The organism is Thermodesulforhabdaceae bacterium (assembly GCA_037482015.1).
Classification (GTDB): Bacteria; Desulfobacterota; Syntrophobacteria; order Syntrophobacterales; family Thermodesulforhabdaceae; genus JAOACS01.
Map to the genome: position 1 here is coordinate 57,672 of JBBFKT010000007.1, position 50,735 is coordinate 108,406.

41 protein-coding genes and 1 riboswitch (1 of these 42 only partly in view) are annotated in these 50,735 nt (G+C 48.8%); of the genes, 10 read left to right on the plus strand and 31 right to left on the minus strand.

Annotation, left to right across the window (positions count from 1 at the left end; translation table 11 throughout):
- On the minus strand, positions 1 to 95 hold the 5' end (the start) of the coding sequence (gene tpx, locus WHS38_09015; GenBank protein ID MEJ5301112.1) for a thiol peroxidase. The gene continues 424 nt to the left of window position 1, outside the view; only the first 95 of its 519 coding nucleotides appear in the window; it begins with the start codon at positions 93 to 95; the stop codon falls past the left edge of the window.
- 345 nt (positions 96 to 440) lie between these two features.
- Between tpx and WHS38_09020 the strand changes: the two genes are divergently transcribed.
- The 4 genes from WHS38_09020 to WHS38_09035 all read left to right on the plus strand — a co-directional run bounded on the left by WHS38_09020 (position 441) and on the right by WHS38_09035 (position 5,510).
- Complete coding sequence (locus tag WHS38_09020) at positions 441 to 2,591, plus strand: TRAP transporter fused permease subunit (GenBank protein MEJ5301113.1); 2,151 nt, start codon at positions 441 to 443, stop codon at positions 2,589 to 2,591.
- A gap of 45 nt (positions 2,592 to 2,636) precedes the next feature.
- Positions 2,637 to 3,647, plus strand: a complete 1,011-nt coding sequence (locus tag WHS38_09025) for a TAXI family TRAP transporter solute-binding subunit (protein ID MEJ5301114.1) — start codon at positions 2,637 to 2,639, stop codon at positions 3,645 to 3,647.
- A 130-nt stretch (positions 3,648 to 3,777) separates the two neighbouring features.
- Positions 3,778 to 4,143, plus strand: coding sequence for a hypothetical protein (locus WHS38_09030; GenBank protein ID MEJ5301115.1), 366 nt, complete (start codon positions 3,778 to 3,780; stop codon positions 4,141 to 4,143).
- Positions 4,144 to 4,234: 91 nt separating this feature from the next.
- Positions 4,235 to 4,443: riboswitch (cobalamin riboswitch) on the plus strand.
- Between the two features lie 179 nt (positions 4,444 to 4,622).
- Positions 4,623 to 5,510: a sirohydrochlorin cobaltochelatase gene (locus WHS38_09035; protein MEJ5301116.1), complete on the plus strand. Its 888-nt coding sequence runs from the start codon at positions 4,623 to 4,625 to the stop codon at positions 5,508 to 5,510.
- On the opposite strand, the gene WHS38_09040 is transcribed toward WHS38_09035, so the two are convergent.
- Both WHS38_09040 and eno read right to left on the minus strand, forming a co-directional pair.
- Positions 5,479 to 6,264 carry an epoxyqueuosine reductase gene (locus WHS38_09040; GenBank protein MEJ5301117.1) on the minus strand — a complete coding sequence of 262 codons (786 nt, stop codon included), beginning with the start codon at positions 6,262 to 6,264 and terminating at the stop codon, positions 5,479 to 5,481. The genes WHS38_09035 and WHS38_09040 overlap by 32 nt on opposite strands.
- Before the next feature lie 32 nt (positions 6,265 to 6,296).
- On the minus strand, positions 6,297 to 7,568 hold the full coding sequence (gene eno / locus WHS38_09045; GenBank protein MEJ5301118.1) for a phosphopyruvate hydratase: 1,272 nt from the start codon (positions 7,566 to 7,568) through the stop codon (positions 6,297 to 6,299).
- Between the two features lie 120 nt (positions 7,569 to 7,688).
- Between eno and efp the strand changes: the two genes are divergently transcribed.
- The 3 genes from efp (at position 7,689) to WHS38_09060 (ending at position 9,751) form a co-directional block, all read left to right on the plus strand.
- Positions 7,689 to 8,255, plus strand: coding sequence for an elongation factor P (gene efp / locus WHS38_09050; GenBank protein ID MEJ5301119.1), 567 nt, complete (start codon positions 7,689 to 7,691; stop codon positions 8,253 to 8,255).
- 73 nt (positions 8,256 to 8,328) lie between these two features.
- Positions 8,329 to 9,243, plus strand: coding sequence for an amino acid--tRNA ligase-related protein (locus tag WHS38_09055; protein MEJ5301120.1), 915 nt, complete (start codon positions 8,329 to 8,331; stop codon positions 9,241 to 9,243).
- Between the two features lie 13 nt (positions 9,244 to 9,256).
- Positions 9,257 to 9,751 (plus strand): hypothetical protein, encoded by a 495-nt coding sequence (locus WHS38_09060; GenBank protein MEJ5301121.1) that lies wholly within the window; start codon positions 9,257 to 9,259, stop codon positions 9,749 to 9,751.
- Between the two features lie 60 nt (positions 9,752 to 9,811).
- Here WHS38_09060 and WHS38_09065 read toward each other — a convergent pair whose 3' ends face one another.
- The 13 genes from WHS38_09065 to gspG all read right to left on the minus strand — a co-directional run bounded on the left by WHS38_09065 (position 9,812) and on the right by gspG (position 26,224).
- The gene (locus WHS38_09065; protein ID MEJ5301122.1) at positions 9,812 to 10,156 is read right to left on the minus strand and encodes a DUF4405 domain-containing protein; all 345 of its coding nucleotides are present in this window, start codon (positions 10,154 to 10,156) and stop codon (positions 9,812 to 9,814) included.
- 30 nt (positions 10,157 to 10,186) lie between these two features.
- On the minus strand, positions 10,187 to 11,089 hold the full coding sequence (locus tag WHS38_09070) for a TIGR01777 family oxidoreductase (protein MEJ5301123.1): 903 nt from the start codon (positions 11,087 to 11,089) through the stop codon (positions 10,187 to 10,189).
- Positions 11,090 to 11,211: 122 nt separating this feature from the next.
- On the minus strand, positions 11,212 to 12,645 hold the full coding sequence (locus WHS38_09075; protein MEJ5301124.1) for a response regulator: 1,434 nt from the start codon (positions 12,643 to 12,645) through the stop codon (positions 11,212 to 11,214).
- A 97-nt stretch (positions 12,646 to 12,742) separates the two neighbouring features.
- Complete coding sequence (locus WHS38_09080) at positions 12,743 to 15,049, minus strand: chemotaxis protein CheA (GenBank protein ID MEJ5301125.1); 2,307 nt, start codon at positions 15,047 to 15,049, stop codon at positions 12,743 to 12,745.
- A gap of 74 nt (positions 15,050 to 15,123) precedes the next feature.
- Positions 15,124 to 17,571 carry a methyl-accepting chemotaxis protein gene (locus WHS38_09085; GenBank protein MEJ5301126.1) on the minus strand — a complete coding sequence of 816 codons (2,448 nt, stop codon included), beginning with the start codon at positions 17,569 to 17,571 and terminating at the stop codon, positions 15,124 to 15,126.
- Positions 17,572 to 17,611: 40 nt separating this feature from the next.
- Positions 17,612 to 18,172 (minus strand): chemotaxis protein CheW, encoded by a 561-nt coding sequence (locus WHS38_09090; GenBank protein MEJ5301127.1) that lies wholly within the window; start codon positions 18,170 to 18,172, stop codon positions 17,612 to 17,614.
- Positions 18,173 to 18,197: 25 nt separating this feature from the next.
- On the minus strand, positions 18,198 to 20,240 hold the full coding sequence (locus tag WHS38_09095; GenBank protein MEJ5301128.1) for a response regulator: 2,043 nt from the start codon (positions 20,238 to 20,240) through the stop codon (positions 18,198 to 18,200).
- A gap of 26 nt (positions 20,241 to 20,266) precedes the next feature.
- A complete protein-coding gene (locus WHS38_09100; protein MEJ5301129.1) occupies positions 20,267 to 21,184 on the minus strand; it encodes a phosphate/phosphite/phosphonate ABC transporter substrate-binding protein in 918 nt (305 codons plus the stop codon).
- Entirely contained in the window at positions 21,162 to 23,003 is a 1,842-nt protein-coding gene (locus WHS38_09105; GenBank protein MEJ5301130.1) for a protein kinase, read from the minus strand. Before WHS38_09105 ends, WHS38_09100 begins: the two co-directional genes overlap by 23 nt.
- A 48-nt stretch (positions 23,004 to 23,051) precedes the next feature.
- On the minus strand, positions 23,052 to 24,749 hold the full coding sequence (locus WHS38_09110; protein MEJ5301131.1) for a hypothetical protein: 1,698 nt from the start codon (positions 24,747 to 24,749) through the stop codon (positions 23,052 to 23,054).
- A gap of 41 nt (positions 24,750 to 24,790) precedes the next feature.
- Positions 24,791 to 25,399, minus strand: coding sequence for a GTPase domain-containing protein (locus tag WHS38_09115; GenBank protein MEJ5301132.1), 609 nt, complete (start codon positions 25,397 to 25,399; stop codon positions 24,791 to 24,793).
- Between the two features lie 4 nt (positions 25,400 to 25,403).
- On the minus strand, positions 25,404 to 25,796 hold the full coding sequence (locus WHS38_09120; protein ID MEJ5301133.1) for a roadblock/LC7 domain-containing protein: 393 nt from the start codon (positions 25,794 to 25,796) through the stop codon (positions 25,404 to 25,406).
- Entirely contained in the window at positions 25,793 to 26,224 is a 432-nt protein-coding gene (gspG, locus tag WHS38_09125; GenBank protein MEJ5301134.1) for a type II secretion system major pseudopilin GspG, read from the minus strand. Before gspG ends, WHS38_09120 begins: the two co-directional genes overlap by 4 nt.
- A gap of 700 nt (positions 26,225 to 26,924) precedes the next feature.
- Here gspG and WHS38_09130 point away from each other — a divergent pair.
- Genes WHS38_09130 through WHS38_09140 form a run of 3 tightly spaced genes read left to right on the plus strand, consistent with a single transcriptional unit; the run spans position 26,925 to position 29,297 of the window.
- Positions 26,925 to 28,217 carry an ammonium transporter gene (locus WHS38_09130; protein ID MEJ5301135.1) on the plus strand — a complete coding sequence of 431 codons (1,293 nt, stop codon included), beginning with the start codon at positions 26,925 to 26,927 and terminating at the stop codon, positions 28,215 to 28,217.
- Between the two features lie 10 nt (positions 28,218 to 28,227).
- Positions 28,228 to 28,566: a P-II family nitrogen regulator gene (locus WHS38_09135; protein MEJ5301136.1), complete on the plus strand. Its 339-nt coding sequence runs from the start codon at positions 28,228 to 28,230 to the stop codon at positions 28,564 to 28,566.
- A gap of 14 nt (positions 28,567 to 28,580) precedes the next feature.
- Positions 28,581 to 29,297, plus strand: a complete 717-nt coding sequence (locus WHS38_09140) for a type 1 glutamine amidotransferase (GenBank protein ID MEJ5301137.1) — start codon at positions 28,581 to 28,583, stop codon at positions 29,295 to 29,297.
- 173 nt (positions 29,298 to 29,470) lie between these two features.
- On the opposite strand, the gene WHS38_09145 is transcribed toward WHS38_09140, so the two are convergent.
- The 15 genes from WHS38_09145 to WHS38_09215 all read right to left on the minus strand — a co-directional run.
- Entirely contained in the window at positions 29,471 to 29,803 is a 333-nt protein-coding gene (locus tag WHS38_09145; GenBank protein MEJ5301138.1) for a hypothetical protein, read from the minus strand.
- Positions 29,804 to 29,832: 29 nt separating this feature from the next.
- Entirely contained in the window at positions 29,833 to 30,684 is an 852-nt protein-coding gene (locus WHS38_09150) for a DUF4236 domain-containing protein (GenBank protein ID MEJ5301139.1), read from the minus strand.
- Complete coding sequence (locus WHS38_09155) at positions 30,678 to 33,383, minus strand: phospholipase D-like domain-containing anti-phage protein (GenBank protein ID MEJ5301140.1); 2,706 nt, start codon at positions 33,381 to 33,383, stop codon at positions 30,678 to 30,680. Before WHS38_09155 ends, WHS38_09150 begins: the two co-directional genes overlap by 7 nt.
- A gap of 1 nt (position 33,384) precedes the next feature.
- Positions 33,385 to 36,390 (minus strand): anti-phage-associated DUF1156 domain-containing protein, encoded by a 3,006-nt coding sequence (locus WHS38_09160; GenBank protein MEJ5301141.1) that lies wholly within the window; start codon positions 36,388 to 36,390, stop codon positions 33,385 to 33,387.
- Between the two features lie 16 nt (positions 36,391 to 36,406).
- Entirely contained in the window at positions 36,407 to 36,991 is a 585-nt protein-coding gene (locus WHS38_09165; protein MEJ5301142.1) for an anti-phage-associated DUF3780 domain-containing protein, read from the minus strand.
- Entirely contained in the window at positions 36,988 to 40,071 is a 3,084-nt protein-coding gene (locus WHS38_09170; protein ID MEJ5301143.1) for an anti-phage-associated DUF499 domain-containing protein, read from the minus strand. The genes WHS38_09165 and WHS38_09170 overlap by 4 nt, the downstream gene beginning before the upstream one ends.
- Positions 40,072 to 40,277: 206 nt before the next feature.
- Positions 40,278 to 41,192: a restriction endonuclease gene (locus tag WHS38_09175; protein MEJ5301144.1), complete on the minus strand. Its 915-nt coding sequence runs from the start codon at positions 41,190 to 41,192 to the stop codon at positions 40,278 to 40,280.
- 22 nt (positions 41,193 to 41,214) lie between these two features.
- Positions 41,215 to 41,376: a hypothetical protein gene (locus tag WHS38_09180; protein MEJ5301145.1), complete on the minus strand. Its 162-nt coding sequence runs from the start codon at positions 41,374 to 41,376 to the stop codon at positions 41,215 to 41,217.
- Positions 41,377 to 41,391: 15 nt separating this feature from the next.
- Positions 41,392 to 41,655: a helix-turn-helix domain-containing protein gene (locus WHS38_09185; protein MEJ5301146.1), complete on the minus strand. Its 264-nt coding sequence runs from the start codon at positions 41,653 to 41,655 to the stop codon at positions 41,392 to 41,394.
- Positions 41,656 to 42,513: 858 nt separating this feature from the next.
- Complete coding sequence (locus WHS38_09190) at positions 42,514 to 43,554, minus strand: DUF4236 domain-containing protein (GenBank protein ID MEJ5301147.1); 1,041 nt, start codon at positions 43,552 to 43,554, stop codon at positions 42,514 to 42,516.
- A gap of 14 nt (positions 43,555 to 43,568) precedes the next feature.
- Positions 43,569 to 43,802 (minus strand): DUF2188 domain-containing protein, encoded by a 234-nt coding sequence (locus tag WHS38_09195; GenBank protein MEJ5301148.1) that lies wholly within the window; start codon positions 43,800 to 43,802, stop codon positions 43,569 to 43,571.
- 27 nt (positions 43,803 to 43,829) lie between these two features.
- Positions 43,830 to 45,437, minus strand: a complete 1,608-nt coding sequence (locus WHS38_09200) for an ATP-binding protein (GenBank protein ID MEJ5301149.1) — start codon at positions 45,435 to 45,437, stop codon at positions 43,830 to 43,832.
- Positions 45,438 to 45,439: 2 nt separating this feature from the next.
- Positions 45,440 to 48,097, minus strand: coding sequence for a hypothetical protein (locus WHS38_09205; GenBank protein MEJ5301150.1), 2,658 nt, complete (start codon positions 48,095 to 48,097; stop codon positions 45,440 to 45,442).
- Position 48,098: 1 nt separating this feature from the next.
- Positions 48,099 to 50,285 carry a hypothetical protein gene (locus WHS38_09210; GenBank protein ID MEJ5301151.1) on the minus strand — a complete coding sequence of 729 codons (2,187 nt, stop codon included), beginning with the start codon at positions 50,283 to 50,285 and terminating at the stop codon, positions 48,099 to 48,101.
- Positions 50,282 to 50,735, minus strand: a 454-nt coding sequence (locus tag WHS38_09215) for a hypothetical protein (protein MEJ5301152.1), incomplete at its 5' end; no start/stop codon positions are given. The genes WHS38_09215 and WHS38_09210, both read right to left, overlap by 4 nt.

Consider the following 50,735-nt stretch of genomic DNA (forward strand, 5'->3'; position numbering starts at 1 on the left):
TTAACCACTTCGAAATTTGGTGCTTTTTGTCCCACATCCACCGGTGTTCCCTCTAACTCAAAAGGTGCTCCTCTAACCGTAACAACAAATCCCATTGTTTCCTCCCTTTTCTGATTTAACCAAACCGATTTTTCCCTCAGCAATTTTTAACTAAAAATAATTTTCATGTAGGAATTTTCAAGTCATTGTGAAGAGATTAGCAAAATGACCACGACTTTAACAGCACAACAAAAACCTTGACAAAATCCGGGATGAAATGTTAAGTATTGTTTTGTAAAATAATGTTTCATTTAGTAAAACACCAAATCAGATTAATTGTCGTTCGATCTTCGCTCTTTGGCTTTATCTTTCTCAAGTTTTCATTTCTCTGCAAGGTCAATTTTCAAAAGCTCTCCACTAGCTGGTTCTCAATGGCTGACATGCAGAAGGAGGGAAAACACATGGACTTTGATTCAGGGCTTGAAATCCAAACTAAGGGCTTCGGACGAGTTATCTGGAAGATTTTAACCACTGTGCTGGTTTTAGCAAGTATCTACAGCATTTATGTTGTAATTCATCCGCATACGCCCTTATCAAAACTACGAATTTCTGTTCTGGACATTACTCAACTTCAGAGAGCTACTCACGTTTTTCTTTTGCTTATCTCTGGTTTCCTGCTTTCATCACTCCACCCTTATCCTTCGCCCCCTTCTGCAGGAACGTTTATTTTTTTATTATTCGCTCTAGTTCCCATAGCGGCTCTATATAAACTAAAGATCTCTTTTACAATCAAGATTATGTGCCTCTTAATATGGCTATTAATCATGATGCCTTTGTTTTTTCCAAAATCTAGAAGGGGTATCGATTTCCTGGTAGCGACCCTTATGATCATTCCATATATCTATGAAATTAAGATGTTCGAAGATCTAATAATGAGAGCCATGTTTCCAGAACCCCTGGATATTTTTATGTCCTTTACAATGTTTATAGGGCTCTTAGGATTGGTATATAGATTAACCGGTCCGGTGCTTCCCTGTTTGGTGCTTTTCTTTCTCTTTTACAATCTTTATGGAGAAATCTTCCCCAAAATACTTTCCCATCCCCCTTTTGATTTCGATCTCCTGCTAGGAAAAATCTACTGTGAGACAGAAGCTGGTCTTTTTGGACTTATTACAGGTGTATCTTCCAAATACCTCGTTTACTTCACTATACTTGGTGGCATAGTTGGAGCTCTTAGAATTGGTCGTCTAATTGCTAATCTTGCGTCTGTAGTGGTAGGTAAAGGGCGGGATGCTCCAGGTAAAGTAACAATTGTAGCCAGTATATTTATGGGAATGTTCAGTGGATCCGGTGCTGCAGATACTCAATTCGTAAGCACTATAGCAAAGCCTCTGTATGAGCAAGCTGGTTATAACAAACATATTGCTGCAGGAATTTCCGCTACAGCGGGCACCATAGCTATGGTAACGCCCCCAGTGCTAGGATCAATGGCATTCATCATGGTAGAAATTCTTTCCATTCCTTATTCCTGGGTATGCATCATGGCTTTAGGTCCTATGATTTTATACCTCGTGGCCATCTGGAGCTATAACCGCTATTATGCAATCTGCCAAAACCTAAAAATGATAGAAACAGGAGAAACTCTAACTTACAAATATTTTCTGGGATACATTCATATTTTCTTGCCCATAATTTTGATAATTGTGATGATCTTTTTAGGATACCCGGTAAACATCGGCGTAGTTATAGCCACCGCAACTTTTATAATTATAGCTTACATCGACAGACGAATTGAACGCCCAAATTTGCAAATAATCATAAACGGTTTAGCCACCGGTTTTCGTGCATTATTACCAATAGGCACTGCCGTCGTTGCCGCAAATGTTATTATGACGCTTATGGTAATTACGGGTCTTCCTAGCAAGTTCTCACTTTTGCTTGGTCATATAGCCGGACAAAACCTTTTTATTGCCACATTATTCGCGGCAACTTTCAGTCTCATTCTGGGCATGGGTGTTCCTCCTACAGCAACATATGTTATAGCTTCATCCCTTACCGCTCCCGCCATCTGCCAAATAGCCATAGCAAATGGGATCCCTGGAGAAGCCGCTCTTCTTGCAACTCATATGTTTATCATGTATTATGCAATTCTGGCTGATGTAACTCCTCCAGTGGCACTTTCCGCTTATGCATCTGCTAGCGTCTTTGGAACCCATCCTCTTACTACTGGCGTTTACGCCGCTAGAGTAGCTATTCCCAAATACATAGTAGGCTTTTCATTCATTCTCTCATTCTATGGAACAGCTCTACTTATTGTGCCCGTATGGAAGGTGAGTTCAGGGCAAGAGGCTTTGATGTTAAGCCTGGGAAGGTTCATATTTGCAATAGGTGGAAGCTGGATTTTGTCTATGGCAACGGCTGGTTACGCTTTCAGACACTTAAACAACAAAGAACGATGGATACTTGGTATACTTTCTCTCGGACTATTCTGGCCTAGCTGGAGTTTTAATTTAATAGCAGCTATGGGTATAGCTTTATTATTCTTCGCCTTTAAGAAAACCAAAGGGGGTGAAAGATTGGAACAAACGAGCGAATATGGAAGCAAGGGTTAGCCAGGACTCAGGGTAAAAAATGTTGGATAAGCAAAGGAGGCAGCCATGAAGAAGTTAATGATGTTAATAATGTCAGTTGTCCTGATGGTTGGAGTTACTGTAAACAACCTATCAGCGGAAGAAAAAACGGCTAACATCATTATTGCCACTGGTGGACTTGGAGGTGTCTATTATTATTACGGCACAGCTGTATCGGAAATCCTTTCTCAAAAAGGTGGACTCAAAGCAACCGCTATCCAGACAGCAGCATCTATTGACAACATTCTGCTAATTCAAAAGAAAACTGATCCAAATGCTGGCACATTCTATTGTGGAACCGTTTTACCTGATTCTGCTTACCTTGCCTACACGGGAAAGCATGAAAAATTCAAAGATAGTCCGGCAAAGGATCTAAGAGTATTGTGGGCAATGTATCCCAATTTTCTCCACATAGTAACCACATCTAATTCTGGCATTAAGTCTCTCGCTGACTTAAAAGGCAAAAGGGTCTCAACGGGAGCACCCAATTCTGGAACTGAAGTTGAAGCCTTTTTGGTAATAGAAGCAGCGGGGTTGAGTCCAAAGGATTTTTCAAAGCACGAACGACTTGGAGCAGCTGAATCTGCCGAGGCTCTCGCTGCCGGAACAATTGATGCCTATTTCTGGTCAGGAGGACTGCCCACAGCATCGATTACGGAACTTGGCACCACTCTAAGCAGAAAAGGTGCAAAGATGGAATTTATTCCACTAGCTCCAAATGATCCTGTCGTTCAAAAGTTGCTACAAGATTATCCGGGGATTATGGAGGCAAACACCATACCAAAGGACGTTTACAACACAGAAAAGGACGTGCCTACCCTTGCCTTCTGGAACCTCTTCCTCTGCTCAGCATCTCTTCCTCAGGATGTAGCTTACAAAATGACAAAGACTCTGTTCGAAAACATCAAACAGCTACACGAAGGCGTTAAAGCATCTAAGGACACAACGCCGGAAAATACCGTAAAGTTTATCAAAGGAACAATTCCCTTCCACGATGGAGCCGTAAAATACTTTAAGGAGATAGGAGCAATCAAGTAATTCTCAAATACAGGCAGAGACAATAAAAGTCTCTGCCTGCACACTCCCGATTTAAATGCCCAAATCTCTTTTTAGAAAACCCTCAGACATATTGCACCATTTTGCGAGAGAGAAATTTCTTTTCGCTATCATGCTCTTGATTTTAACCGCTTTAATTGTAAGACCTGTGCTTTTTACGAGAGATGGGAAGGTTGAGCGAGTTGTATGGTTATGGATCTGGAGCAAAATTCAAGTGAGCTTTGTAAACTCCGTAACGGAAAAGATGGTTGAAATCAGTTTCTACCCCTTGTGGAAATTTTCTTTCTTTGTTGCCAGAACAGATCCTGAAACGGAAGCCTATTACACTGGTGGTAAATACCGATGGAATGACCTCTTAAGAAAGGAACACGTTTCATCTTTGAGTTATTGTTCCATAAAAGGCGTTACAATTTGCACTTCAGTGGGCTGCTTTTCAACTGAAGACGGCTGTATTTCTATCAATCTTTTATGGCCATGAAATAATACCGGTGTTTAAGGTCGTAAAATTTTTCCTTTTTATTTCTTGACACAATCCTCTGACAAAGAGTAGAAGAGTAATTGTAAAGACAACATGAAGATACGGCTCAGGTGCTCGTGAGAGCTTAAAAGGGAATCCCGTGAGAATCGGGAGCGGTCCCGCCGCTGTAACCTCTAGTTACTCACCCAAGTAAAGGGGGGTAAAGCTCTTAGCAAATTAAGCCACTGTCCAGCAAAGGATGGGAAGGCTGCTGAGAGTATGGAGGAAGCCAGAAGACCTGCCTGAGGCTGAAAGGGCTTTCGCACGGACGATGCGATATGGTGCCCTCTGGTGGATGAAGAAAACAGGGTGCAATCCCCAGAGTCTTGAAAGGCTCTGGGGTTTTTTATTATGCACCGTCCCTCCTCATCATTTCACAAACCTTAACCCCCGGAATGTCCCCCAGCATTCCGGGGCATCACAAAAAAGGAGGTTAAAAGATGTTCAAAAAAATTGCAATACTTTGTGTGATTTTGCTTTTCACAGCCATTTTTTCAACGGAGGCTCACAGTATGAAAGCATCTAAAGAAGAAAACAAAAAAGCTATACTTCTGGTCACTTTTGGAACCAGTATCCCTGAAGCTCAAAAAGCCTTCGATAACATAGACGCCATGGCTAAAAAAGCTTTTCCAGATATCCCTATTCGCTGGGCTTACACATCCAAAACCATTCGAGCTAAATTAGCCAAACAGGGGAAACAACTCGATTCCCCAGAACTTGCTTTAGCAAAGCTCATGGAAGAAGGTTACACTCATGTAGCCGTCCTTTCTCTTCACGTCATCCCTGGTGAAGAATTCCACACCCTTAACCATAACGCCTCACTTTTTGCTCTAATGGATGGCGGATTCAAAAATATAGTAGTGGGTCAGCCACTTTTATCATCTTACGATGACCTTGAACGAACCGCTGACATAATGCTAAAGACTCTTCCCCAAACAAGAAAACCTCAGGATGCCGTGTTATTCATGGGACACGGAAGCGGAAAACATCCAGCCGACAGCATATACGTTGCCATGAACGCCATTCTCAACAAAAAAGACTCTTACGCATATCTTGCAACTGTAGATGGTCATCCCACTCTTGACGACATCATACCTGAACTAACGGCAAAAAAAGTGAAAAAAGTTTTCCTTGTGCCCTTTATGACGGTGGCGGGTGATCACGCCAGAAATGACATGGCGGGAGATTCTCCTGAAAGCTGGAAATCTATTTTAAATTCAAAGGGTTTCTCCTGTGAACCCATATTGAAAGGCATGGCGGAATATCCTGAAATTGTTAACATATGGCTCGACCACCTTAAAGAGGCTCTTGAGCGCCTTGAGAAATAGGAATTCTATAGCTACAGGGCACTTCACATGAACATTGTCCACAAACATCGGTAAGAGGTATATCGCTGTAAAGACGATCATTTTCAAGAAGCACACGGTAGCAAGTGTGTCGATCAAAATTCCCCCTGGAGTCAATAGCTCCAGCGGGGCATCGATCGACGCATTTACTACAAAGCAAGTTTCTCTTCCACAAACAAAATTCTTCTTTGGGGCGCTGAGTGGGCACCATCTCAGCATCGGTAACAAGACTCCCCAGACGACCACAGCAGCCAGCATGAGTAATAAGCAGCCTGTTGAGCCCAAAAGTCCCAAGTCCTGCAATAAATCCGACATGCTTATGAGACCATCGGCTTAAGAGTCTATCAGCGTCGAAGTTATGAGTTGCCGGGGTAACAACCGCACGATAACCATGAAGAGCCAAAAAATCAGAAAGCTTCTCATTAATCCTGGCTACAAGTGCATTGGTTTCAACATAAACCTTAGCCCAGAGTTTCGAAGCATGAGGGTGAGCTCTGGAATTGTCCACTCCGATTTCTTTAACAAACGGAAGGAAATAAACCAAAACAGTTTTAGCTCCCGGAAGTAGATCATAAGGCATAAGATGATCTGGCGAAACGGCTTGCTTGAGATGTCCAAACAAAGGATCATCGGCACTAGCACATGCTATAATAGGATCATGCCAGATGGTCATGCCGTGAGATTGAGCCAAACCTACAGTTTCAACCACAATAGCGCGTAGCACCTGAAGATCCACTTCTATAAACTCCCCATCTTATTCAAATTGCCCTAATCACTCAGTCCAGCATATCTTCCGCTTCTATCAAGTTCCTCCTCGATCCTGAGAAGCCTGTTATACTTTGCAACCCTGTCTGTTCTTGACAGAGATCCAGTTTTGATCTGCCCGGTTCTTGCTGCGACGGCAAGATCGGCTATGATAGTATCCTCTGTTTCTCCTGATCGGTGAGAAATGATCGTTTTGTAACCGGCTTTGTGAGCCATATCTATAGCTTCAAAAGTTTCGGTAACGGTTCCTATCTGGTTCAACTTTATAAGTACTGAATTTGCCACACCTTTCTGGATTCCCTTAGCAATAATCTTTGTATTTGTTACGAAGACGTCATCACCGACAAGCTGAATTGACCGTCCAAGACGTTCAGTTAGTAGTTTCCAGCCTTCCCAATCACTTTCCGCCATACCATCTTCTATCGACACAATCGGATATCGTTTCACCAGATCTTCATAATATCCTACAAGATCGGCAGAACTTTTTTTCGGCTCTTTTTCTGCCTCCAAAACATAAATACCATCTTTATAAAATTCGCTAGCTGCTGCATCCATAGCCAAAAAAACGTCTTTGCCCGGTTCATACCCGGCTTTCTCGATAGCTTCAACAAGGACCTTTAAGGCTTCCTCATTGGAAGCCAGATTGGGAGCAAAACCGCCCTCATCACCTACGGCCGTATTGAGCCCTTTGTTTTTCAGAATTTTCTTAAGACTGTGAAAAACTTCTGCTCCCATTCGCAAAGCCTCTTTAAACGTAGGAGCTCTGAGTGGGACAATCATAAACTCTTGAATATCAAGATTATTATCAGCATGCTTTCCACCGTTTATAACATTCATGAAAGGCACAGGAAGGAGATTCGCTACCACCCCACCAAGGTAACGGTAAAGCGGAAGCCCTGATTCCTCAGCGGCAGCCTTTGCTACAGCCATACTAACACCGAGAATAGCGTTGGCACCCAAACGGCTTTTATTTTCTGTTCCATCAAGGTCTATAAGAAGTCTATCAATACTTGTTTGATCCTGAGCATCGAGTCCCACAATGCGAGGAGCTATTTCTTCATTGACGTTCCGGACCGCTCGAAGCACTCCTTTACCTGAATAACGTTTTGAATCCCCGTCCCTCAGTTCCAGAGCTTCTCGAGAACCTGTTGAAGCTCCCGAAGGCACTGCAGCTCTTCCCATGTAACCCGTATCAAGCCATACATCCACTTCTACTGTGGGGTTTCCTCGAGAATCCAGAATTTCCCTGGCTTTGATAGCAACTATTTCTCCCATATCGTCCCCCTATCTTTTTAGACGGTTAAAAATACAAATAGGCTTGACCCTCCTTCGTGTGCTTATCTATCATAGTTTGGGTTTATTTGGAATTTTTATCAACAAGCGAGGGAGTGAAAAATGGGAAACGTAATCAATGCAGGTGAACTGAGAAAAGGCCTTAAACTCGAAATCGATGGGGAACCCTATCTTATCGTCGATTTTGAATTCACCAAACCGGGGAAAGGGCAGGCTCTTTACCGTTGCAGATTAAAAAACCTTATCACTGGTATTCAGTATGACCGCACATACCGTTCAGGAGACCGTTTTGTGGAAGCCGATATAGAGGAACAGGAGGCAGAATATCTTTATAAGGAAGGAAATCAATACCATTTTATGGTTACATCAACCTATGAACAGGTTGAAATGTCCGCAGATCAACTTGGAGATGCCGTAAACTACCTGACGGAAAACCTCAAGGTAAATATGCTATTTTTTAAGGGAAGACCCATTGGGATAACACTTCCGAATTTTGTCAATCTTAGAGTTATCAAAGCAGAACCGGGAGTAAAAGGAGATACTGCCTCTGGAGCGACAAAACCTGTTGTTTTAGAGACAGGCTATGAACTTCAGGTGCCTCTCTTCGTTGAAGAAGGCGATCTATTGAAAATCGACACAAGAACGGGAAGCTATGTTGAGCGAGTCTGAAAAACCCGGGTGTTAGGATCGCTTCCACGTCAAGGATTGAAAATTGGACCCTGTTCTTTAGCTTATGGATATTATGACGCAAACGCCCAAGGCAAATAAAGCCTATTATCTTGAAAGGCGCAGAGACGTTCTCAGAGCAATAAGAGAATTCTTCGATCGAGAAGGATTCCTTGAGGTAGAGACTCCAATTAGAGTTCCCGCTGTTGCGCCAGAACATCATATAGATCCTTTTAGATCGGAAGAATGGTTTCTAATAACAAGCCCAGAGATCCAGATGAAGATGCTCCTGGCAGAAGGATATGAAAGGATCTATCAAATTACAAAAGTTTTCAGAAAGGGAGAGCGTGGAAAACGACATCTTCCAGAATTTACAATGCTCGAGTGGTATCGAAGCGGTTGCTCTTATGAAGCTATAATGGATGATTGTCGAAAACTCATAAGATTTCTGGGAGAATGGCTCTCCCTTCCCGACCCCTTCCCTTATGGAGACCGCTGGCTAAGTTATTCCCGAGAGTGGCAGGTTTTTACATTAGAAGAGCTCTTTAACCATAAAGTGGGCTGGAATCCTTTCACACATCCAAATTCGGAAAATTTTTCTTTAGCAATTGTAGAACAAATCGAACCATATCTTTCAACTTTCTCAACGCCGTGCATACTTAAAGATTATCCACCTTCGGAGGCCGCTCTTGCCGATTGCAGCGGGAGTATTTGCGAGCGTTTTGAAGTATATTGGGGTGGTATTGAACTCGCCAACGGCAACACGGAACTAACAGAAAGAGATATTCTAGAAACACGTTTTCAGAACGCCCTGGCTTTCAGAAAAAAAGCTGGATTTTATCCACTACCGATGCCCTATTCTTTTCTTGAACTTATGGATGCCATGCCACCATCAGCCGGTATAGCCCTGGGGATAGATAGGCTTGTGATGATTCTTTCCAATGCTCCATCGATTGACTGGGTTGTAGCCTTTACACCAGAAGAATTATGAAAAAGGGGAAACTATGGAAAAGACAGGAAGAGACCCCTTAATCCCTCCCGGTCAAAAGCATATTTATCATTACGTAATTGACGATAAAGGGGATTGGTTTTGCGAAGGCAATCCTGTGTTAGACCGTGATCTCTTGAAAATTCTCAGCATTTCACTTTTTGAAAAAGAAGGCCGCTACTACATCCGATGTGAAGGCGAAGTCCATCCTGTAGAGGTAAAAGATGCGCCCCTCTGGATAAAATACATCCACATTTCAAAAAATGACAAAGGGGAAGTAGAAGCAATAGAAATTGAATTAACCGATGGAAGAAGAGAACATCTTCGACCGGAAACACTATGGCTTGAAGCCGATTCCTCCCTGTATTGCCTGGCAACTCGCAAAAACCTTAAAGCTCGCTTTGGCAAAATTGCTTACTATGAAATTGCTAACCATATAAGTTACGACGAAGAAACCGGAAATTATCGCATCACAGTGAAAGAACAAGACTTCTTCGTCCCCATCAGATAACCAGTCAGACAGTCAAATCTCAAATCCCCAATAAGCAATAGCAAAAAAAAAATAGAGGGCTTACTTAGCAACAATTCCTGCGATAATCAACACAACAAACCATGCTCCACAAAGAGCCCATAAAAATTGTTTCCATCTTTCACCAAAATACTTTTGCGTATTTCCAACAATCCAGGACCAGTTGAGATATATATGGACAGCTAAAACGCCAAGGAAAATGAGAGCAAAAGTTAAATGTATATCTCCCCAGGTATGGCGATGAAGTCCTAAAAAGAATTTTTCCTGGTGAGGAATATTACCGCCACCTGGAATCACGAAAGCAAGTAAAAGCCCTACGACGGCAGTTGATGTAAGACTAACAAAAAGAATTGCATCGAGAATAAACTTTAAGGTGTTTCTCTGCATAAAAACTCCTTTTTTAGAGCAATCACACTATTAATTCTTTTCGGAAATCACCTCTGAAAGGGCACTGTGAATATCAGGATACAAAAATCTAAAACCGACTTGAAGCAAACGTTCTGGCACCACTCGCTGACTCATCAAAAGGGTTTTCCCAAATTCTCCCAGCACCAGCCTCAAAACAAACCCGGGAGTCTTGAAAAAAGCTGGCTTTCCAAGCAGTTTCCCTAGGACAGAAGCCAATTCTTTATTTCTCACCGGGTTAGGAGCGCAAAAGTTGAAAACACCGCTAAATGAGGGTTCCTGAGCTGTAAATTCCATAGCTCGCAAAAGATCCGTCATATGAATCCAGGAAAACCACTGATTGCCATTCCCTAATGGACCTCCCAAGCCTCGGCGAAAGGCTTTAAGCATCTCACCAAGAGCTCCACCTGTCTTGCCCAAAATAATTCCAAACCGCATTATTACCACACGAACTCCTTTTTCGGAGGCATGCCGTGCCGCTTGTTCCCAATCTACGCAAACTCCAGCCAAGAAATCATTGCCGGGAGGATCATATTCCCTAAGTATTCTCTCGCCCCCATCTCCATAATATCCAACAGCTGAAGTGCTTAAAAGAACGGAGTTATCCCGAAGGGCTTCAACAACATTTTCGGTCGTTTTTATTCTGGAATCGTAAATTTTTCTTTTAACAGCATCACTCCATCGCTGAAAAATGGAAGCTCCTGCAAGATTGATGACTACATCGTGTTCAGAAACTACATTTTGCCAGGATCCTTTTAGGGTTGTATCTCCGAACACGTAAGTTGCTTCCTTTGGGGTGTAAGGTTTTGGAGATGGCGAATGATCAACCAGAGTAACATTATGTCCTTTTGAAATAAAATATTTGGCCGCCTCTGTCCCTACAAAACCAAGCCCACCAGTAATTAATATTTTCATAGGAATCCTCCCTTCCCCACTTTCTCACAAAACTCAAAGAAGCTACCTACATGAAATTATTTTTATGAAGACTCAGGCTACATGATTTGGAGGAGACCAGATGCAATTTTATAAATGCTAGGCTAATTTTCCTTCCAAATCGAACCTAAATGTTCATACTCGCCACGAATAACTTCAATATTATGTTCGAGAAGTCCAACCTGTCTAATTTTTTTAACTACTGATTCAGCCATTTGTGGGAGAAGAAGCATATCTTCGGGTGGAATAAGCCATTTAATTTGACGTTCACACATAGCATCAATCCATGTATCAGAAAAAGCACTACTACCGGAAAGACATAACAATCCTATCTGTCCACGATCTCGGACCAAATCTACAAGATTTAAAATAGTTGCTTCTACAGCATCCTGCCCACTTGTTTGCAAAACCATACCAGGGAAAGCTATATATTTCTCATTTTCAACTCTATCAAAATGCCATCTAGACATAGCATAAAAAAGGTTAAGAGACTTTCTGTTTATAGCTATACTCTCCTGTCGTTTTCCTGAAAATACTTCAACACCGTAACCCTTATGCTTGGTTATAAGTTCTGCAAGGGCTGGCAAAAATTCTCTATCCATACTGGAAAAACCGATTACATATCCTGCTGACAAAAAATCCCATAAAGGCAATCGAAACCAATCCATGTGAGAACCTTCCGCTCCAACAATGATAAGAAACTTTTCCGCAGAATCCGATAATTCATTATCAATGGAAAGTATTTTATTGCTATTTTCCGCCTTGGGCTTCCACCGCCTAAAATGATCTATCCTTGCTCTGGATGCTTTTCTAAGAATTGAACGCAAGGTGCGCCCGTATATTTCAAGATCTTCACCTCGATTTTGAGGTTTAGGACAGACATCCACTGCTCCAAGGCGCATAAAATCGAAAAGTATATCGCTCGATCCTTCCAAAAAAGCGCTTACCACTACGACTGGAACACTGTAGCGAATCATAAGATGTTTTAATGTCGTATCACCAGGCATAACCGGCATAAAGGCATCGAGAGTAACCACATCAACCACTTCATCTTCCATATATCCTATAGCTTCTTCACCATTGTTAGCCACGCCAACAACCACGAATTCTGGGTCTTCTTCGATAAGTCTCTTAAGCTGTCGGGCAAAAAAGGGCGAATCATCGACTATCAACACGTGGATAAGTTTTTCCTTTTGGTGTTCATCTTTTATTCTAGCAGCTTCTAGCGCCAAATATTCCCATGGCTTTAGAATAGTCTGAGGAACGTTATCAATGGAAGATGGTATTATTTCAAACACCACTTCATCCCATAGAGCTATCTCCCAGAAAGCATCTTCTCCTGTTTTCTGGTCAGTGGTAGCATGAACCACGCATCCATCCTTAATGTAAAGAGTTCCCTCTTTGCCTTCAGAAACAGCTTTGATTATTGTGGGAAACTGACCTACGCAGACCATCTGAAGAAGTTGAGAAACATCAACATTCGATATGGTTCCTCGAAAGCCTTTTTGAGTAGAATCTGACCGTTTTCCTTCAGCCATGTTTTTAACCTTGTAATGAATCACTCATATCCGATCAAAACTTTGTTTTGTTCGCTCTATAAAGCTGAAAATTAATTTTAAGAATTGCTGGCATACTCTATTTATAAAACTTTTCTACATACTCGATAATCGCAGGAACATCGATAATAAGAGACACCGTCCCATCTCCAAGAATTGTTGCTCCAGCATAACCTTGAAAAACATCCATCACATCTTCAATAGGCTTAATAACAACCTCCTGTTGCCCTAAAAACTGATCAACCACAAGACCCGCTTCTTTAGCTGGCGTTCTCAGCAAGACAATGTAATGTCCCTCTGCAACTTTATCAGTCTTAACTTTTCTTGGGAAAATATATTCTGGGAAAATAAGAGGTATAGTTCTACCCTCAAGGGTCAAGAAATAGGCATTATGAACCTTTTTGATTTTTCTTTCATCAAAGGCATAAACTTCTCCAACAGAAGCAAGGGGAAGAGTGTAAATGTCACCCATAATTTTTACAAGAAGGCCGGGAATAATTGCCAGAGTCAAAGGAATCTGGATAATGAATTGAGTCCCCTGCCCTAACCAGGATCTGACAGAAACGTGACCATTTATTTTCCTACACTCATCTCGCACTACATCAAGGCCAATGCCTCTACCGGCCGTCTCGTCAACTTCAAGGGCTGTAGATACTCCCGGAAGGAAAATGGTATCAAGCAATTCTTCAATGCTCATCCGACCTACTTCTTCTGGACTAAAGATACCCTTTTCCACAAGAACCTTTCCAAGCTGATCCACAGGAACTCCAGCCCCGTCATCTGTAACTTCTATGATTACATGTTGACCTCGATAATATGCACTAATAGTTATAGTACCGTCTTCAGGTTTACCCAGACTTTTTCGGACTTCGGACCTTTCAATTCCGTGAGCAACAGCATTTCTTAAAATATGAATCATGGGCTCGTAAAGCTGTTCCAGAATGAAGCGATCCACTTCTGTTTCGCCACCTTTGATAACCATACGCACCGATTTACCATACTGAGAAGCATGATCGCGAACCACTCTCGGAAAACGCTGAAACAACTGCATTAAGGGTAGCATGCGAATTTTCATGACCGCATCTTGAAGATCGGCGGTAATCCGCCCCAAACTAGAGACAGCATCACGATACTGCTGCCACAGGTCGGTAAGAACCTTTTTTCTATCAGCATCCAAAATGCCTGCTCTGGTCCATTCTTCAGTAATACGCTTTAGCTCTGCTGTAAGAGTTACAAAATGAGATCTCCTTATAACCAATTCACCCACTTCATTCAGCAGATGATCCACTTTAGCAGGATCAACCCGAAGCATCTCTGTAGGTTGAGCAGGAACATCTTCGGGAACGGTCAAATCTTCCTGATAAATTGGCAGTGGTGTAACTTCTTCCTCTATAATTTCTTCCCAGAGTTCGGTCGGAGCGCTTTCTTCTAGAGATTCTTCCACGAACTGGCTTGGGGATTCCCTAAAAAATTCTTCGGATTCCGCTGTTGGAGGTTCCACCTGTTGAGTATCCTCCATCCAACTAGCAAAAGCCTGTTCAAGTTCTTCGTCTATGACCTTTAATTCCTGATCTGTAAAAGGGCGCGCCGCTTCAAGCGGCTTACCTCCTTCTCCTCTAAGAATATCAATAAGAGACTGAGCATTCAAAGGCGGCAGAACTTTAGCAAGATAATCTACACATTTATTCGAGACTTCGATCAAATCATTTGTGGGAGCTGATTTTTGCATTAAGTCCATCAGAGTTCTCTGCCAGCCTTCAAAAAACTTCACAAGCAATTCATAATCCATATAGCGGGTAGAACTAAGGACTCGACGGAAGGATCTTTCAAAAGCCTGGTGCATTTCGCTTTTATCCAGAACAGCCGAGGAAGCTATAGTTTCACAGATAAACTTGAGCTGCTCGTGGAGTGTATCAATAAAGATTGCAAACAATTCCGGATCCGAGTCTTCTCCTTCTATCGGTTTAGCATCAGCAGGAATAAAATCCAGAGGAGGCAATGGCTCATCGCCTGCAAAAGCTTTTTCAAGTTTCATGTCCAAGTCTTGTGGAACAGCCAAATCTTCACCTTGAGTCTGAATGTTCTGGATGCTTTGTTTAATAAAATCAAGCACAGAAAACAGAGTATCGATGGTGTGTTTCTTAAGAGAGTCTTTCCCCTTAGCTACTGGCTCAAGCAAATTTTCAACTTTATGAATAAACCTTCCCAGATTTTGAAATCCCGTATAGTAAGATGACCCTTTAAGGCTGTGGACTGCCCGAAAAAGAGTAGAGATAGCGATTTTGTCATCGGTATCCTGATCTAACTTAAGGAGTGAGTCCTCAAAACGGCTGAGTTGATCTCGGGCATCCTCCAAAAAATCCATCACAACTTCTGATATGTTCATAAAATACTCCTCATTATCGGACCAATAACACTCTGGCTCTTTTTTCTTCGGGTTTAGCCAGCCTTCATTAATTGTTAGCTCGAACTTTTATCTTCGCCAAGCGTTCTAATTAGTTCTTCTCCATTAACCTTGAACTGAGCTAACAATTCAGAAAATTCTCTCATAACACTCACGAGGCGTTCGTTCAGTTCGAAAGAATTCTGAGCTCCGGTAGCGCTAGTGGTTGCCAGTTCTGCCACCTGTCTAATAACGGCTTCTAATTTCTGAGCATATTCTTGCTGTTGAGTCGTAAGTTCTGCAATGCGAGCCGCACGTTCATTGGCTTTTGCGATATCGCGACTTACTTGATCTGTCCCTTTGGCTTGTTCTTTGGTTGCAGCATCAACTTCCTGGGAAAGTTGCTGAATTTCCTGAATCATTTCGGCAACTCTATCACGTCGAATAATCTGGTCACTTGTAAGATTGGTAATTTCCTCGGCAAGAGCACTCAAACGATCCATCGCGGCAACGATTCTTTCAACTTCCCTGATCTGATCCTGAGTTGCCAGGTTAATTTCATGAGTGAGAGCATTTGCTTTGTCGGACGCCGAAACAACATTTTGGAGCACTGCTTGGCTGTTCGAAGCAAGATCTCTTCCTTCCTGAACTTTCCCATAACTCTCTCGAGAGAGAATTGCAATTTCTCGTGCTGCTTCACTGGTTCGTTCTGCAAGTTTTCTAACCTCTTCAGCGACAACGGCGAACCCTCGACCATGTTCACCAGCTCGAGCAGCCTCAATAGCAGCATTCAAAGCTAAAAGGTTTGTCTGATCAGCAATATCAGAAATAACCTCTACGATTTCTGTAACACGCTCAGCACTTTCAGCAATAACCTTCATTCTATCAACCATTTGCTCAATAGTCTGTTGTCCGGAATAGGCCGTTTCAAGAGCTTCCTGTGATCGTTGAGCGGTCTCCTGGGTTCGTTCAGCAATTTTTTGAATGGCAGCTCGCATCTGGGCAATAGCCTGAGATGTGTCCTCAACAGCTTCAAGCTGACTTGCTGTTCGAATCGAAACTTTTTCATCTGTTTCGCTCATTTGCTGGATATAGTCCAAAGCTTCAAGCACCTTTTCTACCTGCCTGGAAGCGGAAGTTGCGATTTCTCTAACGCTCGTTGACATCTCCATAAGGGCTGTAGCGATGCCCTCGTAGTAGGATTGGCTTTCTAGAGCGTTATTTTGGCTTTCTTCTGCCATCTTTCGAAGTCCTTCAACCTGAACAAGCACATCTTGAATCTGGGTTGCCTGCTGTTCAGCATTGTCCACAATTTGCGAAGCAATGGTCTTAACTTGTTCTACCGCATCCGACACATGATTTTGACCTCGCAAAACTCCAAGGAAGGTTTGCTGAAGTCTCCCCAGCAAACCATTGAAGGCTATAGCCATCTGACCAAGCTCATCTCTGGACTTGACAGCCACTCGCTTAGTCAGGTCGAGATTATGGGTAATATCAACCATGGTTCGAACCATTTCTGAAATGGGACGGCTAACGAGAACGTTAAGTATGACAGCTACAACTATAATAAAAGCTATGTAAAGAATGGTTACAAGGTAAAATTGGTTACGCACTTTGGGAAGAGCGGCATAGATTTCAGAAATATCGGATCCAACCGCAACTCCCCAGTTAAATCCCTTGAACAACCCGTAACCAGTGCTGGTAGCAAAGCCAGCAATCTTTTCTATTTCCTGACCAGTTTTGGGATCCTTCCAGAGATATCTAGATATAGTTTTTCCTTTTTTAGCGTCTTCAACCAGTCCTGGAACTCCCAAATCGTAGCCAGTTTTTCCCAGAAGGGCTTCTACGGGGTGGGCTATAACCTGGTATTCTGGTTGTCTCACTACGTAAGCATAACCTGTAGTTCCAACTTTGTAAGCTTTTATAAGGTTTTCCACAATACCCCAGTTTACCAACCCTACGACACCACCGAGGGGCTTTCCTCCTGACATTACCGGCTCTGCAAAAAGCACCGAATAGCCCTTAGATCCAGGAACTAGTTTTTCCAAAAAATCATACTTTTGCCAGTTAATAGCAATACTTTTACCTTCTATTAATCCTCCAAACCATGGCATTTCTTTTACACTAAGTCCAATAGCTTCTGACATGCTCGCTGATATGACTCGCCCCCCTGAATCCACAACCATCAACACATAGAAAGTTCCATAGTTTTCAACAAGAGTTTTCAAAAGATCATCACTTCCAGCCTGACCGCCTCCAATCTCGAGAGCCGTTTTTATAGCGTCTAGCTGTGCCCAAGACTTAATGTCTGCAGCACGTTCATGCATAATAAGGTCTATCGTATTTGAAATTCTTGTAGCTTCCGACACAAGACGATTTTCAATGTCTATATCTATTTGTGCCTTGAATGTTCTATAGTTGAGCACCTGAAGCAAAATCAGAGGAATAATCGTTAAAAGGAAAAGGCCGATAAGTTTTGTTCTTACGCTGACTCCCCCTTCTGATGCCATTTTCAAGTTTGCCATGTGATACCCCCTTCTAGTATTTATCTTGTTTTGCTTTTACTTATATGCTTTTTAATTCTTCATCGGCCAATGCTTTTTTTACACTTTCCATATCAAGTTCTTGCAACTTATCCCGCTCTTCGGCGGAAAGAATCTTATGAAGATTTAGAACAATTATAAGATTTTCACCAATCTGCATAACACTATCGAAATATTCGCCCCCTACCTGTTGCTTTAAAACTTCAGGAACCGATCTCAAAGAATCCTGTGGAACTCTAACAATTCCGCTAACAGCATCTACTATAAAGCCGGTCCACTTACCTTCAAGGGTAATAATGATAACCCTGGTAAACTTATCTATAGGTTTATACTCCCGACCTGCAATTCTAAGTCTTTTCCTAAGATCTATCACTGGAACTATACGACCGCGAAGATGAATTATTCCTTCTACAAACTCTGGTGCGTTAGGAACTGGAAACATAGCCGGAAGACGGATAACCTCTCGCACTCTCATAATATCGACGGCAAACTCCTCTCCAGCAACATTAAAACTAACAAAACTTTTAAGACTTACCACAACTGGTTTAGTGGATCTCGATTGACTTACTATATTTGTTTGCATCTTAAAGACTCCTTCTAGTTATGGGCTATATGGGACTGAGATATTTTTTCCACATTTCTATAAGCGAATCAAGCCCTTTAACTTCCGTTCCTATTCCACTTTCTCGGAGTTTAACGGATAGACCAGCATATAGACATTTTTGAGGATCTAGATAAAAAACCGGTATTCCTTTTCGTGCACATTGTTCAAAAACATCAGCATCTTCTTCATTTCCAGATATTCCAGATAACACGATATTAGAACCGAAAATTCTTAACGTGGAATCAATAAGACTCTGCAATACACCCTTACTCTCTATAAGTGGATCTTCACTGATCCTAACTGAAACGCCATCAGGGGTTGAGAAGAAAGCAACAGGGCGATCCTGAGAACAAACATAGTAATGACCCTTAATAAGGGTTATAGGATTATAACCAATGAGTTCCACCGTTTTATCGCAGTCTGCCTGAATATATGCTATAAGTTCTTTTAGCGCATCAAAGCGTACAGGCACAGCAAATATTAATCCATCGTTAAGATTAACTGTATCCAACATAAAAAGAGCTTTAATAAAATGTGAAAAACTACCGGCTCCAAAGACATTTACAAAAATTCTATCGTGACTTTGTACACACTCTGATTTCGAAATCGGGACCTTTTCATCTTTACTTGCTATGCTTTCCTTGGATTTTCTAATATATCGCACTTCTTCAAGTTGAATTTTAGCTGCTCTGGATAAATGTTCTAGAATATTCTTTGTGTTCTGTTCAAGATCCTGAACGCTAAAATTCTTTGGTTTTTCTATAACATCTACAGCTCCGAATTTAAAGGCGTCATAGGTCATCCTAGAGCTTTCTCCTGTGAAAGCACTTAACACCACAACAGGTTTTGGATTTTGGATCATAATTCTCTTAAGCGTGCTTAATCCATCCAAACGCGGCATTTCCAGGTCTAGAGTTATAATATCAAAGTCTTGTTCATCCAGACGTTCCAAACATTCTATTCCATCTTTTGCCGTGGCGACAACTTCAAATCTACTATCTCCTTCAACCATGCGTTTAAAAACTTTCAGGAAAAAGGGAGCGTCATCAACTATAAGTGTTCGGTAAGGTCTTTGTGGTGTAACATCTGAAATACTATCAATACTTGCAATATAAGTATGAGATTCCTCTTCTGAGGTCGAAATTGGAACAGCATCACCTAACGAAATAATACGATTTACGAAAAAAAGTGTTTGAATGGGGCTAACCGTAGAAAGTTGGAACAAAGCGTCAATGGACATATTCTGTTTAGATAAAATATTGCAAATTCTGTGGTAGTGATTAAACAACGGGTCAGCTGGATCATCTAATGCGCAATGAGATGGTTTCAATTCAATGATTGTACTAAAAGATTCGATTAACTTAAATATATGGACATTTTCTTTTAACAATTCCTTATAATCATAAAGGATTTGCAAAATAGGAACAGGCGAAACAAAATCGAGGCTCTTAGATGGTTCACTAGAAAAACTCACTTCCCATACATAAACACCATTACGCCACGAGATAAAATCGTATAAAGCGTCCACACCCTCAATTTCTCTGGACCAGGCATGGCGCAAACAACCCTTTTCTATTCTAAACTGAGCATTAGCTCCATCAGATCTAACAACACTAAGAGTGCCAGAAACATTATTAATTCCTATCGTCATAAGTATTTCAAAAGCGCTTATATTATTCAACCGACCTTCATGTGACCGACTAAAAAGCGGAGAATGAAATGCTCCCTTGGATATGTTGTCAATCCATCTCTTACACAATTTAGGATCCCACTTAATAGAAATTTCATCCCTAGGACTTTTGGGCCATAAAATCGAAGTAAAAGGAGCAACGCCATCTCCCCATATCCAACAGGGAACTTGATAATTTTCCGAATCAAAGCGGAAATTCAAAAGTTCTTCGAAAACATCTATATTCTTCTTCACAACCTTAGCAAATATCGCCTTAATTTCACCACCGTAGCCTAGATTCTCACATTGCGTCCTAAAAAAATCCATCTCATGTTCATTGAAAAATTGTTGTCCTACCAAAATACAACTTTCAATCATCTTAGAAGACCTCCACTGGTCATCTTTTACTTCGATATTTTATGATAAACTTTAAGCACAAAATCGAAAAACTGAGCATTTGCATTAATCGCCTCAGTGGGATCTTTAAATCCAGAAAGATTGGACTTTAAAAGCACTTCGTTGTTCCCAGAAAGTCCAATCAAGCCCTTTTTAATATGATCTCTTTCTTGTTGACTGACATCAGAAGATCTCACAGCAAAAATCCATTCTGGCCACAAAGGAGTGGAATGAGCAAAAGGAAATGAATCATCGACTTTATGTAATATTTTCAAATCACCTATATTTATTTTTTTTTCAGATGCGAGCTTTTCCAAAATCCCAGTTCTAATAATCCCTACATCAACAGTCCCGTTAAGAACAGCAAAAACCACATTGTCTTGAGTCTTCAGTTCCTTAAGGTTTACCTGTTCAACCTTTACCCCCTCCTGTTCGAGCAGAGCAAGTCCTCCCAAACCACCACCAAGCGAGAATCTACTCGCGATACCAATATTTTTTCCAGAAAGTTCCTGTAAAGTTTTTATAGAACTATCAGATTTGACAATAATTACCGAACCATATTTGTCTCCCATTTCCCCCTTTTGTTTTTGAACAACCATAGCGATAGCTACAAGTTGAGCCTTATCTTTAGCGATCATAAAAGCAAGGGGATTTGTAAGAACCATTTGTATTTTTCCAGTCTCCATCCATTGAACAGTTGCTGCAAAATCTAAAGGAACTACTTTTACATCAGCGTTGATAAGTTTTGAAAGATATACACCTAGAGGTTCCCATCTCTTAAATGTGGATATTGGTTCATCGACATAAGTTACTCCCAGCGAAAGTTCTCTTGTCTCAGCGTGCAAGAGATTCTCAGACGACATTGATATACATATAAAACTGATAACAATCCCAATCCATAACTTACATTTCGCTGATCCGGTCATTTATTTCCCCCTTTTTGTGTTTCATTATTTCTCGAATGCGAGAACTTCCTCCCAACATTTTTTCAATTTCTAGAAGTATCTGAGTCGTGCTTCTCCAGCGCTTTGATGGAAAAGTATTTAAACATCCCATAACTAATCTACTAACATCCTCGGGCAAATCTGGTCTAAAAACCTGAGGAGGTATTGGTTTTTGATCGCAATGAAGCATTTCAATTTCTTCTACAGACTCGCCCATAAATGGATTAACACCTGTAAGTATTTCATAGAAAACAACCCCGAATTGGTAAATATCAGTGCATACAAGTGGTTTCTTAGAACTCCACAGATATGACCTAAATTGCTCGGGAGCCTTATAAGCAAGATAAGACATTGGTAATACTCGATAATTTGTTAGACTTGGACATAAATTCGACAACATCTGCCACAATCCCCCATAGGCAACCTTTACCTTATAGGAGTCAGCAAAAAATATTCGAGACGGTCTCAAATCGAGATGATAAATTTTTCTTTTTTGCTTGTCTTTACCCAAGTGCAGATGAAGATACCCGAGCCCTTCGAGGATCTGGTAGCTTATAACCAAAGCTTCGTCAAGATTAAGCCTTTCGCTTCCAGAACTTAAAAAATCAGAAAGAGTTGATTTACAATAAGGATAGATTATAAAAAGCCTATCATCCGGAGCTTTGGCAAGATCAACTGGCACCAGAAGATAATCCGATTCCATCATCATACTTACGTAAGCCCATTCGACAAAAGACTTATTATTAACACACTGCCACCATGAAGGAAGTAAGGTAAGAGCGACATATTTGCGATTTCTTGGTTCCTGGATAGTCTCAAAAACCGCCCATGTGTTTCCAACTTGTAAGAGTTCTTCGATTCTATAACTATAAAGTTTGGACTTCGAAGGTAATTGTCCTTTCCACTCCCACGACATAAGAATAGTACCAATATATTGCGTTAGGGTATCCACATAAGATACTAGCTGAAGAGAAGTCTCTTTTTCCGTAATTCCTAGTTGATATGATTTTTCTGTCTGAATTTTCCCCATTAACTTTTTCTGACGGCATCTTACAATTTTATCGAAGATTCTCTTTTTGACATCCTCTGATAAACCTGGAAGGGCATAAACAATTTCATAATACTCTATAGCTTCTTGATATCGCCCGGCTCTTTGAGCGCAATCACCGCAAAGTTCATAACACTCCTCATACCTGTAACCTGTTGCCGCAACAAGTTTTAATACAGTAATAGCATCATCCCAATGATGAGCACTTATAAGATTTCTCGCATAATTAAACTGCTCTTCCGGATCAACTGCAAATTTCAAGGATTCAGTTTGCTGAGGTGGAGCAAAAACTTGATTATCTGAGGATACACTTAAAGAACCCAACTCGTCTTCAATCAGAAGATAAATTTCTTTCCTTTTTATGTCATCTAAATCAGGATCCCTATCAATGTCATCAATAATCTTTCGGAGTAATTCATCAGCAATATCTGACATTCCCTGATCTTTATATAGTTTTATTTCGTTTATCCTATCTTTGATATTTTTTTCAATATCATGGGTAGTTCCTTCTATAGAAGATAGACTTTTTTCTTGTTTGATAACTCTTGCCGGAATGTATCGAACAAGAGCACCCAATTCGCTTTCTAACATGCCCAAAAGTTCTTTTTGTTCTTCTTCTGGCAAGTTACTTTCAGTAATTTCCTTGTAAATACCCTGAGCAAGCTCTTTAACTACATCATCGATACCTTGATCGCGGTATAATTTTATTTCTTCCAATCTAGCCGAAAATATATTTCTGATATTTTCTGACATAACAGATAAACTCTTGTTTCTAAAACTAAGACATACTGTTCACAACCATCATACAAGAGTTCTAATATCTATAACATCTACATTTTTATACTGATCTGTATTAACTACACCAATTAGGTTTGAAAGGTTAGCAGGTTTAACGTCTTTTACAGAAATAGGATCTTCCCCAATTACAGAATCTACGAGAAACATTACATTATTTGTACCATCTGACACAAAAATAATCATCCCACCATATTCTTCTTTCACCCCAGGAAGACGGAACAAGTGTCTTAAATTAACATACTTAAAAACCATAGACTTTAAATCTTTTTCTGGCTTATAAAGCCATCCTCCACGCACACCGTAAGTGATTTTCTTGAAAAATGGTTTTACATCTTTAAGAGTCCCAAAGCCTTTATTGATTAAGCTGGCAGCTTTCTTAGACGAAATTTGATCATATTTAATTAATTGATCGGCGGGAATGGCAAAATATTTACCTTGGTATAAAAACACATAAACTTTTTTCACAATGCCAAATATTTCAGTTGGTTGTGTCACCAACGGTTCTGGAGCAACTTCCTTTTTTGGTTGTTCTTCAATCGCAATTTTTCTCTCCTGAACTTTTTCTTCAGCGGGAAGATTTAGGGAAGCATGCTCAACCTTTGATGATTCCAAAGGCAATTTTTCAGCAGAGGTCGGTTCCACCCTAATTTCAGGCCCTGGAGTCGTCGCAACAGCAAATTCAGATAACTTCAAAGAAGACTCTAAATTTTGCATACGAAAAGCGCAAGTTTCATACCGTTCAACAAGTTTTATGAGACGATCTCCTAAAGGCTTCAATTTTGGCCTATTGTATAAGATTTCGATAACTTTACGTAATCTTACATTCTCTTGCTCCAAAGCTTTCCTCAAGTTTTGAATCTCTCGTTCCAAATCTTCCAAAGAAGCTATTTTGGTTGGGGTATAAAGGGCAGGACTGGCTTCAGTAGCTTCAGAAACAACAGCAATCTTAGGTCCGACAGGAACTTCTGGAACATCTGGAGTAACAGGAGGCATTTCCAAATCAGGTTCTTTAATATTGTGTTGTTTTCTCAAAATATTAAATCTTTTACGAAGCTGATTTATAATCTCACGTTCTTTATCACCTATCTTCTGGTCTCTTTGAAGAATTTTGCGAAGAAACTGTAAAGTCTCCCTGAATAGAGCTAGAGAACTTGACGACACTGTTTGCTCATAATAAGAAAACCACTCAAGTAACTTCTTAAGTATTGTAAAAAGAACACGAGTTTCCGCAATCGGCACAACTTTCGATTCTACAGCAATAACGACATCATTCATTGCCTTAAGATTATCTTGAGAGAATTCCCAGTCGAGACTCAAATAGGTTATTTGGGCTTTCTCTAGCAACTCCAATAAAGTTGGTTCTTCCTCTTTACTATAAACATCAGCAGTGTCAACCCTAGCTTCTCTTTCAGGAATTTCTTCAATTCTCTTTACATCTTCAATCTGTCCGCTTTCAACATCCTCAGATTCAATTATTTCAGAAATGGGAGATTTGTCCTTTTCTTCCTTTCGCTCAAAATCAAAGGAGAGTTCAAATTCAGGTCTAAAAAGTTGATCAATCCGATCTTCAATTGTCTTAGTAAGTTCATCAACTTCAATATCCAATTGATCAACTAAAGAGGATTTGGATTTTTTTTCAGGGCTTTCTTGGGGCTCTGAGCTAACATCACTTTTCTTTGATTGCTCATCTTTAATCGACATAAAACACCCTCTCACCCTTGGTTTTATCTTCTCAATGCACCCTAGCTTAAGAGCTTTTTTGCTACACTTCTTACTGTAATTTTTGTAATCTCTCTTAGAGTCTCAAAAACACCAAAACCACTCATAGCACTTGCTTCGAAAGCAGGCACTTTAAAACGTGCATTAAGATCTTCTTCAAGTTCTTCAATGGAAAGGAGAGGGAAATTAGATTTTATAAGATCTCGTTTATTATATTGAAACACCAAAGGGCAGGCATTTATATCAATATGATATTCCTTGAGATTTTCTTCAAGATTTATAAGACTTTCTATATTTTTCTGCTTTTGAACTCTCAGAGAATCAGCCACAAAAACAACCCCATCAGCCCCCTTTAACACAAGCTTTCTAGTTGCATTATAGATTACCTGGCCAGGAACAGTATAAAGCTGAATTCTAATACTAAGATCTTTAATCTTACCAATATTTAGAGGAAGGAAATCAAAAAATAACGTTCTATCACCCTTCGTATCAATAGTTACCATCTTGCCAGCAACATTTTTGCTCATTGATTTGTAAAGATACAGCAGATTTGTAGTTTTGCCACTCCTGGCAGGACCATAGTAAACTATCTTGACCTGGATCTCTTTTTTAGCAAGGTCTATGAATGCCACGGCATCAACCCATTAAAATATTTATCAAGTCGCCAGAAATTTTACTTATTTTATAACGAACCAATCCCAAGGACACAGTCTTATCAAACAGAATAACCAATATAAATTGATCGCCTATTTTACTGAAATGCAAATTATATTTCTCACCTTTATGAAAAAGAAGAGTGAAATCTTCTTCACCAACCAGACGAGCTATTTCGGCAGTGGCACCAAAATTAGCAGCAGAAAGAGCCGCAAGAGGTAAAACGTCTTCTAATGGATAATTGCCCTTCTCAAATACTAAATTTCCAGCTGTATCAACTAAAAAAACGTGTTCAACACCATTTTTTATCAGTTCACGATCAACCAGGTTAAAAAGCCGCGATTGTTTCTCTTCCGTGAGTATTATATCTATCATTGTTGTGACTCCCAACTTACTATATCTGCATTTTCTCCTTCACCACCCTCTTGCCCATCCGCTCCCAAAGAATAAAGATCATATTCACCATGTTCTCCAGGGCATTTATAAACATAATCATTCCCCCATGGATCCTTGGGAATACCTTTGGGAAGATATGGGCCATCCCACTTTGGAAGTCCAGGATTTTTTACTAACGCTTGTAATCCCTCTTCTGTAGTGGGATACCGTCCTGCATCCAACCTAAAAGTACCAAGCGCCGACTCAAAGAGAGCAATCTGGGCTTTCGCTACTTTTTGCTTTGAACTTCCAACTTTCTGAAAAAGCTTAGGAGCAACAAGCGCTGCGAGCAAACCAAGAATAATCATAACAATAAGAAGCTCAATGAGCGTAAATCCCTTGTTCCGACCCGTACCATCAAACAGCATTTAGAAAAACCTCCCTAAAAATGGTCACATTGATTCAATGACTTTTGTAATCTCACTATAAATTAATTACGTTTTTCCTTCAATAGCTTTAAGAGGGTATTCTAAAACTTCCCTTATGGGGTGGCGAAACATAAAAAAGCAGGGACGAAACTCAGCTTGGAAGACCCTTCCCAGACTCAGGTAGCTAAAAATGACCTCAATATATGATTAACCACACATAACTGTAGGGGCGGCGCATGAGTCGCCCCTGCAATTCTATTACGGAGCTTTTAGAACACCCTCATAGCTTTAATGGCTTATTAATGCCCACTTTTTGTTGCCTTGTTCTAACGCTTAGACCTATAGCTATAATAATATATGTAAAAACTTTCAAATCTAGAGCTTTAACCCCCGTCCACATCTACATAGCCATTTGTAAAACCTATTAATTAACTGGAAATAAAAATTATATTTTATTTAACTTTTTATTCCCCATAAAAGCTTTTATCCTGGATAAACTTTGTTGCATGAGTTCAATTTTACAAAAATGTAAAAACTTGAAGAACCCATCATCCCAAAATTAACAAATTTGTCTATTTTCTCGGGCATTCACCTACCAAAATCAAACCACCAAGGCATGGAACAATGATTGCTTTAGAACATTCTGCGTAAGCTAGAGCTAAACCAAATTTATAAACTCTTTAAGAGGAGGGTTCAGGTTATGAAAGCATTGATCGTTATTAGTTTACTGGGTTTTTTGGGTATTCCCTCAGGCGAAGTTTTTGCTGAAAGCACTCCAATTAGTTCTGGTGACACTGCTTGGATGCTTATCTCAACAGCTCTCGTTATGTTAATGACTTTCCCGGGGCTAGCTATTTTTTACGGGGGTCTTTCAAGAAGAAAAGACGCTCTGAATACCATTATAATGTCATTGGTTTCCTACACAATCATTAGCATTTTGTGGATCACTTATGGTTACGGGTTCAGTTTCGGTACCGACTTAGCAGGTATAATAGGAAAACCCTTAAGTCCTTTTCTCAGAAGCCTTACCAAAAGCTCTATTAATGAAGCGGCTAAGACTATTCCCGAGTTCGTGTTCTCCAACTTTCAGTTAACCTTTGCAGCCATAACAGTAGCTCTCATTTCCGGGGCATGGATAGAAAGAATAAAGTTTTCTGCCTGGGTTCTGTTCACAATACTGTGGTTTACTCTCGATTATATACCTGTGGCGCATTGGGTCTGGGGAGGCGGTTTTTTATCTAAACTCTCCGCTCTAGATTTCGCAGGCGGTACAGTAGTCCATATAAATGCGGGCATTGCTGCTCTGGTAGGAGCTTTGATCCTGGGTAAAAGACGCGAAGTAAGTCTCTCTCCTCACAATCTTCCTCTAGTAGTGTTAGGAACAGGATTGCTTTGGTTTGGCTGGTTTGGTTTTAACGGAGGTTCCGCTCTCGCTTCCAATGACTTGGCGGCTCAGGCCTTTATTAACACAAACACAGCAGCCGCTATGGCCGGTTTGAGCTGGCTTTTCGTCGAATGGGCAATAACGAAAAAACCCACCGTTCTTGGCCTTGCATCTGGTGTCGTGGCAGGACTTGTGGCTATCACACCTGCGGCCGGGTTCGTATCTATTGCTAGTTCCATCATTATAGGACTCCTGGCGGGAATAGTCGCTTATCTGGCTGTAGCCAAAATGAAAAACATCTTTGGATACGATGATAGTCTTGACGTCTTTGGTATTCACGGAATAGCAGGGATTTTAGGATGTCTTTTAACAGGAATCTTCGCTGATCCATCCATAAACGGAGCGGCAGGACTTCTTTTTGGCAACCCAAATCAGCTATGGATTCAGTTTCTCAGCATTGTCGTAGTAGGCATATATTCAGCCATAGTTACCTCGGTTATACTACTTGTTATTAAAGCGACAGTAGGTCTAAGACCCAAAAAAGAAGATGAACTTGTAGGTCTTGATGAAAGCATCCATGGAGAGAGAAGCTATAATTTTCATATCTAGGGGGGATACCATGAAAAAAATTGAAGCAATCGTAAGAGTTTTTAAGCTGGAAGAAGTAACTTCTGCTCTAAGCAATATGGGTGTAAAGGGCATGACAGTCACGGAGGTAAAAGGATTTGGAAGACAGGGAGGTTATCTCGAGGTTTACAGGGGAACGACTCGAGAAGTAAGGTTTATCCCAAAGGTGAAAATTGAAACGGTAATAGACGATGATCTTGTAGAAGAAGTCGTAGCATTGTTGATAAAAGTTGCCAGGACGGGAGAAGTAGGAGATGGAAAAATTTTCATAATACCAGTTGACGACGCTGTAAGAATTAGAACCTCCGAAAGAGGCGCTGATGCTCTATAAAGGAGGCTACAACAATGAAAAAGGTTCTGATAATACAGCATCTTACTTACGAAGGTCCTGGGACCATAGAAATCTACTTAAGAAAAAGCAATATATATTTTGAACCCCGTAACCTGAACCGTGGAGCAACCCTAGAAGGATGTAGCGATTTTTCACACATTGTGGTTATGGGAGGTTTCATGGCTGTTTATGAAATGGAAAAATATACTTTTCTCAAAGAAGAGATGAAATTTCTTGAAAAGGCTATAAAAAAAGGCAAACAAATCCTGGGTGTCTGCCTGGGTGCTCAAATGCTAGCACATGTCTTAGGAGGAAAAGTCTATAAGGGTCCTAAGGAAGAAATAGGATGGTATGAGATAGAACCCACCGAAGATGGCATAAAGGACAAATCTTTTTCTAGGCTTATCTGGGATGACAAAAAAGTGAAAGTTTTTCAATGGCACGGCGACACTTTTGATCTTCCTGAAGGAGCTACTTTGCTGGCATCTTCCCAACTATATCCAAACCAGGCTTTCTTGTGGAAAAATAATGTATATGGGCTTCAATTTCATATCGAAGTTGATGACAAAATGATAAGAGAATGGTTTCCGGACGGTTCCTATCTGCCACCCCCTTTTTCCTGGAACACTTTCTTTGAAAAATCCTTTTCTTTTTATGAATCTTTTTTTGGTAAAACAAAAACTAGATTATTAGGTGGTTTAACCTGCATTCATCAGTCACAGGCAGATTAAAAAATTTGGTTCTCCGCTCGCATCCCCCTCTTCATAATCACTCTTCGCTGCCGGGATATCACCTAACCTGTTGACATGCAACATCTTTTCAAAGAGCGGCAGTTTCCCGAGGGGCAGAAACCCTGCCTGCGTCCCTGCCGCGCTTGCGGCAGGGGCGTTGATTCTGGTTTCCGCTACAGCCCTAACCGGGCCGCCACATCCTCGTAATCCGGGTCCTCGGCGTAGAGTTTCTCGAGCTCGATGCGCGCCTGCCTCGGTTCCCCGAGATCCTCGTAAACCAGAGCCAGTTCATACCGGAGAGCTCGAAGCAGTTCCTCGGAGCGGTCTTTCTTCCTGCGCAGGGCACCCGTCAGGGTCTCCCGTGCCGCATCCAGAAACCTAAGCCAGCGCAAAGCCCTGGCCTTGTACAGCAACAGCGCTGTGTGGACCGGCGTCTCGTTCTCGATCCCTTCGGCCAACTGCACAATCTTACGGCAGACGTTCTTGTCACCCGGGTGGACGTCCAACAATAACTCCGCAAGGGACAACTTCACAACTATGTCGTCTGGTTCAATCTGCTGTAAACTCTCCAGGTAGGCAATCGCATCCCCCAGCTCTCCTTGCGCTGATAGACTTCCACCAAGCCCAGCAGCACACCCCGGAGATCCGGTCCCACGTGCGCGGACACTTCGTCAGTGATGGGAAGACTCATGGTGGCGGAAATACCGTATTTGGAGAATAAGTAGCCCAGACGGCTGTGCTGTTCTGAGGCCGCCGTCAGGTACTTTTCAGCTTCTTCCAGACGATCCTGCTTAAGGGCCAGGAAACCGGCAAGGTAAGCGCCGTCGGCCAGGTGGACGGACTTCTCGAGGTATTCGAGGGCCTTGTCTTCGTTGCCAAGAACCAACTCCCGGCACCCGTCCACCAGAGCCTCCTCATCGCCCGGCGTGATGAGCCGCTTGAAAAATCCCAAGGTCAGGCGGTCTTCCGGGTTAACCGTTGGGAAGGCCGGAGTTGAATAGGACGCGCTTTTACCGCCACCTGACATCCCACTCGGAAGCGTGGTCGTGTAGAAAAGGCCAGTTCCCGGAATGCCCACCGTAACCCGCTTGCCCTTTGGACCGATGGTAAATTTCGCTCCGCGCGGTCCGAACGAAAGGGACCCACCCAACTTACTCAGGTTCAGGGTCACGCCCGGTGCGATCTTGATTCGTCTCCAAAGGCACCGAACCGCCTTTTCGGCAGGTCTTCCTATACCTTTCGCCTCGATGTTGCCGTGGTCCGAGGCAAGGTAAACCTGAAAACCTCGGATTTGGAACAGTCTGAGAAGGTCCCACGAGAATCTCTGCCTAGCCCATTGCTGAACCTGATTGCGGATCCATGCCCACCCAGTCAAAGCAATCACCATGGCTCCGACAACCTGCTTGCAATGTCCCGCCGCGACAGCACCCGAGAGCAAAGTTCCCAGCGGTCCCGGTCCGGATCCACATGGCGTTCGTAGCGAATCTCAAATGCGTCACGTGCCTGCTTCCGCAGATGCAGGTACTTGTCCATCATCTCCTCGAGCTTCTCGATGTCTTCTATCCACTCGTCGTCAATCGTGTCGGGAAGACTGCCGAAGATGTCGTAGCGGTCTTTCATGCGCCGGGATAGGGCAGCGTAAACTTTCTCGTCCTGTGTGTCATGGTACACGAGGTTCAGCATGTCAACCGTCTGCCGCCGCTGGCCGAAGCGCTTAATACGCCCAAGGCGCTGTTCCAGGCGCGAAGGATTCCACGGCAGATCCACGTTGATCATGGTGCCGAGAGTCTGCAGGTTGAGCCCCTCACAGGCTGCATCCGTGGCAACAAGCAGTCGGATCTCGTGCTCGCGCACCGCCGCCTTGATGTCCTCGCGCTCCACCAAAGCAAAGTCTCTGCCCCGGTAAATCCCGCTCTTGCCAGCTCCTGCGTAGATCGCAACAACCTCGCCGGGAAGCTCGGCTGCGAGGTAGGCTGCAAGAGCCCGCACCGTGTCGTAGTACTGGCTGAAGACGATACAGCCGTGTTCGAGCCAGGTCCTCCCTTCGGTTCGGTGTTCGGTGAGAAAGTACTTCACCGCCGCCATCTTCGGGTCGCGCGCTTCCGGCCTAGAAAGCTCCTCGATGATAGTGTCAAGGAAGCCCGCCTCCTCTTTCGTGAGCTCTTTGAGCACGCCTTCGAGCCTGCGTTGCTCTTCCTCCTCTTCTAGCAACTCCCGGTTTCGCATCTTCTGAGCGGTCGCAAGACCGGAGGCAAAGCTTGAACAGATACGCTGCAGGAGCAGCGTCTTCATGAAGCCGGCTACCTTGGATCGCTTGCGCAGGGCGGCTGTGAAATCTTCTGCCGCTTGATAGGCCAGGTTGAAAGGATGATTGGTAACCAAGCCCAGGCCATCGAAATTCACCCCAAGGTAGGTTCCGGCGGGTGCATCCGGATCGGGATGCACCTCGACGCCGATGCGCTCCAAGAACCCCTGTTCCTCCAGGGTTCGCCGACGGCGCAGCACAGTGTGACGGACGATCGGATTGTTGTTGCGCAGGAAGTCGGGGGCGAGCGCCTCACTCAGAGCCTGTTGCTCCGGAAAACCGAGCGAACCGAAGCCAATGTCGATAAAAAACTGGTCGTCTGAAAGGTTCAGCTGGAGCCGCAGGGTCGCGAACAAAGAATGCTCGCTTGCAGGCGGTAGAGGATTTCGCAACCACTCCCACGCCTCGCGCTCATCGGGAGGGTGTTCCTCGCCCTTGACCACGGGCAGCGCCCGCTCAAAGTTGGCCCAGCGGCTGAATGGCTCTCGTCCCAGCACGAAATCGGCCCCCCCGCTGAGAATCCGCAGCAGGTCCCACAACTCGTGCACTTCGGTCTGGATCGGCGTAGCCGTACCCAGCAGCAGATGGCGAGTGCGTGGGGCAATCTTAAGCATGAAGTCCAGCAGGTTGTTGGGCTCCTCCTCTCGGTTGCCGAGCCCGCCGCGGCGGCGGGCTCGATGGGCCTCATCCAGGATCACCGTGCCGTATTTTCTTTTGAGCAAGTGCTCCCGTTCTTCCGAGTCGTGGAATATAAGCCCCGTAGAAACAATGGCGATCTGCATCGGGCAGCGGGTGATGTCCTCGGGTCCACGGGTGCGGATTTCGTGACCCTTGTGGTCGATCCAGAGTTTCTTCGTCGAAGACCAGACGGCGCTAGGAATCCCGAGTTTGTCAAGGAGTTCCGTCTGCCACTGGAGTGTCAGGGTCGCCGGACAGAGGATCAGGACCGGCCCATCATCGAGCAGCACCGAGACCAGGGCGCTCGTCGCTAGCGACAGTGTTTTGCCCAAGCCAACATCGTCGGCCAGTAGCAGCCGGGCTTTGCCGTAGATTTCGCGATGTTCCAGGAAGGTTGTGACGAAGGACCGCTGCCAGGGCTGTAGCTGTTCGCCGCCGCGGTAGATGGGGGCTTCCGCCAGCGCCGCGCCCGGCATCTCGTCCGGAGCAACGTCTTGAAAGCGGACCTCGATGCGCTCCGAGATCCGCTTCACTTCCTCGACGATGGCCTCAGGTAGCGGATAGGCTTCTTCCCAGAGGGCGGCGAACTCCTCCTCCACCCAGGCAACGCCTTCGGGAGAAGGGTCCTCCCAGAGGATCTCGTAATTCTGGGCGAAGGCGCTCTTAGACTCGTTGATGGAGCCCAGAAAGCAGGTCTTGCTGCCGTCGGCCAGCTCGATGACCCCGGCCTTGCCGTGGATGAAGACCCGGTCCTTAGGCACCACGCGAATCTCGAGCCGCCCGCTTGCGAGCAACTCGTAGAGCCGTCGGTAGCGCTCGCGATGGAGCAGCGCCTCGACCTCAGGCGTGGCCTCGTTCCAGCGCTCTTTCAGCGCCGTCTCCCGGGCATGCCTGGCCACGGCCAGGTCGGCCGCATCCAGCTCGCTGTTGCACACCACCTGCACCTTGGGGATGCTTGCGATCTCTTCGCCCACCAGCTCGAAAATGGAGCTGCGGAAGTAGCCGGCGATGCGGCGGTAGGCCCGCGCGCCCTTGAGCTTCTCGTTCAAGAAGGCGTGATCGAGCCGCTGGCGGCGCGAGGAGAAGCGGCGGATGCCATCCATCTCAACCTATCCTCTGATTGCGCACCGCCTCGGCCAGCACACGGGCTGCGCTCGCCTCCTCGGGGCGGATCCACCTGAGCCGGTCAGCCAGGTAGTCGGCGAGAGCAATGACGCGCTCGCGCTGGGTGATGTCGCCGTAATAATCGGGCACGTTGTGGGTGAGGTGCCTGAGCACCTCGTCGGTTTCCACCTTCTTAACTAACTCCATGATGGCGTAGAGCACCGCTCGCAACACCGAACCATGCAATTCCGAGCCCTCTCCCATTTCGCTGCGCCCAAACTCTACTGCCGACTTGAGCCGCGCCCTGTTGGCCCGCCGGTCGCCCATGAGCGCGTAAAAATCGCGCACTTTGAAGGCTTTGGCGAAGTTCTGGTAGTTGTCCAGCGTATGCGCGCCGCGTGATTCCAGATCCAGCATTTTGAGGTAGAAGCGCTCGGCGCCGGAGAGATTCTCCCACAGCCGCCGGTCGATTCCTTGCGGCACCAGGCACTGGTTGGCGGTGTCCACGGCGAAGGCAATGAGATCGTCAACGAAGGTGGTCTCGCCCTTGATGCGCGGGCGGATCGCCTCGGTGGTCATATCACGGCCGTCGATGCGGGCGTAGCGGGTAAGGCACTTGAGCGCCGCGGCGTAGCCGGCCATCTGGAGATCGGCGTCCTCGAAGACATTCTCGTCTCGGTATAGGCCCCGGGCCTCCTGGTTGAGGCCGGTGAGCATCTTGACCTGCGCCTCGACCTCTTCCTGAATCTCCCAGGCCAGGTCGTCGCGGGTGGTCTTGAGCTCACCCTGGCGCTTGCGGCAGACAAGGAGCACCGTGCCCTTCACGTAGCTCCCCTCGCGCAGCGCACTGTCGGTCTCGGTGACCACATACCAGGCGGCGGTCACCTGCAGGCCCGCGGCCCAGACGATGTTGGCCATGTCGGCCCAGATGGCGCCGGACTGGTGGGTGAACATGATGATCTGAAGGCCGTTTTCCGGCATGCACTCGGTCATGCGCTTGTAGGCGGCCACCATCTTGCGGCGGAATTCCTCATCCTCGCCCTTGATGGCCAATGCCCGCCGGCTGTCCCAGACCCAGCCGGCGAACTCCGGCGGCGGGTTCTTCCGCAGCCAGGCGATGAAGAACTCGAGGATCTCCTCGTACTTTACCGCGTCGCCGTAGGGGGGATCGGTGATCAGAATGTCAGATGGGAAGGTCAACTGATCAGCAGGGAGGCTCTCAACTTTTGCCTCGATTCTTGTATCAAACGGTAAAGACTTCACCTCTAGGTCTAGGAGAGTGACACAGTATCCGAATCCTCGGCATCCGTAGTTGAACAGAGTGTTCAACGCCTGATTCATGAACGTGTTCTTTACCGCGCCGCCACCGCCATCGTGGATACTCCAGATGCAGAGGCGTGAATTCCAGTTCAACACCTGCGTCAACCCGAACTTCAGCCGCGCATCGCTGGCCCGATTGATCAGGCCCCCCAAGAGCAACTGCCGCGGATTGAATAGATGGTGCCAGTGGGTCCAGCCGCGCGTGCGGATCGGCTCGTCGGTCTTGGCTCCTGGCTCGATGCGCATGTCGGGCACCCAGCCCTTCTCCTGCCACTCGGCCAGGTGTTCGGCCACGTACTTTTCCACGATCCGCTCACGCTCGAGGTCCTCGTCCGTTACCGACCGGAACTCGTACTCGAAGCCCTTACCGTTTTCCTTGGGTCGCATCCACTGAATGCAGTAAAGCCGCTCCTGGAAGATGTCGTCTGGCCTCGGCTTAAAGTCGTGCTTTTCCCACAGACGCAACCGGTTACCGGTCGTGCCGTCGGGCTTTTTGTAATCACCGCGAAGGGTCGAGATACTGGTGCGATACTCGCGGCCGTTCACGGTGTGGACCAGGTACGGGTCCTGGCCACGTCCGTCGCTTCGCACCGTGCCGAGCTCAGCGGCCTCAAGCTCCGCCTCGCTCACGCCCGAGCGGATTGCGATGTCGTAGCGTTTGTTCGCCAGGTCGGGCACCAGCTCGGCGATCACCCTGTAGCCCTTGCTCACCACCCGGGTCGGCAGGAGCGGCACCATCCAGCCCGTCTGCGGGCAGCGCGCCTCCACGCAGTAGAGGAACACCTTGGCCCGCCAGCCGTTGCCGTCGGTCTCGATGCCGAGCCGGTCAATCTCCGCCTGCACCTTTTCCACCAGTGCCTGCTGATCGCGCTCAAGCTGCTTGCGCTCTTCTGGTGCGCCGCCCACGATGTGAAACGCCCCCCAGGTGAGCATGCAGGCCACGGGGTTGAGGTCCGAGGCATAGACATCGCAACCCAGCCGCGCCGCCTCAAAGGGGATCTGGCCCGACCCGCAGAAGGTGTCGGCTACCCTGGGCCGGCGACCGAAGCGCATGATGCCCAGCTGCTCGACGAGTTCTGGGAAGGAGTGGGCGTCGGTGCCCAGGTGTTTGTTGACCTCTTCCCAGATGTGGTCGTGCACATCGGGCACTTCTTCGGGTCGATAGGAGGCTTTAACCAGCTCGCGATAAGGAACCCCGGGCAGGAGCTGCGCCTCAAGCTGGCGGCGCTCGCGTTCGGGCAAATCCTTGCGCCAGGCGACCCTGGCCTTGTCGTAGGCCGGGTTAGACCAGTCCACCGGCGAAGAGGCCGGCAGGGCGTCGTCGGGAGTGACGGTGAAGTAGTCCCGGATGCGGGCCAGCGAGAGCTTCTCAAGGATTTCCTTGGGCTTTGGCCGGCGCTTGGCTCTGGCGGCCAATGAGAGGTCGTCCATGCCCATGAGCATCTCGAAGATCTCGATGTCGCGCCTGGGGTTGTCCGTTGCCGGCAGCAGCGCTCCCAGCACACAGGCTTTGGCCAGGATCAGGGGCTTGCGGCCCTTCCAGTAGGAGCCCAGCGCTGTCAGGGTCTTTCCGTGGACCGCCATCTGCTCCTTGTAGGCCTCGGCCGAGAGCTTCTGCACCGGCAGCAGACGCTCGATGAGGGACGGTGCGTCTTTCAGGGAGTAGGGCTTGATTTTCTGGCTCATCCTCGAATCTGCTCCCTTAGTGGTGATGATCCTGATCTATCTTGAACAATAAAAGTTGCCGCCACTCCTCTTTGGGGCGCCGACGGCGCCTTGCAAGAGGCGGGGCATTGCCGTCGGACAAAGCCACGTAGAGGGCCTTGCGCCAGCCGCGATCGTGGTCGCCCGGAAGCCCGGCCTCGGCCACGGTTATCATGAAGAGCCACCAGCGTTCCTCGGGTCGGAGCGCCGCCCATCTGCTTCCGATGATCGGGATCTCCTCGTCGGTGGCCTTCTCGGCCGCCCAGGCCAGAACGCAAAGCTCTCTCCCAAGCAACCGCTCCACGAGGTTGGTGCCCACGTGCCAGCGGCCAGTCTTGAGCCCGGCGGCCTTGAGGCGGGCGTTGAACTCGCGGCGGGCGATGTCGGCAATCTTCGACCAGACGCGTCGTTCGAGCACGACCCGCTCCTCTTCTTTCGGGATTCCAGCCTCACCGCCGCGGTAGCCATAGTCCTCAATGATCACCACCTCGCCGGTGCTTTTGGCGGGTATCTCGACGCGGAAGACGTGGGTGCCGAAAGCCTCGGGGGCGCCAAAGTCCACGGTGGCAGGTTTGTCGCTCATTGCTCGACACTCCCTTCGGTGAACTCCAGGCCCACCTTCTCGCAGAACTGCTTTAAATCGTAGCCCGACTTGAAATGAGCCTTTTTGAAGCTCATGGTGACCGTCGTATCGGGCGGAAACTTGTCCAGTACCTTCTCAAGGAGCGCGGTGAGGTAAGGCGCATCGACCTGGACCTCGCCCACCATGACCGAGGCCATCTTCGCACCCTGCCCGACGGTTATGGTGACATACTCGAACAGGACCCCCCTGTCTCCCGCCTGCTTGAGCCCCTCGAAGGTAGCGGCGCGCGAGTCGAGCTTGTGCCCTGTGCGGGAGATCAGGCGCGCGGGTCGGGTGTCCTCGATCTGGACGCCCTTCTTCCCCTTGGCCGGGAAGCGGAAATCCGTCTTGGTTTCAAGGCCGTCCGCGGTTGCGAAGGCCCGCAGCAGCACCTCGCCGTCGCCAATGGGGATGGGCTCCTCGTAGAGCGTGCCCTCGCGCGGCTCGCTGCCGTCGAGGGTATAGCGGATCTCCCCGCGCGGTGCGACGAAGAGCTCCACCAGGCGTTTGCCACCCTGCTCGGTCAGGCGGTTACGCAGCACCAGTTCGTTGGTCCAGACCACGGGGTCGCCGGTCTCGTACTGGCCGGAAGGGTCGCACACGAGGAAGCTGACGCGTAGCGCGTTGGTGGTAAAGGGATTCTCCTTGAGCACCGGGCTGGACTCGGACACGGGGGCATCTTCAGCGTAATGGATGCGTGGTGCCGGGCCGGCATTCACGGGGTTCACCTTGAGCCGAACGCAACCTTTGTCGTCCGGTCCGTGCTCGACCACAACCTGGGCTGAGGTGCGTTTTTTCGCGGGCCTTTTGGTGACGTAGCCGTTACCCAGGTCCTCCCACAGACCCCGGTTGCAGGCGATCTGCTTGAGCTGATCGAGCCCCCTGGGCGGCAGCCACGGCATACCCGCCTGCTCGGCGTAACGGTCCGCGGCGTCGGACCAGCGCGTTTCCACCTGGTTCTCCGGCCACAGCAGGTCCTCGGCCTTGTCGCGGATCGCATCGAAGTCCTTCTCGAAGTCCAGGTAGAGCTTGAGCGGATTTGAGGTGAGGGTCTTCTCGATCTGCGCCTCGCCATCGAAGGGCTTGGTGGCATCGCGGGTCATGTCGAGCGGCTTGGATACGAGCTGTGGCTCCCTGCCCGGGCGGTGGATCGGAAACAGGACCTTGTCGAAAAGATTAAGGACTGTGGCGTTGAAGTCTTGTTCATAGGCCACCTGCTTGCGTTCGAGGTCCTCGCGCTGGGGGTGTCCTTTAGGGATGCGGACGTCGGCCTTCTGCGCTGCGTAAAGCTGGCGGGCCGCCTTCTCGACGCTGCCCATGGCCGTCTTTTCCCCCGTCAGGACCAGGAGATTGTTCTTCTGGGTCAGTCCCTTGAAAAAGCGTTGCACCTCCGTTGGTGGGATATTCGAGTCGGGACTCACGATAAGCAGCACTCGGCCCCGGCGCACACGTTCGGCCGCCTCGTCCAGCCGCGGCAGCGGCAGCACCTCCTCATAGACGATCTTGCGGGTGGGCTTGAACATCTCGCGCAGTCGGTGGCGGATCAGTTCTTCGATCTGGTTGTCCGGCGCGTCGTTTGCGAGGCTCTGCAATAGCTTGGTGAGGTTCTCCTGGCGGTCGAAGTAGTAGCGGCCCTCGGGCGTGTGGTGGAGATACCAGGCAATCTTTTCCAGTTCCTCGAAGGCGGACAAAAACTCCGAGGGTTCTCGCAGCGGCGTGACGAGGCACTCCACCATCTCCTCCCGCGTAAGACCTTTCACGGCATTGACTGCGGTTGAAAGGCTGGCGGTGAGCAACAGCACGCTGACCTGCATGGCCGAGTCCTTTCCGGTCTTAAGATCGATCAACTGGGCATGTGAGGACTGCTGAGCGTCCCAGATGTCCCTAGCGATGACATCGCGCATGCCCGAGATCTCGGTAAGCTTGTCGCGCACCTCTGGAATCGAGAGGTCAAAGTGCTGGGGACCGATCAAGAAGACGTCATTGACAGGACGCTCCCACACCGACTTGAGGAGCCGGGAGACCAGTTCCAGGAGGCCGCGAGTCTGCTTGAACTGTTCGTTCTCCTTGAAGAGGGCAACGACGTTCTTCAGACGGGGGTGGAACGGATAGGTCGCCGCGATCTCGTCGGCAATCGCTTCGGCGCCGAGATGCGCGATCCTGGCCATGGCCGCCTCTGCAAGCTTACGGCCATAGGCGATGGCGATTTTCCTGATCTCCGTCTGGTCGGGCAGCGCCGTGAACAAGCGCTTACGCAGGATGTCGAAAATTTCGCTGGTGGCGAGGTCCACCGGGGTGATGTTCCGCTCCTGGCGGCCCAGCTCGGCGCGGGCGTCCTGCAGCGCCCTGTTGATGAGTTTTCCGCCGGTATCGTAGGCTGCAGCAAGGTCCGAGACCACAACACAGACGTTTTTCTTCTTGCCGGCCGCTGTCAGCAAATTGGCAAAGGCACGGGTGGCGATGTCGGCCACTGTGCCGTTACCCACCTTCTGGGTGTCGAGATAGTGGAAGTACGGCGGCATTTCGTCGAGGAGGATCAACACGGGTTGATCCCCTTCGAAGAGCTTCAGCCAGTCCTTCTCATCTGGAGCCCTGGGGCCTTCAGCCCAGAAACGACGGAACTGCTCGCCCTTACCGAGCTGCTCGGCGATTTCCCCCCAGAAGAAGTGGTCGGGACTGTTACGGCCGTTGAAGGCGGCGATGGCGGCGCTCTCGAAGGCATCCACGTGTGAGACACCTGCGGCGTACTTCTTGCGCAGCTGAGGGTGCTTGGCGAGAAGGCCGAAACCGACAAGGAGATGCGTCTTGCCGCCCCCCATGGCCTGTTTAAGGTGGAAAACGGCCTGAGAGGAGACTCCCGCAAGGCGCGCAATGCCTTCGGTTATCAGGTCTTTCATGCCCTGGGTAATGTGGGTACGCTCGAAAAAGGCACTCCCGTCGCCCTCATCGCGAATCAGTTCGTCGAGTTGCTCGATCTGGTCGCTGAGTTTGATCGAGAGTGCGTTAGGTTGAAGCTTACATGCGTCTTTAACTGTCTTCATACCGTACCTCACTTTACGTTGTATGGGTGACAACTGGATCGACTCGTGATTCCACAACCAGGAGCAGGCTATGTTCCGGATACTCCTGGTGGAACGCAGCCATCATCTCCTCGAAAGCTCGCTTGTTGCTCACGACCTGGCTAGCATCCGGAAAGGTGTAAGTCAAGCCCATGGCGGCCAGGTGTTCCTCGCATGGTGAAAGACCTTCAATCGCTCTCTTCGAAGAAATCACGGTCGATAGTCTTCAATTCGTATATGGATCTCGGGGCTACGCCGACATTATGTTCGACCATCAATCGTGCCATGGTTTGTCCATCGATGAGCACAATGCGCGGCTCCAAATGAGCGACGTATTCTCGTGCATCTCTTGTAAATTCAGAGCTCGTAATGAAAACCCCTTTCCTCGCTCGCTTTCCGTGTAAAGCACCGACAAACTTCTGAACTTCCGGGCGACCGACTGGTTTCGTCCATTGCTTGGCCTGAATGTAAATTACATCCAATCCCAGTTTGTCTTCGTTGATGATTCCGTCAATGCCTTCGTCGCCGCTACCCCCAACTACCTCGGCGGCCTGTTTGATCCCGCCCCCGTAGCCCATCTCTACCAGAAGACGGATCACCAGATGCTCAAAAAAGCGCGGACTTGCACTTCGGATCAGTCTCAGGACGTCGTCGATAAGGGTCTCCTGATATTCCTCAAAAGCTTGTTCGATCTGCTCTACAGGATCCGGTTGTGACCCTTCCGGTGAAGGCGGTTTCTGCTCACCCGTTTTACTGCGACTCCGTTCCTGGAACTCCTGAAATTCACCGAATCTCATGAGAAACGTTACATCAATTCTCTCAGGGGATTCGTTGAGCACGTCTTGGCCGCGGGCTGTTATACGCACGACACCTCGACGAGGGGTCTCCAACAGCTCCGCCTTCTTCAAGTAGGTTCGTGCCCACCCGACGCGGTTATCAAAGACTGGTTGTTGTCCGCTGGGGAGCAGCTTCGCCCGCTCGTCTGGGGCGAGATGGAAATGGTCCGCTAGTGCATCAATGCACTCGCGGATCGATCGCTCTCGACCGTCTTTGAGCAATTTTAAGAGCGGAAGCATAATGGTTTGGTAATCAGGAATGGTCATGTCGTCACCTCCAAACTGGTCACTATAAAATCGCAAATCGGGTAGCGGCGGTGCTTGCCGACACCTCCTTGAGTTCGGACGTCTTCCCGCTTCCCGCCGGGCCCACCATCAGGATCAGCCGGTAATAGAGCTCTCGAGCCTCGCCGATCTTTCGCAGGACCTTATCCGCCAAGGCCTCCGCCATTACTTGTTTCCTCCGTCATTTGGTTCGGGCATTCCCTAGACCTCGCCCTTTGGGCGCACTTCCGGTGTGTCCTAACTGGCGGTCCTGCTGATTTTTTGTATCGCTGGGCATCTTTTCCAACCAACGGTCAATGGCAACTTTAGGGAAGCGCCAATGTCGGCCAATCTTCTGGCATGGGACTTTGTCTTCCCGAAAAAGCTTGTAGAGCGTCGATTTTGGTATCTTCAGGTAGGCAGACAACTCTTCGATGGTCAGGACGTCGCCTGGTTTTTCATCCATCGGAAGCATCTTTCTGGCCGCAAGGCAGATCTCGTGTCATTACAACTCATCCAATTGACGTAATTTACAGTTAGTGAAAGATCGTGTCAAAAAATTTGAGAGGACGCTGATAGGGACGAAAAATTTTTCGCCCCGACATGGGTGTGCTCCTGGAGGTGAGAGTCCCCCGTGAGTTGATCACAGCGAGCGAAGCCCAACTGCCATATTGCTAATGACCGCAGGGAACCGTGAAATTTCCAATACATCAGTCGCCGAGGGCGGCGACCCTCCCAATATCCTAACGCCGTCTTGCGAGCCGATGGACAAGAACCGGCTCCCACCCAGCACCTCCCCGTCAACGGGGAGGTGCTGCGGAGCAGGGCGAGAATCCGCAAAGCTCTCGCTATCAAGGCGAAGCGGCGTAAATTCGGCGGTTATTTATCGCGTAGGGGCGACGCATGCGTCGCCCTTACATGTGCCTGAAGGGTGACGGTGATGAACCGGAGCGAGAAGTCAGCAGATACCGTCGTAGCTACCGCTCAACTTCTCGAACCGCCCGGTGCAGACCCGCATGCCAGTGGTGTGGAAGGGGATCGGTCAAACTGACCGCCTCAATCCTATTTAAAATAGCCTCGGGCGATGGCTAGGGACGGACTGAGTCAATCAGGGAAAAATAAAGACCCCGCAGGACGTACCCGACGGGGTCTATTGTTAACTAAGAACCGTTAGAGTTAGTGGGTTAAGTTGGCTCCCCACCTGCAACCCTCTTCATAACCACTCTCCACCGCCAGGATATCACCTAACCCATTGATACACAATATCTTTTCAAATAGCGGCACACCCCCGAGGGGCCGGAAACGGCGTTGATTCGGATTTCCGCTACAGTCCCAACCGGGCCGCCACATCCTCGTAATCCGGGTCCTCAGCGTAGAGCTTCTCGAGCTCGCTGCGCGCTCGCCGGCGCTGGCCGAGCTCCTCGTAGACCAGGGCCCGTTCGTACCGGAGCGCCCGGAGCAGTTCCTCGGACCGGCCTTTCCTCCGGCGCAGGGCACCCATCAGGGTCTCCCGCGCCGCGTCCAGGAGCCCGAGCCCGCGCAGGGCCCTGGCCTTGTACAGCAGCAGCGCGGTGTGGACCGGGCTCTCGTTCTCGATGCCCTCGGTCAACCGCACGATCTTCCGGCAGACGTTCTTGTCGCCCGGGCGGGCGTCCAACAGCAGCTCCGCGAGGGACAGCTTCACCACCACGTCGTCGGGTTCGAGCCGCCGCAAGCGCTCCAGGCAGGCAATCGCATCCTCCCAGCGCTCCTGACGCTGATAGACCTCCACCAGGCCCAACAGCACGCCGCGGAGATCCGGGCCCACATGCGCGGACACCTCGTCTGTGATGGGGAGGCTCATGGTGGCGGAGATGCCATACTTCGAGAAGTAGCGGCCCAGGCGGCTGTGCTTCTCGGCGGCCGTCGCCAGGTAGGTCGCGGCTTCTTCCATCTGCTCCTCCTTGAGCGCCAGGAAACCGGCAAGGTACGCGCCGTCGGCCAGGTGGACGGCCTTCTCAAGGTGTTCGAGGGCCTTGTTTTCGTTGCCAAGGACCAACTCCCGGCACCCGTCTACCAGGGCCTCCTCGTCGTCTGGCGTGATAAGCCGCTTGAAGAAACCCAGGGTCAGGCGGTCTTCCGGGCGGACCGTTGGGACGGCCGGAGCGGAGTAGGACGCGCTTCTCCTGCCACCTGACATCCCGCTCGGAAGCGTGGTCGTGTAGAAAAGGCCTGTTCCCGGAATGCCCACCGTGGCCCGCTTGCCCCTCGGACCGATGGTGAACTTCGCCCCGCGCGGCCCGAACGAGAGGGACCCGCCCGACTTGCTCAGGTTCAGGGTCACGCCCGGTGCGATCCTGATTCGTCTCCAGAAGCGGAAGCTCATCCGAAACGTCCCTGTTACCCTTTGGGCGGATGCGGATCCTTGCCGTATGTGTGTTCCGTCTGGATCGTACCGTCCTGCTTGTGAATGATCACCTGTCCAAGCGCCTGCTTCTTCGCCAATTCCTTGGCACGGGCTATGGCCTCGGCCTTGGTGTCGTGGCTGCTGGACGCCCTTGACGCATTTTCCTCTTTCACGTTCCAGCCGCCGTCGGTCCGAGGAGTCACATGGTAAGTCTTACGTCTTGGCATTGTTTCACCTCCATTCATGTCGTTCCCTCAAGGCGCATCCTGTTTCCCCCGCAGCCGGCAGCGCATGGTCGTGAGTCGACCACCATCGAAATATGGGAGCTCAATCTCCTCGTCGATGGTCGTGCAGTAGTTCTCAGCAAACAGTTGCAAGTGCGCCGCATCCCGAGCCACATCAGCGTCGGCGGGGAGGTGCTGAAGAATGGCGTCACTCACAAACATGATGAATTTGCTTCGAGCTCGGGTTAAGGTCACGTTGAATCGTCTCGGGTTCAGAATGAATGCCTCTTCTGCGGCGACGAAATCGCGGTCAGCGACGACGTAGCTTGCTATCATCAGGTCCCGCTCCTGGCCCTGGAACCTGTCTACCGTATCCACGAATGGCGGTGGATCCATGGGCATCCCAGCTGCGTCTACCAGGAGGTTTCTGATAGTAGACATCTGCGCCCGGTGAGGCGTCACGATGCCTAGATGCTCGGACCAGAACTCCTGGTCACCGGGACCGTTGCCGTCCTGCTCAAGGATGCGTCGGTACAGCAGGGCAAGAGCCGCAACCATCTGGGCTTCGAACGGATTTGAAAGCGTCGACGTGTGAACGCCATAACTGATGACGACCACCGGTATCTCCGGGTCGAGGATCCTTAGAAACAGATCACTCCATGGCAGGTTTTCCGGCCACCCATCCGGCGGGCTACCTGTTGCAGGCGGTAGAGCAATGTCGAGCCTTCGTTCTGGGAAAAACGCCTCGTATCCTTCGCTGTAGAACCGTTCCTTTGGCCAGCCAGAAATCTCCGTGTTTGTCCGGTAATTGCGATCCAGGGCAACAGGATCTTTGCCGTGGGTTTCCTGCATGTACGAGAAGATGCAATCGAAAAGCCCCTGAACGCTGTCTCGCATTTCGAATCCGTAGATCGGACCAAGCTGCTTGTGATCTCCAGCGAGGATTACATGCCCGTCTTCGCGCAGAAGCAGGAAATAGGCTGCGGCGGATGCCACCGGAACCTGCGATGCTTCGTCGATCACCAGGAGATCGAACCATCTGGCGACTGGAGTCCCATCACCCGAAACAGCCTCTGCGAGTCGCCCAAGCTGCATCCAGGTGCCACCGACTACCACACATTCTGTCCGTTCATGCATGGCTCCAGCTAGAACGCGTGCTGCCGGTGCCGTGCGAACAACGTCTTCGATGCGTTCATCGAGAGGAGGCTTCGCCGACTCGCTGCGCAGGCGCGCAATGCGCACATTGCCGGGTAGCTCGCCCAGGACAGAGGCGCGTCGGCCGAGCAAGTCCGCAACTTCTCTCAGGACGTTGTCGATGGCGTTGTAATTGCTCGCGCCGACTCCGACCGTGATCGGTTCGCCGCTCTGCCATGCGTTTTCTATCCACCCCAGAATGACGCCAGCCAGCACGGTTGTCTTTCCGGTTCCCGGTGGACCCCACAGCAATGACAACCGGTCTGTGAACGAGCTGCGAAAGGCGTCCGCTTGGCGGGGATTGAAGGGGTGCTTCTGGTACTGTGAGACTTGGTTCAGAAGGTCCTCGACCTCTGCGTGGCCACGGGTGACCTGCAACTGCCCGGGCTCATACAGGAAGCCGTGAGCGGGTTCTGTTCGGGGATGTTGCACACGCCTTGCCATGATCAAACCCTCCTCCTTCTTCTCCTCCGCATCGGGGGAGGGTTGCCACCAACAGCTCGCAACGCTTGCTCTATCCTTCGGCTGGAGAAGTCCTGGTACAGCGGATCGAGAACCATCGGCTGATCCATATCAAGAATGCCCTCATCTTGAGCCAGCCTGAACAAGCCACTATTAGCCGGTCTTAGCACCAGAAATGGAGGTTCATGCATCGCCTCCAAGCGCACAACCTCAACCTGAAGCAACTTTCCCAGCGGGGCATTTACCATCCATCCATCATTCAGTCCGCGGGAAGCCAGCAGCGCCTGTGCATCAGGAAACGATAAGCCCAGGTATCTTCGCCAAGGGACATCGAGCTCGATATCGTCATCTTCGTTGGACAATGCCAACAGGAAGTCCCCTTCATTTATCCTGGCATCTCTTGATGTGGGGGCAAACGTGAAGGCCAGGAGTTCGGCACTGGCATAACGGGAGTCGGATACGCGCACCTCGTCGATGCAGTTCTCGTAAACTCTTCCGTTTGCTGGTCGTATCCCGCGTATGGAGAAGAAGTGGGCCTCTCGTTCGTCAACGGGAAGCGACCGGCGCTGTCGGTTCTCAAGCTCCTGGCATGCCACATTCAGCTTCTCGAAGGCGATGAGGCTGCGAGCACGCTCTGGGATCCTCGTCTGCGTTGGCGGAGCTGCGCTGAACGGAGCCTTGCGAAGCGTAAGCCGGTCCCGGTAATGCTCCCGCAGTCGCCTCACGATATGCTGCAGCGCTCGGAGATGGACGCGTGTTGCCTGCTTGATCCCCTCATAGAGCTCGTCTCGCGTGTATGGCCGCCACCGCGATGGTTGATCCGGAAACCTTGGGTCAAAATGTCTCAGGAAAATCTTGTCCTGCCATAACTCGTAAGCCCGCTCAAAGGGGATCTGGTCGCTCATGGGGGTGCTGAAGCCGAACGGCAGTTGGAATCGGTAAAGGTCACCATTCTCGTTGCGAACGGGAAAGAGTGTATTGGCCGTCTCGAACAGGGAATAATCATGCGGAATCGGAAGGCCAAGAAGCAGTCGGACGACATCCTTCACGATAGTACCCGGCTGAGACTTGAACAGGTCTGGATCGGGCAAGACCTGGTCGGGGGGGAAGAGACGAATCAGAAGTTCGATCAGGTCCACGACCTCCGGGTGGTTCATGTGTCTCTCGAACATCCGCCGAAGCTGGCGGACCTCAAGCATGTCCCAGAAAAAGATATGAGATGAGACGCGGTCTGCTGCTGGCAGTCGACTGTTGGTATCCGAAACCTCCTCGAGCCACCGGGAGACGAGGGTGACGAACTCTACCAGGCGGGCCCGCTCTGTATCCGGGTTCATTGCGTCGACGCGGTCCACGACAAACACATGTTCTTCCGTTTGGGGTGGATCCCCCTGACTACGGCCCGGTGGGAAGTACACTCGGGCGGCGCCCATGGCGAACGTAATGCCGGAACCGGGATCGAAGTGGACCGTAATGAAGATGTTCTGGTCGCTCCATGCAGGCATAAGTGAGCATCTGCGCCCCTCAATAACGACGGGCTCGTTGGTGTGGAGTGCTTCGGCTCGCACCAACAGAGCTGGACGATCAGCGCGAAGCTGGTGGCTTGACGCCTCTGCGGCCTGCCACTCCGTAATGCTGCCTCTGATGGCCTCCCTCAAGCCCTGCGTGGTCGCGATTCCCTTCTGGCGCAGAAGCTCGGCTTGTCCCTGATTGAGCCACGGCAGCCGGGAGAGATGGTCACAGTTCTCCGCCTCCTGCTTGCAGTATCGGACGTAGTCACATAGCTGGCACTTTGGCCCCACGTGCCAGGAGGCCTCTTCCGGTCTCTGCTCGAGAACCCGGAGTAGTCGTTCCTCGAAGAACTGCTTGACGTGGACCTGGTACACCTCGTAGGGGACCGGCACGAGGGTGTCCTGTAGGGCTGAAGTAACAGGGTCACTATCTCCTCTTGCTTCGTATTCACGAACAAGATTCCGGAAGGCGTTAGCATCATGGCTACCAGGCCAAATGAACCCCTCTGCGCTCACAGCGTATCGATCCGACAGGCCCTGTTCCGCCAATGCCGCCGCCAGCGAGAGCGCGTAGTAGGTGACTTCCGTAAAATGGCGAAGGGAAGGCTCGGCCGCCATTTTCACGTCAATCACGTGTAGCTCGAACTCCGGCACAGGATCCGGATCGCCGATAAGCGGATGTCCCGTGCCGCCGGGTCGAACCCATATGATGTCGGGACGGGCTCTTACGGTCTCCAAACCGTAGGTGTCGTATGCTTCTTGGAGACCCGGTGTGATATTTGACGGAACCTCGAACTCAGCTTCGATGATGGCAAATGGCGGGGTCTCACGCTGCAGGATTTCGAACAGGTTCTCGACCTTACCGAATGGCTTCCGACCGACAAGCTCATCGACCTCTTCCTTCTCGACATACTCGACGGCGTCCGGCGGTGAAACGTCGATAAGATCCTGGTACTTGTCAGCCTCCCACCGACGCCCGGCCGCCTTGATCAGTTCGATACCGGGTCGCTTGTAGGTATCGGCTTCGATGCCGAGAGAGTCTTTTTCGGCGTCGGATGCCAGCCGAAATCGAAGAAAGCGGTCACAATCAAATTTGAATGTGAGCGCGAGCGTGCCTTTGTCCAGCCGGGGCATGTCAGTTGCCTCCTCGTTCTCTTGTGCAATAGAGTGCCGTGTGGAGTGGCACGGACTCGTCGTCTGCCTTTCCCAGGACCGCCGACGCCACAATCATGGCCCGTTCCACGTTCAGGCGGTCTGGCTCTCGGAAGCCGATTCGTTTCTTATCACCGAGTTCCTTGGCGTAGGCATCCGCACGGCGTCTGGCATCGGCTATAGCGCTGCGCGGAACGACCACTGGGCAGGATTCTCCACCGGGCGCCTGTGCATCCTTGCGGCATACGAATACGGCATCCCACTTGATGGTTCCGTCGTAGGAATGGAGCCCCCCCTGACCCTCACCGCGAAGGGGCAAGACGGCGCTACACCTGAAACCCGATCTGGCCAGCGCCTCGCCTACAGCGTTCCACGCCGCAATGTGCTTGTGGTGATAGGTGAAGACAAAGACCCCATTCCGTTTGAGCACACGCTGGCATTCGGAGAAGATCCGCCGGAGCCTTTCACGATAAACCGCAATCGACTCATCGGCTCGGGAGGTCAAGGCGAGGTTCTCTCCGATGGGGGCCGCAAGGTGCGGATCATCGAATGGAGGTTCCGCCTCTCCAAGGGACTGGTGCCAGGCCAGGTAGAAGTCGGAGAGCTCCGAGTAGCTCAGATTATCGAAGTACGGAGGATCCGTGAGGATGAGGTCGATGGTTCCATCGGGGATCTCGGCCAGATCCTCGGAAGTTTTTGTGCGTATGGAAGCTCTTGAGGAGCCGGTCAGGACCTGCCAGGGGTTGGCAGAAACCTCCGAGGCGTAAACGTGCTCTCCCGCCTTGGACGGAACGCGGCCGCCTTTCGGGTCCAACTCGGTCGGGGCCTTGGCAAACGCCACCGCCTTCGTGATCTTGCTGAGAGTGTTCGGAAACGTGCCTCGCCCAATACCCTCGAGCCATGGATTGATTTCCACCGGCCTCGTGATGTGCCGGTAGGAATGGATTGAGAACATAGGGCTTACGCGGCGGTAGCCGAAAGCATACGCCGTGTACATGCAGTTCGTGGTGAGATGCTCGCTGAAGGCCATAGCAAGGACGCGCCGGGTGCGAGGCTCATCCACCGCTGCGATGGCCTTGCCGAGCAGGGTCAGATGTAGCAACTGCCGGTCATTGAAAAGGTCTCGATACCTTCTGAAGCCGTGGATGAGCGGTCGCTGGTCTGAGCGGCCATCTGTCGGGATCTCGCGCATCGGCGCAAACAGGCCCTCGGAGCCCTCAATCTCCTTGAGAAGGCGCGAGGCCTTTCCGTAGCGAATACGGTCTCCCTTCGTCGCCTTCTTGAAATGCCGCGTGACGCCGATTGGGGTTCGCTCGATGTATTCTTGGGCAAACAAGCGCCACGTCGGGGGCGTCGGACTGTCTCCACGATCAGCGAGACCCGTTATGTCGCCACATGCGGGACAGCGAACCTTTCCACGATTGAGGGTGCTCTGTGCGATACGGGTCCGGGTCCCGCACGTACAGCGGATTTCCTTCCGCTCTATCGGAAGCTCGTGGACTTCGTGGCATGCCTTACAGAAGGCCCACTGGAGCCCCTTCTCCTTGCTGGACGCCAACTGGAAATGCGGATGGATCTCGAATGTGGTCCCGCAGGAAAGACAGGTGCGACACTCCACCCAGAAGTGATGCAAGACCTCATGCTCCCGGCCTTTGACTTTGGTCCTGTGGAAAGGTGCCAGCTGGGCAGCAATGGAGGCGCAGAGCTCGGCAATCTCCTCGCTCTCGGGATCGTAGGCAGCTGCTTCCAGTTCAAATCTCGTGATGAACGTGGCTACCGGGTCGATGTCGTATCCGATCACGTGGGCACCACAGCGCATGGCTTCCACCAGGCTGGTTCCCCCTCCGACGAAGGGATCCAGGACCACCGCGCCGTCCAGCGGCACCTTACCCAGGAAGGTGTCCCAAAAGCGGTTCGCTTCATCAGCATCAAGCGAAAGGCCGGTCAAGATTGACCGGAACTGAGAACCGAGGCGTCGGGCGAACCAGCGGTGAACCCGATAGAGCGGGTTCGTGCATTGACCTTCCCGCATGGCAAGTTCAGCGATTTCGGCAATCGGAATTGCGCCCGACTCAAGCAGGGTCGTGTCTGGGAAACCGTGAAAGTGAGAGCGCGCGGCGCCCTCTTGAACCACCCGGCGCTTCTGGGATGCGGATTGCACGAGCGTCATGATCCGCCTCCCTTCGCCGCTTGCAGGCTTTCCTCGCGGAGCATGATCAAGTCCTGGTCAAGGCCGTGTCGCAGCACATCGAGCCGCCCGGAGACCGCGACCAGATGAGCCGCGGAAACAGGGCTCAGGCGGAACGGGAACAGGCTCGTGGAATCGAGGACCGTTCTCAAAGCCACCGAAGCGTTGGGATGAGCGTGCAAGAAGGCCTCGGCCAACCAGGCGATAACCTCCACCTGAGCTATGGCGAGTGAAAGCCCAGCGGTATAGATGCCTTTTTCCGATGTTTCCTTCAGGACCTCCCAATCGACGAAGCTCCGCAGCACCCGTCGTGCCGCTCTGGATACCGTGCCGCGTTCCCCATATTGCTCCCGCACGCGGCGCTGTACCTGGCTGGCTGCGGCCGTTCCCTGGAGCCTGAGCAGTCGCCCCACATGGGCCGCTACGGCCCCC

Coding starts and splice junctions, on each gene's coding strand:
- WHS38_09020 (MEJ5301113.1), top strand. CDS start 441: ATGGACTTTGATTCAGGGCTTGAAATCCAAACTAAGGGCTTCGGACGA.
- WHS38_09025 (MEJ5301114.1), top strand. CDS start 2,637: ATGAAGAAGTTAATGATGTTAATAATGTCAGTTGTCCTGATGGTTGGA.
- WHS38_09030 (MEJ5301115.1), top strand. CDS start 3,778: ATGCTCTTGATTTTAACCGCTTTAATTGTAAGACCTGTGCTTTTTACG.
- WHS38_09035 (MEJ5301116.1), top strand. CDS start 4,623: ATGTTCAAAAAAATTGCAATACTTTGTGTGATTTTGCTTTTCACAGCC.
- eno (MEJ5301118.1), bottom strand. CDS start 7,568: ATGGGAGAAATAGTTGCTATCAAAGCCAGGGAAATTCTGGATTCTCGA.
- efp (MEJ5301119.1), top strand. CDS start 7,689: ATGGGAAACGTAATCAATGCAGGTGAACTGAGAAAAGGCCTTAAACTC.
- WHS38_09055 (MEJ5301120.1), top strand. CDS start 8,329: ATGACGCAAACGCCCAAGGCAAATAAAGCCTATTATCTTGAAAGGCGC.
- WHS38_09060 (MEJ5301121.1), top strand. CDS start 9,257: ATGGAAAAGACAGGAAGAGACCCCTTAATCCCTCCCGGTCAAAAGCAT.
- WHS38_09065 (MEJ5301122.1), bottom strand. CDS start 10,156: ATGCAGAGAAACACCTTAAAGTTTATTCTCGATGCAATTCTTTTTGTT.
- WHS38_09070 (MEJ5301123.1), bottom strand. CDS start 11,089: ATGAAAATATTAATTACTGGTGGGCTTGGTTTTGTAGGGACAGAGGCG.
- WHS38_09075 (MEJ5301124.1), bottom strand. CDS start 12,645: ATGGCTGAAGGAAAACGGTCAGATTCTACTCAAAAAGGCTTTCGAGGA.
- WHS38_09080 (MEJ5301125.1), bottom strand. CDS start 15,049: ATGAACATATCAGAAGTTGTGATGGATTTTTTGGAGGATGCCCGAGAT.
- WHS38_09085 (MEJ5301126.1), bottom strand. CDS start 17,571: ATGGCAAACTTGAAAATGGCATCAGAAGGGGGAGTCAGCGTAAGAACA.
- WHS38_09090 (MEJ5301127.1), bottom strand. CDS start 18,172: ATGCAAACAAATATAGTAAGTCAATCGAGATCCACTAAACCAGTTGTG.
- WHS38_09095 (MEJ5301128.1), bottom strand. CDS start 20,240: ATGATTGAAAGTTGTATTTTGGTAGGACAACAATTTTTCAATGAACAT.
- WHS38_09100 (MEJ5301129.1), bottom strand. CDS start 21,184: ATGACCGGATCAGCGAAATGTAAGTTATGGATTGGGATTGTTATCAGT.
- WHS38_09105 (MEJ5301130.1), bottom strand. CDS start 23,003: ATGTCAGAAAATATCAGAAATATATTTTCGGCTAGATTGGAAGAAATA.
- WHS38_09110 (MEJ5301131.1), bottom strand. CDS start 24,749: ATGTCGATTAAAGATGAGCAATCAAAGAAAAGTGATGTTAGCTCAGAG.
- WHS38_09120 (MEJ5301133.1), bottom strand. CDS start 25,796: ATGATAGATATAATACTCACGGAAGAGAAACAATCGCGGCTTTTTAAC.
- gspG (MEJ5301134.1), bottom strand. CDS start 26,224: ATGCTGTTTGATGGTACGGGTCGGAACAAGGGATTTACGCTCATTGAG.
- WHS38_09130 (MEJ5301135.1), top strand. CDS start 26,925: ATGAAAGCATTGATCGTTATTAGTTTACTGGGTTTTTTGGGTATTCCC.
- WHS38_09135 (MEJ5301136.1), top strand. CDS start 28,228: ATGAAAAAAATTGAAGCAATCGTAAGAGTTTTTAAGCTGGAAGAAGTA.
- WHS38_09140 (MEJ5301137.1), top strand. CDS start 28,581: ATGAAAAAGGTTCTGATAATACAGCATCTTACTTACGAAGGTCCTGGG.
- WHS38_09150 (MEJ5301139.1), bottom strand. CDS start 30,684: ATGGTGATTGCTTTGACTGGGTGGGCATGGATCCGCAATCAGGTTCAG.
- WHS38_09155 (MEJ5301140.1), bottom strand. CDS start 33,383: ATGGATGGCATCCGCCGCTTCTCCTCGCGCCGCCAGCGGCTCGATCAC.
- WHS38_09160 (MEJ5301141.1), bottom strand. CDS start 36,390: ATGAGCCAGAAAATCAAGCCCTACTCCCTGAAAGACGCACCGTCCCTC.
- WHS38_09165 (MEJ5301142.1), bottom strand. CDS start 36,991: ATGAGCGACAAACCTGCCACCGTGGACTTTGGCGCCCCCGAGGCTTTC.
- WHS38_09170 (MEJ5301143.1), bottom strand. CDS start 40,071: ATGAAGACAGTTAAAGACGCATGTAAGCTTCAACCTAACGCACTCTCG.
- WHS38_09175 (MEJ5301144.1), bottom strand. CDS start 41,192: ATGACCATTCCTGATTACCAAACCATTATGCTTCCGCTCTTAAAATTG.
- WHS38_09180 (MEJ5301145.1), bottom strand. CDS start 41,376: ATGGCGGAGGCCTTGGCGGATAAGGTCCTGCGAAAGATCGGCGAGGCT.
- WHS38_09185 (MEJ5301146.1), bottom strand. CDS start 41,655: ATGGATGAAAAACCAGGCGACGTCCTGACCATCGAAGAGTTGTCTGCC.
- WHS38_09190 (MEJ5301147.1), bottom strand. CDS start 43,554: ATGAGCTTCCGCTTCTGGAGACGAATCAGGATCGCACCGGGCGTGACC.
- WHS38_09195 (MEJ5301148.1), bottom strand. CDS start 43,802: ATGCCAAGACGTAAGACTTACCATGTGACTCCTCGGACCGACGGCGGC.
- WHS38_09200 (MEJ5301149.1), bottom strand. CDS start 45,437: ATGGCAAGGCGTGTGCAACATCCCCGAACAGAACCCGCTCACGGCTTC.
- WHS38_09205 (MEJ5301150.1), bottom strand. CDS start 48,097: ATGCCCCGGCTGGACAAAGGCACGCTCGCGCTCACATTCAAATTTGAT.
- WHS38_09210 (MEJ5301151.1), bottom strand. CDS start 50,285: ATGACGCTCGTGCAATCCGCATCCCAGAAGCGCCGGGTGGTTCAAGAG.